This window comes from Peribacillus sp. YIM B13482 (assembly GCF_042787975.1).
GTDB classification, from domain to species: domain Bacteria; phylum Bacillota; class Bacilli; order Bacillales; family DSM-1321; genus Peribacillus; species Peribacillus simplex_A.
Genome location: NZ_JBHZPF010000005.1, coordinates 1 through 57515 on the forward strand (window position 1 = coordinate 1; position 57515 = coordinate 57515).

Here is a 57515-nt window from a genome sequence, read left to right on the forward strand (position 1 = left end):
TGGCATTAAACTTAAAACGAATGATAAAAGTAATGAACTAGCTACAAAAAAAGGAAGAAAAATAATAAATAAACAAGCAATTAACGATAAAAATCAAAATGGGGAAGGAGCAAAAGCTCTCCCCCATTTTGTCAACAGCCCCCTTATCCGGGGTTTTTTATGTTTCAATAGATGTACTGAGTATGGACGGAGGGTTTCTATGAGTAAGAATATATATACTGAATTTCAGATTAAAGAACTTGAAAAGAATCCAAATGCTTCCGAGCGATCTATTTCCTATAGTCCGGAATTTAAGACAAAAACTGTTTAGGAATATAAAAAGGGGAAATCTCCCTCTCAAATTTTCATTGACCAGGGATTTAATCTCGAAATAATTGGAATAATTGGAAAGAAACAACCTAAACGTTGTCTACAGCGCGGGCGTAGTACCTTTGAAAGGTTTGGTGAGGAAGGCTTCCTTACGGAACGCCGTGGAAAAGGAAGTACATCACGCCCCACTTCTAAGCCACAGTCTGTAGAGGACCAACTTAGGAAGGCCGAGGCGAGAATCAGATTCCTTGAAGCAGAAAATGACTTCCTTAAAAAAATTGGAAGAGCTAGAAAGGCAGGCTTTTTAAAAAGAAATGATTTTAACTGCTGCTGAGAAGTTCGTTGTTTAGAATTTGAAAAATGAAAGGTGGCAAGACAATTTGAAAAAATGGGAAAATGTAGCGTTTGGTAGTTCAATTTTTATTGTACTAACTTTCCTTCCTCCGTACCTTGATAAAATTGGTATTTCTCTTTGACTTAAATCAGTAAGTACTGTACTTTTTGGTGTTTTTTGAATGGTTTTCGCTAATAAAAGGCATGATCAGTTTATCTGGCCTTATATACTTAACAAATATGTTCGTCATAGTCTGTTTTCAAGTAATTCATCATCGTTTGTTTTTGGTGGGAATAATGAAAACAATTGAAGTAAAAGGAAAAGTCGTCAAAAAAGAGTGGGTTTTTATCATCGAAGCCATAAGTATGTAAAAAATCCGAAATTATTTTTTCTTGATCCACTAAGTCGAACAATCCGGATACATAAAATTGATAACTGAATTTATCATATAAAAAAAGGTATCCTGTATCCTCAAAGATATTTTTCACTAAATGACCATCCAATTTTAATTCACTCCTTTCTTACCAATATACCTTGTTATCCATTAAAGTATTCAGTGTTCATATTTCGGGGAATATCATTATATTTATTGCAGACTGTTTTTTATACCTTTAATGCATTAAAGGCTGGAAACAACTGTAGGAAAGATCGCAAACGAAAAAAGCACATCCCATAAGGGTGTGCCGCATATAACAAACTTCTTATTTATACATTTCTGCCACTTGTTTTTGCAATTGGCTATTTTCAAGGTACTCATCATAACTAATTTGCTTATCGATTGTTCCTTTTGGTGTAAGTTCAATGATACGGTTCGCCACAGTTTGGATGAACTGATGATCATGAGAGGAGAAGATCATCGATCCTTTAAAGCTGATCAAACCGTTGTTCAGCGCCGTAATCGACTCTAAGTCTAGATGGTTAGTAGGTTCATCAAGCATAAGGACGTTCGAACCGCTTAACATCATTTTAGAAAGCATACAGCGGACTTTTTCGCCCCCTGAAAGGACACTTGCCTTTTTGGTGACTTCATCACCAGAGAATAACATTCTGCCCAAGAAACCGCGCAGGAAGCTCTCGCTCTGGTCATTAGGAGAATATTGACGGAGCCAATCGACTAGTGTTAAATCGACACCTTCAAAGAATTCGGCATTATCCTTAGGGAAATATGCCTGAGAGGTCGTAACGCCCCATTTGAATGAGCCGCTATCCGGTTCAATTTCACCTGCCAAGATTTTGAACATGGTTGTTTTAGCAATCTCATCTTTACCGACAAATGCAATCTTGTCGCCTTTATTCATCGTGAAGCTGACGTTATCCAATATTTTTATGCCATCGATCGTTTTGGAGATTCCATCTACACGAAGCAGGTCGTTCCCGATTTCACGCTCAGGTGTAAAGCCGACATATGGATAGCGGCGCGAAGAAGGCTGTATGTCATCCAAGCTGATTTTGTCCAATAATTTCTTACGGGATGTCGCCTGGCTCGATTTGGATGCATTGGCACTGAAACGGGCGATGAAATTTTGAAGCTCTTTGATTTTTTCTTCTTTTTTCTTATTGGCATCTTGAGTCAGTTTAAGGGCAAGCTGGCTTGATTCATACCAGAAGTCATAGTTACCGATATAAACCTTGATTTTACCGAAATCGAGATCCGCGATATGTGTACAAACTTTGTTAAGGAAGTAACGGTCATGGGAAACTACGATAACAGTGTTTTCGAAGTTGATTAAGAACTCTTCCAGCCATTTGATCGCTTTTAAGTCCAAGTGGTTGGTAGGCTCATCCAGTAAAAGAACATCCGGTTTACCGAATAGTGCCTGGGCAAGCAATACTTTAACTTTGTCCCCACCGTTCAATTCGGCCATTTTCTTTGTATGAAGGTCTTCTGCAATGCCAAGGCCCTTTAAGAGGATGGAAGCTTCAGGTTCAGCTTCCCAGCCGTTTAATTCGGCAAATTCACCTTCAAGTTCGGCGGCTTTCATTCCATCTTCGTCCGTGAAGTTTTCCTTCATATAGATGGCATCTTTTTCTTGCATGACTTCGTATAATCTTTCATGTCCCATAATGACAACTTTAAGGACTTCTTCTTCTTCAAAAGCGAAGTGATCTTGTTTTAGAACGGCAAGGCGTTCGCCAGGCCCCATATGGACATCACCGGATTGTGCTTCAACTTCACCGGAAAGGATTTTTAAGAACGTCGATTTACCCGCCCCATTTGCACCAATCAGACCGTAGCAGTTACCAGGCGTGAATTTTATATTAACATCTTCAAACAGTTTACGATCGCCATATCGTAAACCAACATTATTTACAGTAATCATTTATTTACATTCCTCCAAAATCTTTTGTTTCAACGTTTCCAACACTTTGTTGCACTAGTTTTACGCTGATTCACTCAAACAGCAGTTTATATCCATTAATTTATTAAATGCCGTTCATTAAATTGTATCTTATTTCGTAGGAAAATTAAAGTTAGATTAGCAAAAACAAACGTTTATAAGCAAAAATTACTCAGGAGTTTAATATTGAAGAACAAGTATCGGCTGTAATGTAAGTTCTATTTTTTTGCAGAAAAAAATTATGAGCACAAAGGCTTATTACATATTAACCTTATAATTGGTAATATAGGTAATTGTAACTAATGCAAAAGGAGGGGCATATATGAGCGATTCAGTAGGGTTTTGGAAACGTTTTTTAGCAGGATTTTTGGATGCCTTAATAGTATCTGCACCAGTAGCGATAATTTTCGGATTAATTACCAGTGATTGGGAAAACGAAAACTTTTCAATGTTTGTCAACTTTCTTTACTTGCTGATTGTCCCGATACTATGGTGTGGCTATACAGTGGGTAAAAGGATTTTGGGTATACGCATAGTAAGGGTGGACGGTAAAAAATTAGGCATAGGCACAATGCTAATGAGGAATTTTGTTGCTACTTTAGTTTATGCCGTTACATTAGGGATAGGGTATATTGTCAGTGCATTCATGGTTGGATTAAGAAAAGATCATAGATCCATACATGATTTCATAGCTGGTACATACGTGACATCAAATAAACCATAAAGATTGATAAGCAGTTTAATAGCTGCTTTTTTTAATGCGAAATTACAAATTCAAATGGATATAATTTTTCATGGGAAACCCTTGAATGAACTCTAGGTGTATTTTCATCAAATATAAACAGGGCAAAGGAATTTACTGATTGTATTGGTGGGGAATTACATAATGAGGAATAAATATTACATTGGAAACCACGTTAGAATATCTAATCAATAATCAATTTAACATAATGGCAGTTAAGGTGTTTTTTAAGGTCATGAATACGATCATTTAGTACACATGTCAGTGGAGTAATCGGGTGTTGTTCATACATTGTAAATGTAAAGGAACAGAAAAGCACTTAACCTATATGGTCAAGTGCTTTGGTTATTCAGAACTTCTCTATTTTGATTAATGATGATTTTATTTCTTAAAATCATTTCCTTATTATTAAGTCCAACATTCACTTCTTTGGTATTATTCACCTTTTCTAGCAGTGATACTACAGATATTTCTAATAATTCAGGGATAGACATATTTGTTTTAGATGATAAAATTTCAAGTTCATGGATTAATTTAGGGGATAGTATTGGTTGTCTCTCATTTATTTCCATGACGGTACCCACTTTCGTAAGAAAATTATTTAATTTTAATCTAAGTATATAACATGAGATTCCAATGAAACATTAAATTATCGTTATTTATGTTAAGAATTGATGACCTTTGTGGAAGAAAGGTCTAGCTGGGCACTTCCCCTATTAATAAGGGATCGCCTGATTGATGGGTCTAACATCTTTTTGATATACAATAAATACACTGCATATCATAATGAATAAAGAGAAGAGAATTGTCCATAGGAAGAAATGAAAATAAACTTCCTACTTCCAGAATGGAAATGACATTTTTAAAGATGTAATAATTAAATATGTCTATTTCGTATTTTCTGAAAAGCATTCAATGATTTTCCTTCTAAAAAAGTTAATTTCAACTATATAATTCTATGTGTCCACATTTGTCAACCATTGGGTTTTCTGATAGTATAAATGTCCATTTCATCTTAGCATCGGTTTTTAAAAGTTTGATAAATAAACGAGGAAGGGAGAGTGGTTATATTGGGAAGTCACCCTGATTTTGAACTGGAACGACAGCGGCTGGATTTTACCAAACGTTATATAGATGTAGTCATTAAAACATCAGAAACAAGCAAAGATCAATTTCAGCGGAATATGCAAGAAGCTTTTGGTGATGCCGATTGGTCTGAATCCGGCTTATATTCTCAATTGTTGACGACAGCCAACTTTTTTGAAATGTCCAAAGCTGAACTTGAAAGTTTACGTAAAGCAAGTAAAAAGCCCTACTTTGCAAGAGTGGATTTTGAAAGGAATGATGGTGAAAGAGGGGAGGTGCTTTATTTCGGAAAAACGTCCCTTTATCAGAGGGAAAGCCAGGAACAGATCATCGTAGATTGGCGTTCACCAATTGCAAACCTTTACTATGAGGGACGGATTGGTGAAATTGAATATGAGGCGGAAGGGGAAACGTTTAGCGGGAATATCACTTTAAAGAGACAATTAATGATTGAAGAAGGTGTCTTGGAAGAGGTAAGGGACATTGATCTAACAACGACGGATGAATTGTTGCAGGAATCCCTCTCTAAAAGTTCCAGCAATCGGTTGACAGATATCATTACCACAATCCAGGAAGAACAAAATAAAATCATTCGTGCAGATTTGAATAAACCTATCATTGTTCAGGGCGCAGCGGGCAGTGGTAAAACGACAATTGCTTTACATAGGATCTCTTATTTCATTTACCACTATAAAGACTTGTTCGATCCGCGACAATTAATGATTCTTGCCCCGAGCCGGGTGTTCATTGATTACATATCTGAAGCATTACCTGAATTAGGTGTTGAAAAAGTAAAACAATTCACATTTTCCGAATATGTGCAGGCAGCGATAGGAAAGCAAGTGAAGCTTGTGCCTGATGATAAACTAACTCGAATGCTGGAAAAGGATGATGAAGAAATAAAGTCCGCTGTCTGGATATCAGGTCTAAAGGGCTCCCCCGTATTTAAATATATTTTGGACGAATATGTAAAGGATATTTTCAGGGGTTTTCATCCGGATGCAGATTTTTATTGTGATAAATATCGCCTCTATTCCGCTAAGAAGTTCATTAGATTATTGGAAGAGGATTATTGGTATTTACCGTTATACGGCAGGCTGGACAAACTGAAGGCCATTTTACAAAATGAAGTTAAATTGAAAAAGAAAATAATGCTTGATCGTGTTCTTGATTTTTATGAGGCTAAAATTGAGAAGGCTCTCATTAAGAATATAGATCCAGACATACGCAAGGAATTTGTTACAAAATGCCTCGATAAAAAAGAGGAAAGGATCGGACAGATCCAAAAAGCGATCCGTTCTTCTGTAAAAGGCTATTTTAAGCAATTCAAAAATAAAGATCTTCTACATTACTATCAGGAATTATATCAAGATCCGGAGCGGTTGGCCTCGTATAGTAATGGTAAACTTACTTTTGAAGATGCAAGTGCTTTATGTGAGTATAATCATAAATTATTTTCTGATAAAAGCTATGAGATGGAGGACTTAGGTGCATTATTATATCTTCAGGAGCGGCTTTTTGGTGTCGACAAAGAAAATAAAGCAAAAAATGTCGTCATTGATGAGGCTCAGGATTATAGTTTCATGCAGTTACAGGCACTCAAAACAGCAGTGGATACGGATATGTTCACACTAGTAGGTGACCTGGCACAAGGCATCCATTCATACCGGGGGTTACAAACATGGGATGAGGTCCACCATCGTATTTTCCCGCGGGCGACGTACACTGAATTACAAAAAAGCTATAGAACCACTGTTGAAATAATGAAACAAGCTAACCGGATTCTTCAGTTGTTAACCTACGATTTCCCGGAAGTTGAACCTGTAGTCCGGCATGGCAGGGATCCAGAATTCATTTCCATTGAAAAGAAAGGTTGGGAAGAAGAGCTGATCGAACTTATTGAAAGCCTTAAAGGAGAGGGATTTAAAACGTTTGCCGTTATTGCCAAAACGATGAAAGATTGCAAACTGGCAAACGAGAAACTAAGTGCATTCCATCAAAGCTTTCATTTAATAGATGAAGCGGGAAACATTCCTAAAGATAAAACATTAATTGTTCCTTCATATCAAGCTAAAGGCCTGGAATTCGATGTCGTATTTGCAATATCCCTGGAAGAAGCGTATTGCCGTGAAAATGAGCTTGATATTAAACTGCTATACGTAACAATGACAAGACCATTGCACCGACTTTATTTTTTAGGTAATGAGAAAAATGCTTTCTTAATTGAGACATGAGAGGTGGAAGATGGAATGTAACCATCCTCCGGGTACGCTCACAAATGCAAAAGGATATCCTTAATATCTTGCCACCCAAAACCGACCTCGATGAGCTCGATGCCAGCCATTTTAACAGTTTTTTCAGCTATTACTTGACCGCCGAGCGCCTTGTAAAAACCGCATGAAGGATTATCCTTTAATGCCCAGATTATTAAATTCTTATGTTCCATTTTAATAAGTTCATGTATGACCGCTTTTATCATTTTTCGGCCGAATCCCTGCCGTTGATACTCTTTTAAAATATAGACGGCATATACTTCACCTTGAATATGCGGATCATTCGTTTGTTCAGGTCCACCCGCAGTGAAACCGATGATTTCCCCATTGGCATTTTCCGCAACAAAAGTGGCATTATGCAGCATCTTTAAATTTCTTAACCAGTTTTTCCTTCTGGCTTCCAGATTCAAGGAAGACAAGTATTGATCCGGGAGGATGCCTTTATAAGTCGTTTGCCAGCTGTTTATATGTACATTTGCTATTCCATTTACATCTTCTTCTATGGCTCTCCTGATTTTCATTAAAAACACCTTCTGGTTTTAGTATTTTTTTCTAGAATATCATGGAAAAAGTGAATAAGCATTTAATTTATGTTTATAACTTCATGATAAAGGATAAGAAATAAAAGAGAGATTCAAGCAGATGAAGGGAAGGATGAGAATGATGAAATTGAAAGTTGGTTTTTATTTTCCGGGAGGCAAAGAAATAGAGCATGAGGTAGAAGGAGATGACTCAACTCAAATGATTTCAAATATTCAAAAGCACCGTTATTATAATTTGGTTAAAGGCGATTGCCATTATGTCATAGATACGGAAAAAGCAGCTTATTTTTCTGTAACCGAAATATTTGATTGAGAATAAACTGCATTGGACTTTTGTTCCATTGCGGTTTATTCTTTTTGGTGTAAGGAACCGGAAAAGGGGTTAATGGACAATGAAAATCAATTTTACCAAGAAACAGTTTGAAACATTATTCAAAATGGTTCAGTACGGATATTGGGTTGCTTCCGATACTGAAAATAATAAAGAATTCAGTGAGGTTGAACAGTATCTCAATTCCTTTGCTAAAGATTTCGGCATGGAAGGAGTCCAGTTTTTGAAGGAATACGAAATATATGATTTAAGCAGGGAATTGGAGGATCAACTTCATGAAGTCATAGATGAGTATGAAGAAGGAGTATTCAGGGATAAGCTTGCCTATCATTTGGCAAGAAAAGAGTTTGCCGAAGAATCGCAAAACCATGAATATAATCAGGAGGAAGCCTTTAAACGTATCTTGGAGCTCGAAGAAAAATATCATATTCATATTGAAGAACAAGGGTTACGGAAATTAAAGATAGAAGTATAAAAAGAGAGAGGGCACAATTTGTCCTCTCTCTTCTAATTCTGAAAAAAATAAATTCTGTGTTCTTCACGAATGGGCATCACCCATATCGCAGAGGTTTTATTCACCTGAATTTTGGCCTAATCTTTCAACTGTGTATTGGTAAAATGCCATTAGGTCATTTTGTGACGCAAAACCTGCTTGTGCAGTCTGTTCGCTCCCTCCGCCTTTCCCATTATACGAACTGAGTTCAGCTTTAAAATATTTTCCGCAATGTAAGGGGAAGGACCCACTGTGCGAAAGAATCACCTTTTGCTCCTTACGTGATGCTAATAATACGGTAACCTTTTCCTTTTTTACAATCGTACCTGCAAGGTAAAGCAGATCTTTCATTGAGCTATCTTCGAATATATGAGAGATGAATCCCTCTGCATTTACTGCAATCAGAGAGTCAGCAAGAAAGTTTGCATTTTCAAGTTTTAAGTTTTCATTTACCGATAGTAGCTTCTTATAGTCATTCTCCAGTTTCTCCACCCTATTCAATATCTCTGTACGTCCGGTATTGAATTTATCCGATAAGGCTGAAAGAATACCGAGACTTTCAGAAAATTCGTTCAATGCCCTGAAGCCGCACTTAAAATAGAGGCGGGTATAATCTTTCTGCTTCTCCGTTTTGAAAATCTTTATTAAGCCTATCTCACCAGTTCGAGCTACATGGGTTCCGCCGCAAGGGTTATACTCAATCCCTTCTATTTCAACAATACGGATATTTTCGGACACAGTAGGCATTTTAACGACAGGAAGTGTCTGTAATTGCTCCTTTGTCACGAAATATGCAAGTATTTCGCGATTCTCAATAATATATTGATTAACCTGCTTTTCAACTGCCGCCGTATGTACTTCAGTCCATTTAAATTCGGACGTTATATCGATCGTTAAATATTCCTTTCCAAGATGAAAGCTGACCGTATTCGAGTCAAACAGTTCGACACAGACTGCAGAGAGTAAATGCTGGCCGCTATGCTGTTGCATATGATCGAAGCGGCGGGGCCAATCCAGCTCACAGTGAACGATTTCTGAATCTGGCCTTCTCTCCGTCTTATGCAGAATCTTCCCATCATTGCTTTTTATAATATCCAGAACAGTGATTCCTTCTATTTTGCCAGTATCTGAAGGCTGTCCGCCCCCTTCTGGATAAAAAGCGGTTTCTTCAAGAGTGATGTAGTAAAAGCCATTTTCTTCAACGGACTCCTGGATAGTGGTATCCCATTCGGAAGTCATGGTGGACGTGTAATACAATTTTTTTGTCATGAATGTTTTCTTTTTCCTTTCAGTTAATCAATAAATTATATCACCGAAATAACTGATTATGAATGCCATAGTACTAGATATCCTTCTTGAAGAGGGAGAAATGGACGGCTGGGCGATCCTGAGGGAGTTAAAAGGATCCTGTGACTTGAATGAGATTCCCGTTTTTGTATCGACGGCACTTGATGAAAGGGTAAAGGGTATTTCATTGGGATTTAAGGATTTTTTAGTTAAACCATATAAACCGAGCCAATTATCCGAAGTAATTATGCATACCTTGTTGAGCAATGGTAACCAAGGATAGATTCTAGTCCCTCATGCATTCCACGAAGATGACAAGGGTTAAAAAATAAAAAACCGTAATGGGTATACAGAACAACAAAAAAATGATAAATTCAAATATGTTGGAAAAATAAATAATTGGGTACAATTGTAGGTAAAGGTAAGTTACAGGAGGATTTATATACATGCAAAAAATTCAGGCCGGTTTGGCTGTAGAGTTAGAAGTGGAACGTAAGGCTGATTTCGGATGGTTTTTAACTGATGGTTCAGAAGATGTCTTACTTCATCATAGTGAAATGAATGAAGGAACGGAACTTGAGCTTGGTGATGAAGTTACTGTGTTCATCTACCACGATAAACAAGCAAGGCTAACAGCCACAATGAAGATTCCCGAAATTCAGATTGATCAGTATGGTTGGGCGGAAGTTGTCAATGTGAAAAGGAAACTTGGTGTTTTTGTGAACATCGGCCTTTCCAAAGATATACTTGTATCCCTGGACGACCTACCGAATATTGATCGTTTATGGCCTGAGGTTGGTGATCGTCTATATGTATCCCTTAAGACAGATCGCAATGACCGCCTGTTTGGTAAACTTGCTACGGAAGATGTAATCCAGGAGATTGCTGTAAAAGCTCCTTTAAAAGGAGTCCGTAACACCACTGTTAAGGGAAATGTCTATCGTTTGCTTATGGTTGGGTCTTTCTTTGTTTCCGAAGAAGGATATCGCTGCTTCATTCACGAAAGTGAACGCAAGGAGGAGCCCCGTCTTGGTGAATTAGTTGAAGGGCGCGTCATTGATAGTAAAGAAGATGGAACGCTAAACGTTTCTTTATTTCCCTTTAAACAAGATTTAATGGGGGAAGATGCTGATGTCATTTTCACTTATTTAATGAATCGTGGCGGTGCTATGCCTTATGGTGACAAAACACCACCTGATGATATCCAGTTTCACTTCGGTTTAAGCAAGGGAGCGTTCAAACGTGCTCTCGGCAAACTGATGAAAGAAGAGAAGATTTACCAGGAAGATGGATGGACATATTCTTCAGACCGTAAATGACAAAAAGGCAGCGGAAGCTTTTCCGTTGCCTTTTCTATTTGAATTTTATTAAAAAAACTTTTTTTTCCCTTTGTCCTCTTTTAGGATTTCTACAGCTTCTCTGAACCTCATGGAATGTACAATCTCTCTTTCCCTTAAAAATCTTAGTGAATCATTGATATCCGGGTCATCTGAGATGTCAATCAACCATTGATAGGTTGCACGAGCTTTCTCTTCAGCGGCAATATCTTCATATAAATCAGCAATAGGATCGCCTTTAGCTTGGATGTATGTGGCTGTCCATGGATCGCCTGCTGCATTTTGATAGAAAAGTGCACCATCATGATTCGCATAATGTTCGCCAAGACCTGCTGCAACCATCTGCTGTGGTGTGGCGTCCTTTGTAAGCTTATAAACCATGGTGGCAATCATTTCTAGGTGAGCGAATTCTTCTGTTCCGATATCCGTAAGTAATCCGATGACTTTATCGGGTATTGTATATCGTTGATTTAAGTAACGGAGTGCTGCAGCCAATTCACCATCAGCCCCCCCGTATTGTTCTATTAAATATTTTGCCAATCTAGGATTACAGTCTCTTACTTTAACTGGATATTGCAGTTTCTTTTCATACACCCACATAGATATCTCTCCTTATACCTGCCAGGGCCAAGGGCCTTGGCCCCATTCCCATTTATTTTCACCGCCTGTACTGTTTCCAAAACCCAATAAGGGACCGTATTTAGGCTCAAAAACCGATTTCAATTGTTTGGAATATTCGTGAAATTGATTGAATTGCTGTAATGCTTGCTGGTCATTAGGATGTGTATCCAAATAATGAGTCAACTCGACAAGTACGAAATCAGCAGCCTGTATTTGTTCAAGCAGCTGATAATATTCATCATCCAGTTTCTTATTCATTTACGTCTCCCTTTCCCTATATGGATTATCATAGAAATCATAAAAGAACTTCCAAAGTGTACCGTATTTCAAAGCTTCCTCCGGTGTGAACTGCTCCAAATTCGGCGGTTGAAAATTAATATACAAATTAGGAGGTGTCCTGAAATACTTTCTCCCAATAGGCGGGCACGGATCGAATTTACTATGGAAAGGTTTGTATGATTTAACTAAGGTAAAAGTCTTTTCGCGAGTCAAAAAAATACCTCCTTTGTATAGATGTAGCCTCTAATTATTATGCTTGGGTAATACATAATATGACTCCATTAGTATGATATGGGAGATAACTGGAAAAAGATGTGTTTTCGAAATATTAAAATATCTTGTTATAGTCCCGTTATCTTACTGTGATGTTTGTCATCTATTCTTTATCTGTTTGTTCTTTGTATAGAAAAAAACTATGTTAAGATGAACTCGTTAGCTTATAAAGCAGCTCACAAGGAGGTAACAACATATGAAAAAATCAATCTTATCGTTAGCGGCAGCGGCTGCAATATCCGGTGCTTTCACAATTCCGGTTCATGCAGAAGATGTCAAAGTGAAAGATGGAGACACATTATGGGGGATATCTCAAACATATAAAGTATCAATAGAAGATATTAAGTCTTGGAACGATTTGTCTTCAGACATGATTTATGCCGGAGGAACCTTACATATTTCTCAAGAAGAGCATTATAAAGTCAAGTCAGGAGACACATTATCGGAAATTGCAGACAAATATGATGTAGCAGTAAATGATATTAAATCTTGGAACGGTTTAAATTCAGATACAATCCATCCTGATCAAGAATTGGTCATTAAACCAGCGGCTAACAAAGTCGAAGCGGCGAGTGTTGGGCCTGAGCAAAAATCAGAGCAAGCTGCACCAGCAGAACAATCAAAGCCAGAAGAACAATCAAAGCCAGTTGAACAGTCAAAGCCAGAAGAACAATCAAAGCCAGCAGAACAAACGGAACCAGCTGAAACAAACAATGAATCCAAGGATCAAGCAGGAATTAAAAAAGAGATAACTGTTAGAGCAACTGCCTATACGGCTGATTGTCAAGGCTGCAGCGGTACAACAGCCACAGGGGTCGACTTGAAAGCTAATCCTGATGCTAAAGTAATTTCCGTGGACCCATCAGTCATTCCACTTGGATCGAAAGTTTATATAGAGGGTTATGGCTACGCAACGGCAGCAGATACGGGCAGTGCTATCAAAGGAAATAGAGTGGACATTTATATACCTAACGAAAAGGATGCCGTGAATTGGGGCGTTAAAAACGTTAAATTGCAAGTCTTGAATTAATTCATCCATGCAAAACATGTTTATATATCGAAAAGAGTAGACACTGAGATTTAATGTGTCTACTCTTTTTGTCCTTTTGGTTCACGGGAAAAGCAGGTACAATGAAAGAAATAGATCCTTACCGATCCTTACAAGGTAAATAGGAGGAGTAGTAAATTGATGGAAAAAGCACGTGAATATTTACAGGAGTATTTTGGTTATGAGTCATTCCGAAAAGGTCAGGAACAGATTATCGAACAGGTGTTGGGAGGAATAAACACAGCGGGAATCATGCCTACTGGCGGAGGTAAATCAATATGTTACCAAATCCCGGCCCTCTTGTTACCTGGTGTAACACTCGTGATATCCCCACTTATTTCCTTGATGAAGGACCAAGTAGATGCCCTCGAACAAAACGGGATTGATGCCACATTTCTTAATAGCTCCATTTCGGGGTTAGAATCATCCAATAGAATGAACGATATTAAGCAAGGAAGATATAAGTTGGTTTATGTGGCACCGGAACGTTTGGAAAATGCTGCATTTCAACAGGATTTATTTAATGTGGACATTTCATTGGTGGCCATTGATGAAGCCCATTGCATATCTCAATGGGGCCATGACTTCAGACCAAGCTATTTAAAAATCAAGACCTTATTGAAAAACATGCCATCAGCTCCTACTGTACTGGCATTAACGGCAACAGCCACACCGCATGTGACCGATGATATTTGTCAGTCGCTCGGAATATCAGGGCAGCATACAATATCAACGGGATTTTCAAGAGATAACTTGTTCTTTTCCGTTGTGAAAGAAGAAAACCGCGGACGTTTTTTAATGCGCTATATAGAGAAAAACAAGAATGAGTCGGGTATCATATATGCAGCCACTAGGAAAGAAGTCGATTCGTTGTATGCCAAGCTTAATAAAGCCGGATTCAAGACAGGTCGATACCACGCTGGCATGAATGAACAAGACCGTTCGGAACAGCAAGACCAATTCATTCGTGATGACGTTCCTTTAATGGTAGCGACATCTGCATTTGGGATGGGAATCGATAAGTCTAATGTCAGATACGTCATCCATTATCAAACTCCAAAGAACATGGAGAGTTATTATCAGGAAGCAGGTCGCGCAGGAAGGGATGGATTGGAGAGTGAATGCATCCTTTTGTATTCCCCCCAGGATATGCAGATTCAGCGTTTTCTGATTGATCAATCAAACCCTTCCCAGGAGTGGCAATCACAGGAATTGAAGAAGTTGAACAAAATGAAGGATTATTGTTTTACTGAAGGGTGTTTGCAAGCCTTCATTCTTCAATACTTTGGAGAGGAAAATCCTGAGGATTGCGGTCATTGTGAAAATTGTACAGATAAACGTGACTCTATTGAAGTAACTACACAAGCACAGATGGTCCTTTCATGCATGTTGCGAATGGGTGAGCGATTCGGTAAAACGATGATCTCCCAAGTGCTTACGGGATCACGAAATAAGAAAATTGAAGAGTTCGGCTTTCAGAAGCTTTCTACCTATGGAATCATCAATAATCAATCTGCAAAGGATGTAGGCGATTTCATTGATTTCCTTACAGCAAAACAGTATATCGAAATGACCGGGGGCCAATTTCCAGTCCTTAAAGTGACCAATGCTGGCAGGGAAGTGCTGTTGGGACAGAAAAAAGTCTTGCGTAAAGAAATAAAAAAAGTAAGCAGCATCAGTGTAGATCATGGGTTGTTCAATGAGTTGAGACAGTTAAGAAAAGAATTGGCAGGTAAGGAAAATGTACCTCCATTCATTATTTTTTCCGATGCATCTTTGAAAGATATGGCCGTCAAACTGCCGAAAACAGAACAGGAATTCCTAGAAGTAAAAGGGGTGGGCACCCAGAAGTTCGAACGCTTCGGCGCCGTGTTCCTAGAAGGAATTTCCAATTATGTACAGGCACATCCTGAATTAGAAACGAATATAATGGTTACAAAGGAAGCAGTAAAGAGAAGCACTACGCCATCACATTTAGAAAGCTATCGCTTATATCAGGAAGGCAAATCAATCAAGGTAATCGGGACAATGAGAGGTCTGTCTTCCATTTCAATTGAAAATCATTTATTAAAGTGTGCAGAGGAACATTTGGATATCAAATGGGAAGGGATTTTCTCGGATAAAGAGTATGACCTTGTATTGGAAACTGCGAAACAATTGGATTCTGAAAAACTAAAACCGCTAAAAGAAGCCTTACCTGAGCACTTTTCCTACTTTATGATTAAAGCGATCTTGGTTAAAGCAGGATTGGAAAACGCATAGGTGATTAGGTTTTTGGAATATTTTTTCAATGAATAAATAAGAATTTGGTTTAATGCGTATACTAGGAATGATAAAAAGGTGGGATTTCGCGCCTTTAATCAGAGTCTTTATATAAAAAAGAGGAGGTTGCTCATGTATTTTGGTAAAAAGAATTCAGAGGAACCAGAAATCGTTATGGAAGATACGATAGTATATGCGTGCGGATCAGCAGATTGTAATGGTTGGATGAGAAAAGATTTTGCATCGGAAAACTATGATTGCCCAATGTGCGGTAGTCAATTAGTCGAGGAAGTCAGGGAACTCCCAAAAATTGAAAATGAGTATAATGCATTTAAATAAAAGAGGTGAATTATGCCTCTTTATTTTTTTTGCTTGAAAGAAGTATGCCGGAGTGAGTACAATCTGGTTTAATGCTTTACATATATAAATATATATGATAAGATATAATTTCAGTGTTGTTAAAAGAAAACGCTGGAGGGTAATTTAAAGTAACATTTTTATTAATAAAATAATTTTCCATCATTTTCATGATGGAGTAGAAACAAGTTAAACACATCTAGAAAAATGAAATACATCTTATTACCAAGTATTTTCCTCGATCCATTTCTGTTCTTCATTAACTTACTTCTATGTACCATTTATCTTTTGGAATTTAATTTTCCCAATTGGAATTACGGACGGTTTTAATTAATAAACATGTACTTACAAGCTTTTATCTGATTCTCGCAGGCACGGTCTAGGAACCGTATGGATGGGAGAGAGGCAGGGCTTTCATTGTTTTAGGTTTTGGCACTAAAATTACTCTCATGCTCGATTCGCTTTGAATTGTTTATCCGATTGAGCAGGAAGAACCATATGGAATGGATTCTTGAACAGCGCAGTCTCTATTATCTTGAAGGGTAAGTCAGGGGCTGTGTTTCATTTATTATCTGATTAAAAAAACTGAGATTTAAGGAATCATTTCTACTTTAGAATCTTTACTCAAATATAAAAAGCATATATATGATATAATGGTTACTGAGATATTAAAAATTCATGTCGTAATCTTAAGTTCTTTCCACTCGGAAAATTTGGGTGTAATGAACAATAATCAATGGTTAAGCGAATGGGTATTTACTCACTATTTAGATTAATCGCCATCTATTCTTCTTTTATCTTTATGGCTTGTGATCTGTTATGCATGACGAAGTCAATTCAATTCTAAGGAGTGAGATACATGTATAGAAGAAATAATACGGAAGAAATCATTCCTGAAGAAACAAAGGTGTGGGAATGTACATCAGAAGATTGCAAAGGTTGGATTCGTGATAACTTTACAAGTAATGATGAACACGTTTGTCCGTTATGTAGCAGCGAGATGAAACCCGGCACCAGAATGCTTCAAGCAATCAACAATCCAAGAAACTATTAAGACTGTATAAAAAAAGCTGAAGGGGATTATCCCTTCAGCTTTTTTTATCTTTTTGCCAATTGTTTGAAGCAAAAAGCAGGTGAATGATTAGTGAATATCTTTTTTCTTGAATCGGCCGCCCCGAACTTCCGCGATATCCCCAACGGCAAGAAATGCAGAAGGGTCAAAGCTTTTGACTATATCTTTAAGTTTAGCTTCCTCAAGCCTGTTTATTACACAAAAGATGACTTTTTTATCATCACCAGAATAAGCACCTTCGCCAGCTAAAAATGTTACGCCGCGTCCAAGGCGATTCATTATGGCGTCGCCGATATCACCAAATTCATCACTGATAATCCAAACAAATTTGGACTCATCCAAACCAGCGATGACGATATCCATCGTTTTATAAGCTACGAAGTAAGCTATGATCGAATACATGGCGCGATCCCATGAGAAAACGAAGCCTGCACTGCCAAGGATGAATAAATTAAAAAACATGACGATCTCCCCAACGGAAAAAGGGATCTTCTTGCTAGCGAGTATAGCAAGTATTTCTGTACCATCCAATGAGCCGCCATATCGAATGACCATTCCAACACCAATGCCAAGAATCATTCCGCCAAAAGCGGATGCTAGGAGGATATCTTGAGTGAAAGCTGGTACGTGATGAAGCAATGCAGTGGTAATAGAAAGGACTAAAATCCCATACAGAGTAGATAATGCGAAGGTTTTTCCAATTTGTTTATAACCGATAAAAAAGAAAGGAAGATTCAAAACGAAAAGAAAAATACCAAGTTTCCATCCCGTAATGTAAGACAACATAATCGATATTCCCGTTATGCCTCCGTCGATTACGTTATTCGGCACTAAAAAAATCTCGAGGCCGACAGCCATTAAAACGGCACCGATCGTAATTAAAAGTCCTCTCTGTAATATTTGTCTCAGTGTTAATTTTTTATGCTGGGTCTTCTTGTGCATAATTTCTGTTGTACTTGCACCTGCCAGGTCTGACATAATCATGCCCCCCACTCCTTCTCTCTATATACGTTCTATTTAATTATAAACCTATAGGTATAATTAAATAAAGAAATTAACATTCTTAATTAATATATTTCTGAATAATTCTTTTTGTTATTGAGTATGTCATGCGATGATGAAGCAGGTTGTGAATGCTTGTCATTATCATGTATTTTTATTTTACTCTATACAAAAGAATAGTATTTCTCATTTTATTGAATTTATGAAAAAAACTCCATTTTCATGCGATGTGTGGGACACCTAAGATTTAGTGTGTAAATATATAGGAATAAGGAAATAAAAAACCTTGGAGGTACTATGAATTTCCATTACAATATAGGAGAATAGAACGGTAGAGGTGATCAAGAAAAAAATGGAACAATCAATTGTGGCATCAAATCCTGTCCTCTTTATGATTGCGGTACTTTTGTTAATTATGGCGTGTTATACGGCGTTGGATTTACTGACATCGTTACTGACTACCGAGAAATATAAACGCCTATTGTATATAGGGAGCAGCTGCTCTATGGGAGTGGCTATTTGGATGCTTAACTTTGTTGTCATATTAACCCTTGATAATTCTGGGGTGGCAGCATTCAACTTTTTTACAATAATTTTTTCATTAGTTTTAGCGATTGCTCTCGCAGGGGTTGGGTTATTGGCGATATCATATAAAACACAAATACTGCAAATCGTTTTTTGCGGTTTCATGTTTAGTGTGGCAATATTATCCAATTATATTGTGGGAACGTCTTCTTTAAACCACTCTTTGCAATTTAGCATATTGTTGGTCGCCAGTACGCTTTTCAGTGTCTTTAGTTTATTTGTAGCGGCCCTGGCAATATTATTTTATTTTAATAAATTAAGTCAATCCTCACTAAAGCCAGTCAGTACTCTCATGATGAGCGGGGCAATCATTGAAGGGTACTATCTTTTTTTGAGAGTGTTACCGATGGATGGTAAAAATGTAACGGGTGAATTTGTTCCGCTCACTCCTTTTATGCTTTATCTAACTTGCTTTGTCTCATTGTTCATCCTTGCCAGCTTGATTGCTTCAAGTACGATTGTAGGCCGGAGGTTGGCAAGAAGTGATAATACTGTGAGCGATATCCGTTATGCTTTAGATCAATCGGCGATCGTCGCCATCACGGATGCAAAAGGAATCATTACATATGTTAACGAAAAATTCCTGGAAATATCTCAATATGAAGAACATGAACTAATAGGGAAAAACCATTCCATCATCAATTCGGGTTATCATGCAAAAGAATTTTTCACTGACTTATGGCTAACGATCAGCCAGGGCAAAACATGGAATGGTGAAATATGCAATCGGTCTAAAGATGGTGATGTTTATTGGGTGGAAACTACAATCGTTCCTTTTATGAAAAGGGGCAAACCCTATCAATACATTTCCATCCGTTCGGATATTACCAGTCGTAAAAAAGCAGAAAATGCTTTAAAGGGTTCAATCAAGGAACTAGAGGATATGCATTATGCCATCAACCAATCCTCGATAGTGGCGATTACCGATGATAAAGGGGTCATTATTGAAGTAAATGAAAAGTTCTCGGAGGTTTCCGGCTACAAGAGAACTGAATTGATCGGCCATACTCATAATTTGGTTAATTCCGGATTCCACCCAAAGGAATTCTTTGATGAAATGTGGAAGACCATCCATCAACGCAAGGTTTGGAAAGGTGAAATTAGAAACAGGGCGAAAGATGGCAGTTTTTATTGGGTCGATACAACAATTGTTCCATTTTTCAGCGAAGAAGGTAAGCCATTTCAATTTTTGGCACTTAGACATGATATAACTGAGCGTAAACAATCGGAAGAAATGCTCCATCGGCAGGATAAATTGGCTGCCGTCGGTCAGCTTGCTGCTGGTGTTGCACATGAAATACGGAATCCGCTGACCTCCATGAAAGGGTATACAGAATTTTTGCAATTAGATGAAACGGATGAAAATAAACAAGAATATCTAGAAATTATTATGGATGAAATCAATCGTGTGAATGAGATAGTTGAAGAATTCTTACAATTGGCCAAACCACAGTCGTTGATATTGGAAACGAAGAATATTATACCAATCATTCAAAACGTGTTATCCTTGACGGAGTTTGATGCAAGAAAGAAGAAAGTCACACTGGTTTGGGATTGTTTTCACGAAAAAATCCTCGTACAATGTGATGAGAATCGTTTAAAACAAGTCATATTGAACTTCATTAAAAATGGCATGGAAGCCATGCCTGACGGCGGGGTCATAAAAGTCATTACTGAGCTTAAAGAGGATAAAGTGCATATCTCCATAACAGACACAGGAATAGGGATGCCGCCAGATCAGCTTAAGAGATTGGGAGAGCCATTTTTCACAACGAAAAAATCCGGTAATGGGTTAGGTCTCATGATCAGCTTTAAAATAATAGAAAGCCACTTGGGAAATGTCTTTGTCGAAAGCGAGGTTAATAGGGGTACAGCCTTTAATATCGTGCTCCCTACGAAAAAAGCCTTTTCTTAGAAGGCAATGAAAAAGTTGCATGGATATAATGAAATGCGGAATCTGTGGAGTTATATGGTGGTTTAGTAGATACAGCATGGGGGAAACTGGATTTGGAAAAACAAAAGCATGCTAATATTTTTAGCTTGAAGGTATTTTACCTATTTTCATTTTTTGCAGTGGGAAGTTTAACACCGCTATTAAGCGTTTATTTAGCCAATGAGGTAGGTTTGTCTGGTATTGAAATAGGTATGATCATGTCTGTTGGACCGATAGTGATGATCGTTTTTCAACCCTTTTGGGGAATTGTCTGTGATTGGAGCGGAAAACCAGCAAAAATACTTGCAATTACATCGTTGCTTGCTGGTGTATTAGGGTTAGGTTACTTGCTGTTTGAGCACTATTTACTTATAGTATCCGTCGCAATTGCCCTGGCTATCTTTCAAAGCGCCATTATACCAGTTTCAGACAGCATCACTCTTCAATATACAACAAGAATTAAATCGAATTATGGGAAAATCCGTTTATTCGGTTCACTCGGTTATGGTGTGGCCGTGTTTGTAATGGGAAAGTTATCGGAATCCTTCATTGGTCCTTCCGTTATATTTTATGCCTTTTTCTTCGGTCTATTGATCGCAGCTAGTCTTGCTCTTCGTTTGCCTGAAGAGGCCCCTAGAGAAAAGGGAAAACTTTTCGGTGGAATGAAAGAATTGATCACCATGAAACGTTTCCTTATCTTTCTTGCTATAACGTTCTTGATTTTTGGTCCAAACCTTGCAAATAATGTATACTATGGTTTGTTTGTAGAGGCAAGAGGCGGGACATATACAGGAATTGGCATTGCGTTCCTTTTAGCTGTATTGTCGGAAATTCCATTTATGAGAATGGCAGGTACCTGGATTCATAAAATGGGCCTGCTGCCAATAACCTTATTGGCTGGAACGGCTTCATTGGTTCGCTGGGTTTTGTATTTTACGGAACCAAGTTTGGCTACCGTATATGTAACTTCGATCATTCAAGGGTTTTCACTTGGCCTATTCATTCCTGCGGCATTACAATATATTCGGGAAGTCGTCCCGGCCCGTATAACAGTTACAGCAATAACGCTCTATTCCGCCATTGGCAATGGATTGGGAAACTGGTTCAGTACCTTCAGCGGCGGGATAATCTTGGATAAATCAGGGATATACACAGTGTATTTATTTTACGGTTTACTTACACTGATTGGGATGCTGCTCACGGTATGGCTCATGAGGTTAGATAAAAACCTAAAAGTAATGAAGAAAACCACTGGTATATTAGAAAAATAATAGTATTAAATTTTTCCCTTATTGAAAGCGAGAGGCCTTTTCATCTTAAATGGTGAAGAGGTCTTTTTTGCTCGTCCATGAGAGGGAGGCCTCCAATTCGCTAATTGTCAGAATTAAATGTCATTTTCCGAATGCATTTAAATGGATTGCTCCATACATATCCATTTTACTTGGAATAATAATGTTTGGGATGGGACTCACTCTCTCGTTTAGCGATTTTAAAGCTGTATTGAAGCAGCCGATATCCGTTTTTATCGGTGTGGCTGCACAATTCATCATCATGCCTGGTGTGGCATATCTCCTGGCAACTAGCTTGGAACTTTCACCTGAAGTGGCTGTCGGAGTGATCCTTGTTGGATGTTGTCCGGGAGATACAGCGTCAAATGTAATGACATTTTTAGCTAAAGGAAATACGGCATTATCAGTGGCGGTCACTTCTGTATCCACTTTGCTTGCACCGTTTTTAACGCCGGCACTAACCTATTTACTTGCTAGTAAATGGCTGCCGGTTTCAGGAAAAGATATGCTATTTTCTATCTTCCAGATAGTTTTGGTCCCTATTTTATTAGGGCTCCTTGTAAAATTTATTTTTAAAGAGAAAGTAAGTCAGGGAACTAAAGCACTTCCATTGATATCCGTTGTGACAATCGTGGCAGTCGTCGCTGCAGTTGTCAGTTCAAATAAAGAAAAGATACTTGAATCAGGGCTGGCTATATTCGGGGTGGTTGTCCTGCATAATTCAATTGGATTATTACTTGGTTTTCTTGCAGCTAAAGTGTTAAAACTTCCATACGAAGATCAAAAAGCGATTTCAATTGAAGTGGGCATGCAAAACTCAGGTTTAGGTGCTGCATTAGCCACAGCTCACTTTTCGCCACTGGCGGCCGTCCCGAGCGCAATCTTCAGTGTTTGGCATAATATATCCGGTCCTTTGCTTGCGACCTACTGGTCAAAAAGAGCACACAAAATCAAAGGGAGTTCCATTGCGGGGCAGGAATCGTTGAAACAGTAATACAAAAAAAAGGCAGAATGGGTCAAATGAATCCCGTTCTGCCTTTTTTAATGATAGAAGTGGTAGGGTGCCGTTTAAAGAAAGATAGGATGTTAACAATCAGGAGATGGGCTACCTGGATTTTTGGTATCAAGAGCAATCAGTTTTTTATTTTTGGAAATAATATGATTTAATGGAAGGTAGAGAATGAATGGAAGGATGAGTGTTTTTGAGCAAATCAAAAGTATTGGCCGCTACCATTGTATCAGCTCTTCTCGGACTGTTTTTTTTATTTTGCCTAGGATGGGCAATTATTGACCATTATGGAAAAAGGATTTCTGATATGGAAACAATAGAGGAATCCCCCATTAAAAATGATCTGCCTGATGATTTTACGGTTGTGGCGTTAGGTGATTCATTGACGCGTGGTACAGGTGATGAAACAGGCAAAGGCTACGTTGGACTTGTTGTGGAAGAGTTGGAGAGTGAATATAATAAAAAACCGCTCATCCATAACCTTGGAATTAATGGACAGGTATCTAAAGAATTGGCGCAGCAAGTGAAACAACCGGAAGTGAAGCGCCAAATCCAAGCGGCTGATGTTATTTTAGTTACGATTGGCGGTAACGATTTATTTCAAAAAGGCCAGACCCTGCTTGATTATGATAATGAAGCCACATCTGAATTGAGAAGGAATTATTTGGAGAATTTACATGGAATTTTTAAAGATATCAATAAGGTCAATGATACAGCTACCATATTATTGCTTGGCCTGTATAATCCATTTATAGAGTTGGATGAGGACTTTGATACTAACCGCATCGTACGGGACTGGAATAATGAAACGGCAGAAGTCGTGGCTCTTTATAAGAATGCAATTTTCGTCCCAACATTTGATATATTTCAATTGTCGGTAAATGAGTATTTGTATTCAGATAAATTTCACCCTAATCAGAAGGGTTATCGTTTGATTGCTGATAGGGTTGCTCCTTTAATAAAATGGGAGGATGAGGAACGATGAAACAGGTGACGTTGTCTGTTAAGGGCTTGAAAAAAAAGATTGGCAAAAGGGAAATTATTAAAGGAATAGATTTTGAGCTGAATGAAGGTGAGGTATTTGGCTTTTTAGGACCGAATGGAGCCGGTAAAACGACGACGATCCGCATGTTGGTCGGTTTGATTAAGCCATCCTCCGGTTCCATCCATATATGCGGGTATGATGTTCGTCAGGAATTTACGAAGGCAATGAAGCAAATGGGCTGCATTGTTGAAAATCCAGAGTTATATCCATTTTTGAGCGGGTGGAATAATTTGCTCCACTTTGCAAGGATGTTACCTGAAGTTGATGAAAAAAGAATGATCGAGGTTGTAGAACTCGTCGGTCTGCAAGCGAGAATTCATGATAAAGTGAAGACCTATTCCTTAGGTATGAGGCAGCGTCTAGGAATCGCGCAGGCAATGCTTAATAGTCCTAAGCTGTTGATTTTGGATGAACCCACTAACGGTCTAGATCCTGCTGGAATCCGTGAAATGCGACAATTCATTAGAAAGTTGGCTGAAGAAGAAGGCATGAGTGTTCTAGTTTCTTCACACTTATTAGGTGAAATACAACAACTTTGTGACCGCGTCGCAATTATAAAAAGTGGGGAAATTATCAAAACGGATACAGTGGAACGCCTATTATCCACGCAAGAACGGATGATTTGGAGGGTAGAACCTTTACAAAAGGGAGTGGAAATCCTTAGCGGTTTTACCGATATTACCTTAGATCAAAAATATATCATCACAGCTTATGATGAATTCGAAACCCCCGAATGGAATGCTGCACTTAACCAAGCAGGGGTGAAGGTACATGAAATGAACCGAAAGCTTCCGGGACTGGAAGAGTTATTTTTACAAGTGACCGGTGTCGGAGGTGGAAGTATTGAATAACTTGATCCAAAATGAAATGATGAAGTTGTTGGCAAAGAAACGGTTAATCATAATAGGTATCATCGTCGGAATTTTAGTGTTGATGTTCACGTATGCACAATACAAACAAGTGGAAGAGCAGCGGGAGAAGCTGGGAACTGATGATTGGCGTGCAGCTCTTCAGCAGCAGATCATTGATACTCAAAATCGGTTGGGCTCAAATAGGATGTTGGATGAGTGGCGTGAACAGCTGGAAGTAAGTCTGAAACAGCAGCAATATTACCTGGATCATGACATTAACCCCACAGAGCCAGGAGCCGCTACTTTTACTCGCATGTTTTTGGAAAATGCAATTGATTTGTTCATTCCGCTGTTGATCATGATAGTGGCAAGTGATTTGGTTTCTTCCGAAAATAGTCAAGGCACGATCAAGCTTCTGCTGACACGGCCAGTTGAGCGCTGGAAAATTTTATTGAGCAAATATGTAACATTAATTTTGTCAGTTTCGATTATCGTGGCGATGACAGCCTTTTTGGCGTATTTTTTATCAGGGATCGTTTTTGGGTATCAAGGTTGGGGGGCACCTGTAATAACCGGATTCGAATTAAAGGGTGCTGATGTGGATGTCAGTCAAGTAAGGCTAGTGGAACAATGGAAATTCCTTTTGATGGATTTGGGGCTTGTCTGGCTGGTTGCGGTAGTGGTAGGTACCCTTTCTTTCATGCTTTCGGTTTTGGTGCGAAGCACCCCTGCAGGCATGGGCATTATGCTGGCTGCATTGATTTCCGGAGTTATATTGAACAATATGGTTTCATCATGGGAGTCAGCGAAATATTTCTTTATGGTGAATTTGAAATTGACCGCCTATATTAGCGGCACGGCTCCTCCGATAGAAGGGATGACCTTAATATCCTCTGTCATTACATTGCTCGTTTGGTGGGTGCTTGCTTTACTTATTTCTTTTACAGTTTTTACACGCAGGGATGTTTACTGAAAGACAGCCTATATAAATTATAGGTTGTTTTTTATTTTCTTTTACAGGGTATCCTTAAAAAAACAGTAAGTTTTATTAGGAGGTCTATAATGGATGATAATCATTTGAATGAAAAATTCCTGCCAATGACTTCAGTTTCCAGTGGCGATGTTCAGATTGTAAAAGAGGATATATACTGTCTGCCTGTACAAATTGTTAATGTAATTTTTATAGGGTCCCCCAAAGATGAAAAATGGGTATTGATAGATGCAGGAATGCCACGTTCAGCAGAGATGATAAAGAGAGCTGCCGAAGAAATATACGGACCACATCATCCACCTGCGGCCATTATTTTGACACATGGACATTTCGATCATGTTGGTGCATTGATTGAGTTAATGGAATATTGGGAAGCTCCTGTTTATGCCCACATTAAAGAAATGCCTTATTTAACGGGACAGGAAAATTATCCTGAGCCAGATTATACTGTCGAAGGGGGGATGGTTGCTAAGATTTCTTGGATGTTTCCGAATGAGGGAATCAACCTGGATGAAAAAGTTCAACCCCTGCCTGATGATCACAGTGTTTCCGAGCTTGGCGATTGGAAATGGGTCCACACCCCGGGCCATTCAAAAGGACATATTTCACTATTTCGGGAAAGTGACCGAAGTCTGATAGCTGGAGATGCTTTTGTGAATGTCAGGCAAGATTCACTATACAAGGTTATCACTCAGGAGAAAGAAATAGCAGGGCCGCCACGGTATTTGACAACCGATTGGGAGTCTGCCAAGGAATCTGTAAGGTTATTGGATAGTCTGAATCCTGCTGTAGCCGTAACGGGGCATGGGTTTCCTATTGAAGGGGAAGAATTGGAAAGGGGATTATCAAAGTTGGCAAAGGAATTCGATTCTTTAGCTAAACCGGATCATGGGAAATATGTGGAATGAAATGTGTTAGGGTTTGATGAATAATTTCTGTTGAGCAGTCAACAATAAACAAGCAACTAATGAAAAATGGAGGTAATATCTGTGACTACATTAAGAGATATTATGACAAAAGACGTGGATTGTTGCACTGTGGAAGATAATATATATGAAGCAGCAGTCAAAATGAAGGATGATGATGTTGGAGTCATTCCTGTATTGGAGAATAACAAATTAATTGGTGTCATTACAGACAGGGATATCGTTATCCGGTGTGTTGCCGAGAAAAAGCCGAATTCAACTAGAATTACTGATGTTATTTCCACGGATCTTGTAACAGGCACCCCTGATATGTCAGTGGATGAAGCTGAGGAGTTAATGGGGAATGAACAAATCAGAAGGCTTCCTATAATTGAAAATGACCAGCTGGTCGGAGTCGTAGCATTGGGTGATCTTGCTGTGCATCATCAGACAAATTCAATTGCGGGAAATGCTTTAAGTTCAATTTCCGAGGACAGAGATCAAATCCAACATTAAAAACAAAAACTCTGTTAGCGAAAGGCTAACAGAGTTTTGTTTTTAAAAATATTTATTGAACCATCCTTTTATTTCTTCTACATGTTGCAGACGCATTTTTGGAGATCCGCTTCGGGATACTTCATGAGTCTCATCTGGGAAGGAAACAAGTACCGCTTCTTTTTTTTGCCGTTTTAATCCGACAAAAAATTGCTCGCTCTGTTCAATGGGACATCGGAAATCCTTTTCACCGTGAAGTAAAAGTAAAGGGGTATTCACATTGGAAACATATTTTAAAGGTGAGTGCTGCCACAATTTTTCAGCAGAGTTAACGATATCGCCGCCTACTTCCCATTCAGTAAAATAATAGCCAATGTCGCTGACGCCATAAAAGCTAATCCAGTTACTAATGCAGCGCTGAGTAACAGCGGCCTTGAAACGGTTGGTATGACCGATGATCCAATTTGTCATGAACCCGCCATAGCTGCCGCCGGATACTCCCAAATTTTCATGCTCTATAAAATCATACATCGCTAAAACATGGTCAACGCCCGCCATTAAGTCCTGATAATCCATGCCTCCATAATCCCCTCGGCAGGCATTTACGAAGTCCTGACCATAACCCACACTCCCACGTGGGTTAGTGAACAAAATAGTATACCCTTCATTAGCCAAGATCTGAAATTCGTGAACATAGGTATTGGCATACATCATATGCGGACCGCCATGGATTTCTAAAATGAGTGGATATTTTTGATTTCCATTAAAATTGGTCGGTCTCATGATCCATCCGTGTATGGTAAGTCCATCAACAGATGGAAAAGTAATGGGTTCGGCCATGGACAAATGTTTATCCTTTAAAAAATCTTCATTAATAAAACTAATTTGTTCTTTATCCCCATTTGTAAGGTTATAAACAAAGAGATCACCGGGATGAACGGGGGTACTAATGGCCACGACCGCACGATGGCTTTCGGGATCTATAGTCAGGCCGTATATATGCTGCGGATCAAGTATAGATGGATACATGGCTCCTTCAATCGAACCATAATATACGCCAGTATTTCCATAATCGCTTATTAAAAAGTAAAAGCCTTGGCTATCGTTTGTCCATAAAATACCAGGGTCGACTGCTCCGACTTGGAAATCACCGATTGCAGAATCCCCAATTTGGACGTCCCATCCATCGGTTAAGCACTGAATGGATTGATCGAATATGGAGTATAACCAGATATTTGAAAAGGTGGCACCGGCAAATTCTTTATAATGGCCAATAAATGAAAGGTATTCACCATTTGGAGACCATTTCGGATCTTTAAAGAAACCTGTACTATCCGTTAATTTCCGTGAAGAATTCGTTTCTAGTTCCATGATGAAAATATCAGAAAAAAGTTCATCATCACTCTTTTCTGCATCCCCGCTTATGAATGCAATGTGCTGACCGTCAGGGGACCATGCATTCGGGTGATGATCAATATTATTTTCCGTTAGCAATATGGCTTCGTCATTTAAAATGTCCACGATGACAAGCTGCTGAAATAACTGATCAAAATAGCCTCTCCCATCCCATTTATACTTAATCCGGTCATATCTATGAACATCTTTGGATAAATCATTTTCCTTAACTGTATTAAGGCATTCTCCCTCTTTTAATCCTGTAGAAAGCAACAATTTGGTGGAACAAGGAGACCATATAGGTTTTGTTACACCGTTAACGAAATGGGTCAATTGGCGTGCTTCCCCTCCGATGCTCCCAATAATGTGCACTTGTTTTTTTCCAGATCTGTCCGAAATAAAGGCGATATGCTTTCCGTCGGGGGACCATGCAGGTGATGTATCTCGATTATCCCCAAACGTCCATTGCTTTGTTTCATTCGTAATCAGGCTGAACATAAACAGATTGGAAATGTATTTTTCTGTTTTTTCATCAATTCTGGTTTGGACATACACCGCCATGCTGCCATCCGGCGATAGCTTTGGATCGGTCACTGATTTCAAGTGAAATAAGTCTCTTGATGTTATACCTATTTTGTTCATCCTTTTCACCCTTTCATTCTCATTGTTATGTATTTCGCTAAAGAGAAATATAAATCCTTTAGTAAATGGTAAACGCGTAGGGTTTATTTATCAAGAAAGAATGAAATGAAAAAAATCCGGCCTTTTATCAGGACGGATTATCATGCTATATAGGCAAAGAACATAGAATTACTTATGCATATGACCTGTATGTGGGCGATGCGGCGATATTTGAAAATTATGTTCTTCCATCATTTTATAATGTTTTTCAAAATGTGAAAACATTTTATCGGCTTCTTCTTTTGATAGCGCACCATATTCAACATATTTTTCGATCAACTTCTTTTTGTCTGCAAGTATTTGCTGGTGTATCTTTGCAATTTCCGATTTTTGAGCATCAGTGAATTGTACACTTTCCGGTTTTGCTTTAGTTCCATGTGCAGACGGGTAATCCATGTTAACTAAGAATAGGGAACAGGCTGTTAAACAGATGATTAAAAACTTTTTCATGGATGAACGACTCCTTCTTTTGTTTTTGCCTTTTCTATAAAGATCTGCAGAACCTTAAAAACTTGAAAGGCCTTCCTTATGGTGAATGTTTTCAATATGGAAGATTCCTCATTCATTTTTATCTTTTACAGAATTTACAGTTTTATGTAATTTTTTTGGTTTACCCACAAAAGGGTTTGTTGCAGAAAGATATGGGTAATTTAAATGTAAGCAAAACATTCTGAAGAAACTTCTTATAAAGAAAGATCCATTATGAGAAGGGAAGGAAGGGAGATTATAATGCTTTGGACAATTATTGGCGTAATAATATTATTATGGATTCTTGGTTTAGTCTTTAAAGTGGCTGCAGGCTTTATACATATCCTGCTTATCATCGCGGTCATTCTCATTTTGGTTAAAGTTTTTAAAGGTAGGAAGCGAACGTAGATTAGATGTGAAACGAAGTCTTACGCAGAAGATTTTTATAAATAACGATTGCAAAGGGCGGCCTGGTGAAAAGGTCGCCCTTTTAATTTCCCATAGGTGTTAATCATAAGGAAGTGGCTGGCCCAACAGTCTCTTATGAATCCAAATCGCGGCTTGGGTCCCATCCCCCATCGAAATAGTGACTTGTTCGGAATGGGCAACAAGGTCACCGCCGGCCCAAACTCCTGTAATATTCGTTTCTTTAGTGCGGGGATGAATCACGACATGATTGTTTTCGTTTACATGCACACCTAATTGTAAGGCGAGGCCATTATTAAGTTTGTTCCCTTTAAACGCCGTGAATGCCTTTTCGGCTTCAATTATTTTACCAGATACTAATTGTATTGCGGTTAACTGCTGTTTGGCATCTACTAGAACCTCTTCGACTTCTTCCTCGAATACGGGAATTTGATTTTCCTTTAACTTTTCCCTATACTTTTCATCAATTTTTGATTTCAAGTGATTGACGTAAATGATATCCTTTGACCAATATAATAAAGTAAGGGCCATTCCTGCACCTGCATTTCCGCCTCCAAGGACCACGGTTTGCTTATCCATGATCTCATACCCATCACAGTCAGGGCATATATATGTGGATGTCCCAAGGGTTGTATAGATGTTTTTGATTGGAGGGATGTTATCGGTAATGCCGGTACCTAGAAATATCATTTTTGCTTGATATTCCATGCCCTTCTTTGTGTGGATAAAAAACTTGTCCCGCTTTTTTTCAAGAGATGTCACTGTATCTTCCAAAAATTCAACATCGAATTTTTCTGCGTGCTGTCTGCCCAGAGTCCTTAATTGGTGCCCGCTTACCCCATCTGGCCATCCAAGAATGTTATGGTAAGCCTTGGCTATGGAAGAACGGCCTTGAGCAGAATCAATGACAATAATATCATGTTTATATCTTCCGAGCTGAATGGCTGCCTGAATACCAGCTATACCACCACCAACAATAATGCAATCTGCTTGCTTCATGAATACACCGCCCATACAATTTTGGAATAAACCTAGTTTTATTCTAACTGTAAAAAATATACCACTTGTCGCAGGCACCTAAACAAACGCTAGATATGAAAAAGGGAAAGTCTGCCAGCTGGCGAACTTTCCTCGATTTCTCTAATGCCTATTTTATTGGTTCTGTATTGGTTCGAGCCATTCTTGTGCCCAGTTTTGAATTTCTTTCATTACCGGTGCAAGAGCCTTGCCTTTTTCAGTTAAAGAATATTCAATCCGGACTGGTGTCTCTGGATATACGTCCCTTTTTACAATACCTTCAATTTCCAAGTCCTTTAAACGTTCAGAAAGAATCCTGCCGCTGATCGGGAAGGCAGATTCAATATTACAAAACCGTTGAGGGCCATTAAGCAATTGATTGACAATCAATCCAGTCCAGCGTTTACTCAAGATTTGCATTCCTTTTTCAAATCGTGGACAAAGTGTCGTATTATTCATCATATCACCCCATTATTTTTATATTATAATGCATTTACCTCTTATGTAACAACTTTACCGAATATTATTTAGTTACTAGAGATGTTATAGTATAAGAAATTTATGAACTTACTTTAAGTATCATGAATAAAATTTTCGCCTCAGAATTGCCACATTTTAAAAGAAATGCTCTTTTAAAAATGTGTTCCTTTAGAGATACTATGAAAAATATGTTACTTTATTATTGAAGTCAAAGAGTTGCAAATGGAAGGATCCGTGGGAAAGATGAGTGATTTACTGCAAGAGGCCGTATCCTTTATCAGGACAAGTTACCCGGAATTATTGAAAACGAAAGAGGACATAAATGGCAGGATCGAACAAATCAAAAAGGAAATAAATGAAACAGGCAGATATGAACATACATATGAAGAATTGGTTTATGGTGCTAAATTAGCTTGGCGTAATAGTAATCGTTGCATCGGGCGCTTTTTTTGGGAGTCGCTGAGGGTGATTGATAAAAGGATGATTCAAAGCGAGGAAGAAATAGTATCGGCTCTCTTTGAGCATATCGAATACGCTACGAATGATGGAAACATCAGGCCTTTGATTACAATCTTCAAACAGAAAGATCATGATGTAAAAGTGGATATTTGGAATCATCAGCTTATTCGTTATGCAGGATATGAGACAGAGCATGGTGTAATTGGTGATTCAAGTTCAATAGAATTCACAAAGCAATGCATGGCATTAGGATGGGAAGGGAAATTTGGACCTTTCGATCTTTTACCCCTTGTAGTCCAGTTGGACGGAAAAACCCCTGACTTTCATGAAATTCCTGAAAGTCTAGTTAAGGAAGTTCCAATCACCCACCCTGAGTTTACATGGTTTCAAGATCTTCAAATCAAATGGTATGCAGTTCCAATCATATCTGGTATGAGGCTAGAAATTGGCGGTATTACTTATTCAGCTGCACCATTTAATGGGTGGTACATGGGAACGGAGATTGGCGGCAGAAACCTTGCTGATGAAGATCGCTACAATATGCTTCCAGCAATAGGGGAGAGGATGGGCTTGGATATTAAACGTGATTCGAATTTATGGAAAGATCGAGCCTTGATCGAACTGAATGATGCAGTCCTTCATTCGTTTAAAAAACATGGAGTCAGCATTGTTGATCACCATACGGCAGCAAAACAATTCAAGAAATTCGAAGAAAAGGAAACTTCATGTGACCGAAAAGTAACGGGTGACTGGACCTGGTTAATTCCACCGGTGTCTCCAGCTACGACACACGTATTTCATCAGCCGTATAACAATGAAATAATGAAACCTAATTTCTTTTATCAAAAGCCTCCATACAAATAAAGGTTTACATCAACGGGCATTGGGTATATATATATTAATCCAATATTAAGGGGGAAGGTAATGATGGCATTAGGAAGAAACGTAGTATTACTAGGAGTCGGAGTTGCCGGAGTCTCATTTTTTTCAAATAAAACGAACAGAGGAAAAGTGAAGGACATGTGGTCCAATGCAAAAGATAAAACATTAAGTTTTTGGAATAGGAAGGCTTCAGAGCTGGACCCTGTAATTGAAAAGGCAGGTCACCCCGATCCATATGATCATGAAGATAATAAAATGGTAGATGAAGGCGCCATGTATGGTGTTCACTATTATAATAATGCTAAGCATGGATAACGTAATAAAAAATCGCTTGGAGATTCTAAGCGATTTTTTATGGCTTTATTTGATCTTTTTTTAAATCGTTAAATTCAGATGATTGCGAATTTTAAACAGGGTGTTCAAGGTGGTAAATTCGTTATTGTGCTTTAAAAGAATAAGGATTAAGATTAAAGAATCGAAAGGAAGTGGATACGAGTGAGCAGCAGTTCTTATGATCCTGAACCCAGTAAGCAAGAGGAAGCCAATATGATGCTAGAAGTCGAGACTGTTATTCTCCCTGAGTATCTGCTCGAAGAAGGTAAATAAGGCTTTCTCTATAGAAGAGGAGGTCATCAAATGATTGAAATCTACAAGACGAATGAAAACCGGCACCTAAACAATATCGAGGAAATGACAAAAGGTTCCTGGGTGAATATTGTCGCGCCGACAGAAGCCGAAATAGATTATATATGCACGACTTTGAAGTTACCGATTAATTTCATGAAAGATCCGCTGGACGATGAGGAAAGGCCCCGCATAGAAAAAGAAGATGATAATGTTTTAATTATTGTCGACTTCCCATATTTGACTCGGGACGAAGCCGATTTACCCATCTTTGAAACGATTCCCATAGGGATGATCTTTACCAAAGACTGTTTTATTACAGTATCTTTGAAAGAAACCCCAATTTTAGCGAATTTCAAAAACAATAAGATTAAAGGATTTTTCACCAATAAGAAAACAAGGTTTGCTTTACAAATATTATTTGAAATTTCATCCTATTATTTACGGTACCTTAAACAGATTAACAAGATGACTAATGAAGCGGAACGTGAATTGCATCAGTCAATGAAAAATAAAGAACTATATACTTTTTTGGCTTTGGAAAAAAGCCTGGTTTATTTTACTACATCATTGAAATCCAATCGGGTAGTACTTGATAAGATCCTCCGTTTTAATTATTTGAAAATGTATGAAGAAGATAAAGAATTGCTTGAGGACGTAATCATCGAAAATGCACAGGCAATCGAAATGGCAGAAGTGTATCTCTCGATTTTAAGCGGGATGATGGATGCATTCGCTTCGATTATTTCGAATAATGTCAATAATGCCATGAAGTTCCTAACCTCAGTGACAATTATTTTAACGCTTCCGACGATGGTGGCAAGTTTTTACGGAATGAATGTGGAACTGCCATTTGAACATAATCAGTTTGCTTTCATCTTTACATTATTAATTGCCATCACTTTAGCGGGGACGACGGCATTCATTTTTTGGAAGAAGAAATATTTTTAAGAGAAACCGGCTTATAAAGCCGGTTTTGTTTTATTCCTCAAAAAAATCAGAAAATCCATCACTGTTGATTCGATCGGAATAGGGGTTCTCATCATTTACATTCTTTGCATCCAAATTTGTTTTGATGACTAAACGGGGACTCTGTGATGGTTCCCTGATGATACGGTCGTTCAGCTCTTTAAAATCCGGTGCATTCTTATTGCCGGGTTTGTTTGGTTCCAATAAAACCACCTCCATTAGTATCTTTGCAATAAATGATGTGGTGTATTCATGAATATTCTTTGGTTTGGGAAAGATAAAGGAATGAGGAGGAGATCATGATGACCAAATGGAACGAACAAGCCGCTCCCAATAATAATTTAAAGGCAAGTGATTTTAACCAGGATGAAGCAGAAAAAGCAAAAGTGGGTTCAAAAACCATTGATGGGGATCAATTGAATGATTTAAAAATCCAACGGGAAATCAGGAAACAAAATATATAAGAAAAGAGCTTCCTGGGTGCGGTACAATTAACATGGATTATGCAGTGGAAAAACGCTTGGCGGTTAAACCAAGCGTTTTTTGTCCAAAATGAAAGCGGAATTCCATGATGGGATTCATTTTGATCATGAACGCTTTTGCTTTTTAAGTGAAGATGGTTGAGTGAAGGACCCGGTTTCTTTTGTAGTGGTACCTTGCCCCTCAACCTGAGAAGAACCTAAACGGGTTTGTGATGCATCTTTCTTGTGTTTTCCATTCATGTTTATCACCTCGATATTACTTTCCCTATTTCCTTTGCATCCTATACATATTTTGAAGGTGAAAAGGACAGGTTAGAAAGAAGAGGAGGTGTGTGTTGATGTCAAAAATCGGTGTTGAAGAATCATTAACGAATATTCAGGAAGCACTTCGTGAAAAAGGTTTTGATGTTGTGGAGATTAAACATGAAGCTGACGCAAAAAACGTGGATTGTTGTGTGGTAACAGGATTGGATACTAATGTGATGGGAATTAGCGATACTTCATTAAAAGCGTCTATCATTGAGGCAAATGGTTTATCGGCTGATGAAGTGTGCCGCGAGGTTGAAAATAAAGTGAACGCAATTCAATAGTTCAAAAAGTGCCTAACCTTTATCGGTTTAGGCACTTTTTTTCTGTTCAAGGATGTTGTGCAATGGAAATTACAGCGTTCAATTCCACAGCTACATTACCTTTGATCGCTCTTGAAATCATACAAGAAGCTTCAGCTTTTTCAGCAAGCTTTCTTGCCTTTTCAGCCGCTTTTTCAGATGTATCCGGTGCTAATACAAGTGTAGGGCGATGAATGATCTTCTTGTAGGTGAATACACCATTCGTAACATCCACTATGGCTTCCGATTGCATGGTCAAGCTGGCCTTTTTTATATGGGCTCGCTCTAACATGGCAGCAAAGGTAATGATATAGCAGGTCGAGGCCGCTCCAAGCAGCATTTCATCGGGATTTGTGCCGATCCCTGGTCCCTCCATTTCCGTAGGGATACTTATCTGTGTTTGAAGATTCCCTGATTGAATAATGCCGATATCATTTCTACCGCCGGGCCATTCTGCTGTTAAATGAAAGTGATGTATGGTCATTTTAAAACCTCCTTACTATTCTCTAGTGTAAACGATTAAATAGGTCAAGTATTCGATTTTGCTCAATCGGCCGAATAAAGTGCCCGTTCGGTCAATTATCACCGATTGGGACATAAAAACCTGCCGAATAATCTAAAGGTATCGGCCCATTAAAGGTTTGGTAAAACAAAAGGCAGAGGCATTAGGCTATTTTAAGCACAATATTGGATAGGCTTTTCTATAATGATATAGATAGTTCTATATAAATAATAATTCATTACGGAAGGGCTGAAAAGTTGACTACATTGAGCAATATGTTCGATTTGACTAATAAAACGGCAATCATTACCGGAGGCGGAAGAGGATTGGGCAAACAGATTGCTATGGCTTTGGGGGAGGCTGGCGCTAATATAGCCATTGCTTCACGAAATCTTCCTGTATGTAAGGAAGTATGTGAACACTTGCAATCAATGGGTGTTAATGCCATTGCCTTTGAATGTGATATAACGAATGAGAGTGACATTGATCTTGTGGTAAAGGAAACGGTTGCTCAATTCGGTACGATTGATATTCTTGTCAATAATAGCGGCACGTCCTGGTCAGGTCCATTTGTGGATCTTCCCAAGGATAAGTGGGAAAAAGTATTGAATGTAAATGTTACAGGTACATTCTTGTTTTCACAGGCTGTAGCGAAGGTTATGATGCAGCAAAATTCCGGAAAAATCATTAATATCGCATCCGTGACAGGTCTTGGCGGTACGTTTCCTGAGGTATTGGATACCATAGCTTATAACACCAGTAAGGGTGCCGTCATTACAATGACTAAAGATTTAGGAGTTAAACTTGCTAGATACGGCATCCAGGTCAATGCGATAGCACCTGGATTTTTCCCGACCAAAATCACAAAGGGAATTCTTGAGAAATCCAATTATGACATATTAGGTAATACTCCGGCTCGCAGGTTTGGCAATGAAGATGATTTAAAGGGAGCCGCCGTATTTTTAGCCTCACAGGCTTCTGACTATATGGTTGGTCATATTTTGATCGTTGACGGGGGAACATCGGCATTAGTATAAATGGAGGAGAAAGGAAGGAAAGATATATATGGCTAAGGATTCAAATTTTTATAAAGGGCTTAAACTACTAGGAGCACAAAAAGAGCAAGAGCTGAATCACAAAATTCAAAATCTGCTGAATAACCGGGAATTAATTGAAACAGTAAGCGACAATGCACAATTGCAGATTCCAAAAATAAATAGGATGCAGGAAGCCTCAGAAAGATTGTCCATCATCATGAATTACCCAACAAAAAAAGATGTAGCGAGTCTTGCAAAATTAGTCATCCAGCTCGAAGAAAAAATTGATAGGTTAGAAGAGTTACTTATGGATAGGGACGGGAATGTCACCGGGAATTCTTCATTTCGTAATAAACGGAATGCTTATTCATCGCGTAAAAAGTTAAAGAAATCAAGTTGGGAATCCAATGAAATAGAAGGGAGTAAAAAAAGGTTAGCGGATTTTATGAATGAGTCCTTATTATTAAGTGCACAGTTGCCTAAATTCGATTCATTTGGACAGGGGAATTCAAATGTCTAAACGGAAAGTGCCGAAAAATCAGTCCGAACCCATATCTAAATGGAAACATTTTTTGGATATTCCCAATCAGCCTATGCCTGAAATCGGTCTGACGTCGAAAAAAGAGGTGTGGAAAAAAAACAAATCAACGCTCTGGTATTATCCTTCTGCACAAAAAAAATATGATGTGCCGGTTTTTCTTATATATTCACTAATCAATACTCCATTGATTCTTGATTTGTCCCCAGGGAATAGTTTAATAGAATCTTTTGTAAACGAAGGTTTTGATGTATATTTGCTTGATTTCGGAAGCCCGGGTTTTGAAGATGGCGAGATATCGATCGAAGATTATATCGTCGATTATATTCAAAAAGGAGTGCAGCGTGCATTACGTCACTCTGGAGCATCAGAAATTACAGTTATGGGGTTTTGTCTCGGCGGTACGTTAGCAGCAATATATGCTGCCATTGCCGACGAGCCGATCAAGAATTTGATCCTCTCCGTTACACCGGTAGATTTCAGCGCCTCAGAATTTTTTGATCAATGGCAGGAAGCATTAAAAGAAGGGACCGTTGATTTTGACGAGACGATCGATATTTATCAAACGATCCCAGCGAGTGCAGTTAAATATGGAATCCGTTTAATTACATCTCCTATATATATATCACCCTATTTATCTTTATTGAATAAAGCGGATGATGTTGAATACGTTCAAAATTGGCGCCGTTTCAACGCGTGGGCCAATGGGCATGTGCCATTATCCGGAGCAGCTGCAAAACAAATAACGAAGGATCTTTTGATGAAAAATCGCTTGGTTAATGGTGGTTTTAAGGTTAGGGGGAAAAAGGCGAAGCTTTCGAAAATTGATGCTAGTGTTTTGGTCATAGCAAATAAGTATGATCGTTTGGTCCCTCAGGAGATGATTTATCCGGTAATGGAGCATCTAACATGTAAGGATAAGACATACAGCCTACTGAAAAGTGGACATGCATCCAAACAATATTCAGGTAAACTCCCATATTATTTGAAGGAATGGCTACCGGGGCGTTCTTCACCAATTAAATAAGTTACTGGGGGAAGTGAAATGTACGTATTGAACGACAGTGAGTATATTAAAATCATGCTGGTTTTGGCGTATTTAGGCTTTGCATCACTGATATTTTCAAAATTCCTTGCAACATTACCGGATTATTAAAGTGAAATAAATGAAAGGGCTGGCTCGGCATATAGAGCCAGCCCGTTATTGTATTATCGATAATATTTTACCCGTTCTTCAAGAGGTGAGAATTCTTTATCCCCAGGTTCTGCAGTGGGTTTTCCAAAGGGCATATGTGCGATGAGTTTCCAATCCCGAGGAATATCCCATGCCTTCTTCACTTCTTCATCGATTAAGGGATTATAATGCTGAAGGCTTGCACAAAACCCCTCGATTTCCAATGAAGTCCATACGCAAATTGTAAAATGCCAGATGAATGGTTCGACCAAATCGGAAAGTTATCGGCATACGTTTTGAATTGTTCTTGAAGCCCATCAATAATGGCTTGGTCTTAAAAGAATAAAACCATACCATAACCATTTTTAAATGACTTCATTTTTTCTACCGTTTTTCCAAAATCTTTGTCCCCGGCGGTTTTTCGTAATGTTCCCTCGTGATATCCCATAATTGGTCGTGGCTTTGACCAATTAAAACAATCACTCTTGCACTTTGGGAGTCGAAAGCGGAAGGGGAATGTTGAACGGCATGATCGATAACTTCTTTAATCCTTTTATCAGATACAACACTTACCTTGCTAAGGGAATAATAAGAGCGCCTATCTTCAATTGAGCATAAAAAATCTGTAGCCATATCACACCTCCATTAATTATACCGACTTATTTTGACCTGGTTTTAATATTTTATTATAAGTGAATGCGGGTGAAATATTTAAATGAAAGAAAGGTTGACAAATAAATCACTATCATTTATCTTTAAATCAAGATATTTTTATTAAAAGTAATTTACCTCTAGTTAAATATCTCGAATTCAAGATATTATTTGCGGATAATTCATCTCCGTAAGGGGAGATTTATAAAGATAGGAGTGGTACAGATGGAATTAAAAGGATTACATCATGTTTCAGCGATTACAGCTAAAGCGGGAAACAACTTTGAATTCTATACGAAAGTGTTAGGGATGCGATTAATCAAAAAAACGGTGAATCAAGATGATGTTCGTGTGTATCACTTATTTTATGGAGACCAAATTGGGTCTCCTGGTACAGAACTGACGTTTTTTGAAATTCCCAATGCCGCCCGCACTCACGAAGGAAACAATAGCATTTCAGAAATTTCTTTAAGGGTTAGGGATGATAGAGCACTTGAATATTGGAAAAAACGGTTTGTAGAATGCAATGTTGAGCATGATGAAATATCGACCCGTTTTAAAAGAAAGGTGCTTTCTTTTAAAGATCCTGAGGGGCAAAGGCTTCTTCTGGTTTCCGATCAGGGTAGTAACGGAATTCAAGCAGGTGTACCATGGGATGGAAGCCCGGTACCGCAAGAGTTTTCCATCATTGGATTAGGACCAGTAAAACTCACTGTACCCAATATTGACCAGACACAAAGCGTTCTAACGGAGGTGTTGGGGTTCCGGAAATCAGGAACATACCCATCTTCTTTAAGGGGGCAAAATCCGATTGTCGTTTACGAGACAGGTGAAGGTGGAACAGGAGCGGAAATCCATATTGAAGAAAGGAAGGACATCCCTCGAGAACGATTGGGGAGGGGCGGAGTACACCATGTTGCCTTTCGGGTGGATAATGAAGGGGAACTGAGAAAATGGATAGAAAAAATTAGTGAATCGAATTTTGTGAACTCGGGTTATGTAGACCGCTTTTATTTTCGTTCCCTCTATTTCAGGGAGCCGAATGGCATCTTATTTGAACTAGCGACAGATGGACCTGGTTTTACAGTGGATGAAGCAGAGCAGCACCTAGGTGAAAACCTTGCCTTACCACCTTTTTTAGGATCGAAAAGACAGGATATTGAATCGAATTTAAAACCACTAAATACAAAATCAACAAATTAATCAACCGGGAAAGGAAGTAATCGGCATGCAAAAGAAAACCGCGGGAATACATCATATAACAGCAATTGTAGGCAATCCTCAAGAGAATGTGGATTTTTATGCTGGAGTATTGGGAATGCGCATGGTGAAGAAAACCGTCAATTTTGATGACCCAGGAACCTATCATTTATATTTTGGGGATGAATCAGGTTCACCAGGGACCATCATCACTTTCTTTCCTTGGCCAGCGGCATACCAAGGGAAAATTGGCTCTGGACAAGTGGGGATTACAACATATGCGGTTCCGGAAGGTTCAATGGATTTCTGGGAAATGCGGTTGAACAGGTTTAATATAGTATTCGAGAAAGTTTCACGTTTTGGAGAGGAATATCTGGAATTTCAAGATCCCCATGGTTTGCGACTTGAACTGGTTGAGCGTAAAGAAGGGAAAAATAGCGAGTGGTCATTCGGCGGTGTACCAGCTTCCAAGGCGGTCAAGGGATTCGGCGGTGCCGTATTATTGACGTCAAAACCGATCAAAACGATGGAACTATTAGAGAAAGTGATGGGCTTGCAAAAAATTGGGGAAGAGGGCGATTACATCCGCTTCAAATCCACATCGGACATCGGAAATTTGATAGATGTTAAAAAAACGGTTTTGCCAAATGGGAACATCGGAGTGGGAACTGTCCATCATCTTGCATGGCGTGCCATCGATAATGAAGATCATAAAGAATGGAGGGAGCATATCGCCAACCATGGCTATGGTGTGACACCCTTTACAGACCGTCAATACTTCGATGCCATTTATTTCAGGGAAGATGGAGGCATACTTTTTGAAGTTGCCACAGATCCACCTGGCTTCGCTCATGATGAAACGAAGGAAACGATGGGTAGTAAATTAATGCTGCCGCCATGGCTGGAAGAAAAAAGGGGAATCATGGAGAAAACGTTACTGCCGGCAGTGCCGAGAGTACTGGAGGAGGATAAATGATGAAGCATATTTTTCAAAAAGGAAGTAATCCAGAAGCGCCATTGCTTTTGCTTTTACATGGCACTGGAGGAACGGAAACAGATCTCTTGCCATTAGCGGAAATGGTTTCACCGGGATCATCCGTATTGAGCGTACGGGGAAATGTACTTGAAAACGGAATGCCTCGTTTTTTCCGCCGGTTATCCGAAGGGGTTTTTGATGAAGAAGATTTGATCTTTCGTACGAAGGAGCTTTATGACTTCTTGGAATCAGCGTCCAAAAAATATGACTTCGACCGTGAAAGAGTGGTAGCATTAGGTTATTCCAATGGTGCAAATATAGCGGCAAGTTTGCTGTTCCATTTCGAAGTGGCATTACAAGGAGCGATTCTTCATCATCCCATGGTGCCTAGAAGAGGGATTGCTTTGCCGTCCCTTTCGGATATACCTGTATTTATTGCTGCAGGTAAAAACGATCCGATTTGCCCGGCAGCAGAAACTGATGAACTTAATCAACTTTTACTGCAAGCTGGTGCTACAGTGGATGTTCAATGGGAAAATTACGGTCATCAGTTAACACGTTCAGAGGTTGAGGCAGCGGGTTCATGGTTTCAAAAGAACTTTTTATAAGAATGAGAGGGAATGAAGATGATTTCTGTTAATCCTGAAAGTCTTACTGAACGGGATAATTATAAGTTTTTGACTGGAAGCATTATACCGAGACCTATAGCCTTGGTTACGACACAATCCGAAACCGGTACAATCAATATAGCGCCGTTCAGCTTTTTTAACATAGTCAGTTCAAATCCTCCAATGATTTCCATTTCTGTTCAACGGAAAGAAGGAGTTTCAAAGGACACGGCTCGAAATGCAATTCAAACAGGTGAATTCGTTGTTCATATCACTGATGAGAATAATGTAGCTGATGCAAATCGAACGGCGAAGGAACTCCCATCTGACGAAAGTGAATTGGGTCTTACCAATTTCACGCCAGCTGTCAGTGATAAGGTATCCGTACCAGGATTGCAAGAAGCAAAGGTACGCTTTGAGTGCATATTAGAGCATGCGATACCATTGGCAGGTTCCCAGAATAAACCCGGTTGTGATTTATTGATAGGGAAAATTGTCTGCTATCATATAGAGCAAGATATTTACCATAATGGCCGAATTGACCAGAATGGGCTAAAACCTGTCGCAAGATTAGCGGGTCATACTTATACAAAACTAGGAGAATTATTTGAATTGGAACGTCCTTAAGAATTGTGGCGACACCTTTAAAAAGATGTCGTCTTTTTTTTATATCTTCCGTTATCTCCAAGTCTTGAGCGACTTGCCCGCAAAAAAGCAAGTCTTTACAATCCAAAACAAATACTTGACAATTTTTTCATAGATTGATAAAGTAATAAAAAAATAAATTTCTTATCCAGAGAGGTGGAGGGACTGGCCCTATGAAACCTCAGCAACAGGTCTGCTACGACACTGTGCTAATTCCAGGGGGTGAAACCCTGATAGATGAGACCCTACGTTTTTATTTGTCAGTAACGCACTCTTATTAGAGTGCGTTTTCGTTTTTTCTGGATGCAGGATGAAGGGGAGTATGAATGGAGAACAAAAGGAAGCATGAATTTCAACGGGAAATGAAAGCACGGCATTTAATCATGCTATCGCTTGGGGGGGTGATTGGAACTGGTTTATTCTTAAGTACGGGTTATACGATTCAACAGGCTGGCCCGTTTGGCACTATCCTTTCGTATCTGATAGGGGCACTAGTGGTTTATCTGGTCATGCTATGTTTAGGTGAACTGGCAGTACATATGCCCGAGACAGGTGCGTTTCATAGCTATGCAGCCAAATACATTGGACCTGGGACAGGGTATACAGTAGCCTGGTTGTATTGGCTAACTTGGACTGTTGCACTAGGTTCGGAATTCACGGCCGCTGGATTGTTGATGCAGAGATGGTATCCATCAATCAATGTCTGGATTTGGAGTGCTCTATTTGCCATTTTGGTTTTTGTATTAAATGCACTGACTGTCAAGTTTTTCGCTGAATCTGAATTTTGGTTTGCGTCAATAAAGGTAATTGCGATCGTGATATTTATTATTTTGGGAGTTGCTGCAATGGTAGGTTATATTCCAATGACTAACTCTCAATCAGCACCGCTATTTTCCAATTTTATAAGTGCAGGTTTATTTCCTAATGGTGCTTTTGCCATTATCATGACGATGCTTGCAGTGAATTTTGCATTTTCTGGAACTGAATTAATCGGAATTGCAGCTGGAGAAACTGTGAATCCAGAAAAAACGATACCAAAGGCAATTCGTCTGACATTGTGGAGATTGATTATCTTTTTTGTAGGAACCATCGTTGTATTATCCGCATTATTGCCTATTTCGGATGCAGGCGTATTAGAAAGCCCCTTTGTGGCCGTTCTTGAACGAATTGGAGTGCCGTATGCAGCGGATATTATGAACTTTGTTATTTTAACTGCCATTTTGTCTGCTGCAAACTCAGGTCTATATGCCTCTTCCAGAATGCTTTGGTCACTTGCAGATAAGAAAACCATATCACCAATATTCGCAATATTAACAAAACGAGGTGTTCCGATATATTCAGTCATTTTTAGTATGTTGGGCGGTGGTTTAGCCCTGTTCTCTAGTGTTATTGCACCGGATACTGTGTATATAGTGCTTGTGTCCATTTCGGGTCTGGCCGTGGTTGTAGTTTGGATGAGTATTAGCGCTTCACAGTTCCTATTTCGGAGACGATTTATAAAAGAAGGAAATTCAGTAAATGACTTGGCTTATCGTACACCATTATATCCGCTTGTACCAATCATTTCTTTCATGCTTTGTCTTTCTTCTTGTATAGGAATTGCATTTGATCCTACACAACGGATTGCGCTTTATTGTGGTATTCCATTTATTTTGTTTTGCTATGGAAGTTATTATGTAACACAAACTTCAAAGAAAAGAGGCGTAGATCTTGAAGAATAAAATTAACCCAATTGACGCTATTTTACGAGAACATTCAGTCATGATTCTGGACGGAGCTTTAGCTACAGAGCTTGAGCGGTATGGGTGTGATTTGGACGATCCGCTGTGGTCTGCCCGTGTATTGCTTGAAAATCCAGAGGTGATTTATCGGGTTCACACTGACTATTTCCGTGCAGGAGCGGACTGTGCGATAACTGCAAGCTACCAAGCTACTGTTGAAGGTTTCTCCTTGCGTGGAATACAAGAAAAAGAGGCCCTGAAGTTAATTCAGAAAACGGTGTTTCTCGCAAGAAGAGCGAGAGATGATTTTTGGAAGGAAGAGACGCAAACGAATAGACCTAAGCCATTGGTTTCTGCATCAGTAGGACCCTATGGGGCTTACCTCGCTGATGGTTCAGAATATGTAGGAAACTATGGTGTTTCAGATGAAACTTTAGCAGAATTTCATCGAATAAGAATATCAGCTTTGATTGAAGCAGGTGCTGACCTTATAGCATTTGAAACGATTCCATCCCTGCAAGAAGCAAAAGTATTGAATTCATTATTGAAAGATTATCCAGAAGTATATGCTTGGCTATCCTTTTCTTTGAAAAATGAGAAAGCAATAAGTGACGGTACATTGCTGGAGGATTGTGCAAAGTTCTTTGAGGACAGTGAGCAAATTGCTGCGATCGGTATTAACTGTGCACCAGTATCAGTTGTCACGGACGCCATCAAGGTGTTAAGTGCGAACACAAAAAAACCAATTATAGTTTATCCGAATTCTGGTGAAACCTATGATCCACAAACTAAAACATGGCATGGTCAAGAATCATGTAACACGCTCGAACCAAAATCTGAAGAATGGCACCATGCTGGGGCACGTTTAATCGGAGGATGCTGCAGAACGGCACCTCATCATATTGAAGAGATTTCAAGAAAGTGGCGACCTTCCGAAGTGGTATCCTCATAGCTTTATTCCTATATCAACTATTTTTAATAATCATTATATAAAAAACAAGGCTTTGTTAAGTAGTATTGTTGTTTTTTAGCTATAAAATATGGGAACGTCCGATTTGGACGTTCCCGTTCTTATTGCATTAAAGCCTACTATAATGGAATAACGGTAAAGCTAATGAAACTTTTTTAAAAGCTGCGTTTCTCTGGCCAAGCTCCTTGCATTTTACTAAGGAATACAATTTGCCCAATATGATATGCGTCGTGCATTGCTAAACTCTTCAGTTCAAGCACTAATGAATTATCACCTGGAATCTGTCTATACAAATCTTCATGTTCTGATTTTTCTAGTATTTTTCCAAGTTCACGATGAACATAAAAGTATTCTTGTTTTGTTTCCTTCCAATTTTCTAACGTCTCAGTTGGTAATCGAAATGTAGAGTCATTATTTTCTGCCTGTGGTTCATTCGCTGTTTCACCAAGAAATCGCATCAGATATCTCTTTTCAAAGAAAAGTAAATGACAAACTAATTCCCAAATGGAATTCATTGCCCCATCAGCTGGTTTCCAAATTGCCTGTTCAAAAGTGATGTCCTCTAGCACTTTTTCTAGTGGTGGAAACCAGTCTTCTTCATCTAAGCAGCTTGCCCATTGTTGTAACAAAAGTGTCTTTACATCCATTCCCTATTCCCTCCAATTTAATCCCTTTAATAGATATTCCCTTTGGTCAAAATTCATTTGCGGCGTGTTGTAGATAGCTCACTAATTAAGGTGTCATGTCAATTCCTTGTTCAATTAAACTGGCCCAATAACGGAACAATGAACGTTCCGTTATTTGGAAAATTCTGATAACCTTAGTTTATCATAAGTTGTGTTAACTGAGAAAGAACAACTGTCTAAAACCAATTTGGTTATCGTAAAGTTATCTTTTATATGTTTGATGGTGTCTAAGAATTGGAACCAGCTCAAATAATGGTCTAGATATTTAGTCGCTACACCATTAAAACGCTCCATCCAGCTCTTTAAACGGCTGTGATAACTATTTACATTCTGGATGTGATAAATCCCCTTTAACTCGCTCCCTACCATTTGCTTTAAAGCGATGACGCTCAATTCCTTTTTCTTTGGCATAAGTCATAAACGCCCGTCAAGCATCCGTACATAGAACATTTTGTATTGATAGCTTGGAACCTAACGCTTCGTCCAAACTTTCATTTTATAATACGCCCTTGTCCTATTGTTTTGGAAAACGTTCTCTTTTGGCGGTCTCTGGCTACAAGAACGCATACTTGGTCCTTACTTATTCCTCTAAACTCCGGACTACCACCGCGTAACCTTGGTTTTCGACCTTGGATATTCCGTTTTCCTTTCTCGGCATAGAGCAAATAGGTTTCATCCATTTCTACTATACCTTCGAAAAGTTCAAAATCCATCTGTTTCAATGCAGTTAGAATTTTATGCCTCCAATAAAAAGCGTTACATAATGAGCTGCAGGGTATTCCCTTCGGAAATCAGCTAAACTCATTGGTGTCATACATTCGATGAACTGAAGCCATTTACTAGGCATATGAGTTCTGTGAAGTGGAGTGTTCGTCATATCGTGAATGTTTCACCGCACTCTTTGACGAATCAATGGTATTGATTGTAGTTTTTACCTGATATTTACCGAAGCGAATGACATTAGTGGATTGACAATGGGTGCAGGTGTAGCCGTCTTCGTGTTTCTGTTCTGATACATCAGTGAATACAGACTCTGTTTCTCCCGCACTCCCTGTGAAGAACTCCTTTAATCGCTGCTGGTCTCTTTGGCTTAGATTTCTGATATGGTTAATTATGTCCGCTACCGCCATTAAAACTCACTCCCTCTCAGTAATTTTAGTTCAATACAGAACGAATGTTCGATCAAATCGAATAACAACATTATTCTTTAACAAAGCCAAAAACAAAAAGAACAGGAAGCGTCTTTATCAGGCGGTACCTGTTCTTTTTGGTCTCTTTATTCGTTCAGTAATATGTAAAGAGACCGGGACCAGCCGCCTTGCTTATTTTTGTCTAGTCCCTTTAAAAAAAGGCGTGTAAGATCGGGATATAAATGATCGCTAAGATATGCTGTTCGGGTCCTGACAGGGTTTGCTGTGAGTTTACGATGGGAGCCGTTCTCGACAAATATTGATGGTCCAGTCGTCAACTCACTGACACTGGGGATTTTGCAGCCATGTTTTGGATTCACATGCTCATTTTAAGTCGAATCCTTTGTGACAACGTTGAAAAACATCCTTTATGTAAGTCGGCCCAGCATGAGCAGTTATTAACGAAAAAGTAAAAAGTGAAATTAAATCATATTTTTTTTTTGCTTGGGAAAACTAAACAAACAAGAATAGGAAGGAGAGAATGAGTATGAGTCGTGGTAAAAATTTTAATCATAAAGAAAAAGGTCACCCTGGAAATTTACCTAATAATAGAATAAGCGAAGAGAAGGAACACAGCCGACAGTATGAACAGATTGAGGATATTGTCACACATGAAGCTTTTAAAAATCGGGAAAAAGAAGACGAGATGCCTTAAACAGGGAAGCAGAATGTAGGTGGGGACATTATTAAAAGTGAGATTAAGCAACTTCCGATGCCGTTAAAAATTCACTTTTAAAGATTTCATTGCTATGTTATGGGGGAAACCATGAGCTTTGCTATGGTTTTTTCTTTCATTGCAAATAAATAAAAAGGAAAAGCCGGAGTATTAAACCGATATTTCTTATGCTATAAGTCTTTCCGTTCCATTTTATATCGATATGAAATTATTATTAAAAACGTATATATTTTGAATCGGACCAAAATTCCCTTGATATTATTTGAAGTAAGAAAATGGGGAATAGGATAAAAATGGTGGATGATCTGATCTTTGAATAAGACGACTTTCTTCTATTAATTAATAAAAACTAAATTTTATTGAAGAGCTACAAACCAGTAAGTAATTTTTACTCATTCTTAATTGGGGTGAGAGTCACGAACGTGAAAACTCAACATTAATCATAACCAGGACGACTTACCTGATTTTTTTAATGGAGTTCATGAACTTAATAGCCTCCTTCTCCCGGAAGTTCCCAACTATAAGGGAGATAGTGAAAACAATTCCAAACCTTCAAAAATACTAATGACATGAATAACTTTAAGGAACGCTGATGCTGTATGGCCCGTACCTTTTTAATGCTACAGAATATGATAGTCTATACTCAGGTTTCGTTTATTTGCTGCCGAGATTTATATCAGAAGTCCAACTTATCAGATTTCAGCACAATGTCTTGTTGCTTCATTTTGTTTATTGCGATTTACTTCCAATTCTCGCTTAGATCTAATAAAAGCAATAAATTGAATCATTTCTTCTTCAGAAAGAGAGGTTCCATCGACAGCTAGCTCCATGTTTGGGAAATCCGTTAATTCCATGACTTGATTGGACTCTGTGGAAACATTTTCAGACTGAAAAACTGGATAATCTACTCTACCTAGAATGTAATCGGTGGATGTTTCATATAAGCCGGCTAATAAATTAATTGTTTCTAATGAAGGGCGGCGGTGCCCCGATTCGTAACCTGCATAGGTACTCTTAGCGATTCCGAGTCTATCAGCCGTATATTGTAAAGACCATCTTTTGCCCTTCCTTAATGCAGTTAATCTATTTAAAATCATCTTTATTACTCTCCTTTTATATATAAAACTATTATAACATCATATTACAATGAAGTGTACGCGTAATGAATAACTTACGCTTGATTTCACAGTGGAACATGACTATAATTACATATGGTGTACGCGTAATATAGACATTCACAAAGTACATCCTTTCTGAGATGCTTAGAATGATTGGTAAACAGGGAGGCTCTATAGGGGGTAGTATATTGGAGAAGTTGAAGTCAAAAATTAAGAAGTTGATGTTGATTACTACCGGTGGTACAATTGCTTCGTTAGAAGGGAAAAATGGACTGGTACCTGAGATGAAGGCTGACGAAATTTTAGGCCACCTACCGGGATTAGATTTACAATGTCAGATTGATAGTAAGCCTTTGATGAATATTGATAGTACGAATATGCAGCCAGAGGATTGGACAGAAATGGCAAAATCCATCCATGAGCACTACCATGATTACGATGGCTTCGTCATCACCCATGGAACAGATACAATGGCTTACACTTCAGCTGCGCTCTCATATATGTTACAAAATTTAGGGAAACCGATAATTATTACTGGTTCTCAAATCCCGATCGCCTTTAAAAAGACGGATGCCAAAAGAAATATCTCTGATGCGATTCGGTTTGCTTGTGAAGATATCGGAGGAGTATATGTAGTTTTTGATGGTAGAGTCATCCAGGGTACTAGGGCCATTAAATTGAGAACGAAAAGCTATGATTCTTTTGAAAGTATTAATTATCCTTATATTGCTTCCATATATGAAGATAAAATTGAGTATCTTAAGCCAGTTCATTCACTAAAGAATAAGGAACCTAAGTTAGATGGATCCCTTTGTACTGATGTTGCTTTAGTTAAGCTGCATCCCGGAATTAAGCCGGAATTCTTTGATTTTCTGAAAAATCAATATCGGGGAATTGTTATTGAAAGTTATGGAAGCGGCGGTATTCCATTTCAAGGAAGAAATATTTTAGAGAAATTGAATGAGTTGGTCGAATGTGGAATATCCGTTGTCATTACTACCCAATGTTTAGAAGAAGGGGAGGATATGGATATATACGAAGTGGGACGAAAAGTAAATAAGAATGTCATCATTCGTTCGAGAAATATGAATACAGAAGCCATCGTTCCTAAGTTGATGTGGGTATTAGCAAAAACACAGGAACCCAAAAAGGTGAAGGAAATGATGGAAACACCGATTGCAGAGGACATTACATTCTAGAACATACAAAGGGGCAAGAGGAAATGTTAATAGATGAAAAAACATACCGAATTGAAAAAGACTTTCTTGGGGAAAAGGAAATTCCAGCAGATGTTTATTATGGGATACAAACTTTACGAGCTGTAGAAAATTTTCCGATTACCGGTTACAAAGTTAATGAAGAAATGATTCGTGCACTTGCTATGATTAAAAAAGCAGCCGCTTTAGCGAATATGGACACGAAACGGTTATATGAAGGTATTGGAAGCGCTATCGTTAAAGCTTCAGATGAAGTGATCGATGGAAAGTGGCATGAATATTTCATCGTTGACCCAATTCAAGGCGGCGCGGGTACATCGATGAATATGAACATCAATGAAATCGTTGCCAACCGAGCGTTAGAACTTATGGGACACAACAAAGGTGATTATGCACATGTTAGTCCAAACAGCCACGTTAACATGTCGCAATCAACAAATGACGTATTTCCAACTGCCATTCATTTATCAACACTACGACTATTAGAGCAATTGATTCAAACAATGACAAAGATGAGTACGGTCCTAAAGAATAAAGCAAAACAATTTGATCATGTTATCAAAATGGGACGCACACATCTTCAGGATGCAGTGCCAATTCGTCTCGGTCAAGAATTTGAGGCCTATAGTCGCGTATTAGAGCGGGATATCAAAAGAATTAGTCAATCACGTCAACATTTATATGAAGTGAATATGGGAGCAACAGCAGTTGGAACGGGATTGAATGCAGATCCGCGCTACATTGAAAATGTTGTTAAGTATTTAGCTGAAATCAGTGAATTGCCACTTGTAGGAGCAGAACATTTAGTAGATGCAACACAAAATACGGATGCCTATACTGAAGTGTCAGCTTCATTGAAAGTATGCATGATGAATATGTCTAAAATTGCTAATGATTTACGTTTGATGGCTTCAGGACCAAGAGCGGGATTAGGAGAAATCACACTTCCAGCACGTCAACCAGGTTCATCGATTATGCCCGGAAAAGTAAATCCAGTAATGCCAGAATTAATTAATCAAGTTGCTTTCCAAGTGATCGGGAACGATAATACAATATGCTTAGCTTCAGAAGCAGGGCAATTAGAATTGAACGTAATGGAGCCAGTGCTTGTATTCAATTTACTACAATCTATTAGCATAATGAATAATGCATTCAATGTCTTTACAGATTATTGTTTAGAAGGTATTGAAGCGAATGAGCAACATTTAAAAGATTATGTTGAACAAAGTGTTGGTGTGATTACAGCAGTCAACCCGCACCTTGGTTACGAAGTGGTTTCACGTATTGCGCGTGAAGCGATTTTAAAGGGGAAATCAGTTCGTGAACTTTGTTTACAGTATGATGTGTTAACAGAAGAAGAACTGGATTTGATTTTAAATCCTTATGAGATGACAAAGCCTGGTATAGCGGGAGCGTCTCTTTTTAATCGGGAATAATCAGTAAAAGATAATATTAATCTATATAATTATGGAATAACTATGCCTTTCGGACCATTGGTTTAAAGGCATAGTTATTTATTTGTAAATAATATTCTAATGTGAAATTTTCACTCAGTCATCCTCGGTAAGGCAATCGTCAAAGGTGTCATTAAGCCACAGTTAAATCGTTTGTTCCCCTCTTGAAACGAAATAGCTGCTTACGGCTAGGCCCGGCTCTCCAATTGTTTACACTTCCTTCCTTCTGTATTTGTTTAAATCGAATTCTTCGCCCAGTTTCCAAATGGCAAATAATTGTTTATTCCAAAAAAATATCACCTTTTTTGAAAATATAAACGTCCTTGGAGGTGGTATTATCAACTATGATTTGGCTGCCCACACCAGATCTCTTGATTAGGCAGATTATGGGTCCCGACAATCTATTTATACTGAGTACATAACACGATACAAAAAGGATGGTTTCCATTTCAGAGGGGCGATTCTTTGAAATAGTGAAGATATCTTTTATTAAGGCTCTTTTCGTAAAGATTGTTATTTTTAAAACGAAACTATTTAAGGCTGATTGGAGCGGAAGTGCGAGACTCCTGCGGGAGCAGCGGGACAGGTGAGACCCCACAGGCGTTTACGCCGAGGAGGCTCACCGCCCGCCCCGCGGAAAGCGAGCATCTGGAGGGGAAATCAACCACAACTCACTACCTGGTAAATAGCAACAAAGTATGTGAAAACAGCCTTTATTAAAGTTATGAACTAATAGTGTACTATCTTTAAAGAGTTTTTTTAAAGACAAATACGACAGTAATATTGTGAAAATTTGTTTCGGAATATAATTTGCTATCCGGTCTAATCTTTATTGTTCAGCCATACGTTAAAAAGATGTAAGTAAAATAATTAAGGGGGAAGTGCTTTGTCAGAAGGATTGCATAGTATCATTTTACCGGTTCCGATAAGAACAGTATGGGGTTTTGTAAGTAGCATAAATCGTTGGGCACCTCTTGTCCCAGGGTATATCAATCATGAGATGATAAATGATGGGACACTTATATGGGAGTTTAAAAGCGATTTGGGACTAATGAAAAAGAAAATTAAACTTGAAGTGAATATATTGGAATGGAACGAACCCGATAAGGTAACATTTAAACTTAAGGGGTTAAATGAAAAATTTGAGGGCCATGGCTATTTTTTAGCAGAACAGTGCGGCAGTGGACAGACTAAAATGACTGGCTGCCTGGCGATAACGGCAAAAGGTGCTAAAGCCCCGATTGTCAATGCTTTGTTAAAAACCTACGTTCCCCAAATGATAATCGAGTTTTCTGAGGCTATTGCACAAAGTCTGCTTGTACAAAAATAGAAATTACATATGGATTTAGGAATATTGATCATTGGCACTTGACAATTATACCTAAGTGGTATGTATTATAAATTGTAAGATTTTTATTCAAGCTTCACTTCAAACTGAACGGGTTTTATGATGAAGTCTGGATAGGATTCAAAAGTAATTGGCAGGTAGGAGGCAGACCTCACATGGAATATGATAAGCAGATGAAGAATAGAGTGAAGCGAATTGAAGGGCAGCTTCGTGGGATATTGAAAATGATGGAGGAAAACAAAGATTGTAGAGATGTGGTAACGCAGTTATCTGCCACTAGATCCGCAATCGACAGGACAATTGGGGTAATTGTAAGTTCCAATCTTGTAGATTGCGTTCGGGAGGCTAATGAAACCGGAGAAAAGAATCCCGAGGAGCTAGTCAAGGAAGCTGTGAATTTATTGGTGAAAAGCCGGTAAGTCAATTTACATTTATGTTCATGTTGAGTTGGGATTATTTAGAGAATGATTATAAAACAATCTGTTCACACTGGGAAATGTTGGTGGGGCAGTGGATATTTTTATTAAATGGGTCTCTACAGGAGGAGGCCTATTTTTGTGAATTCTCTGTTTTCCTTTTATAATAAGCAAATCCTTTGATATAAAGAATTTGCATGTTATCCTTAAGGGGATAAAAATTGAGTGAGGGTATGCTATGGAATTTACGCATGTTACATCGGTTTTGCTCGGCCTTGTTATCATTCTTAATATATTATTTGCCACGATTGTCATATTTTTCGAAAGAAGGGAAGCGAGCACGACCTGGGCTTGGTTATTGGTGTTATATTTTCTGCCTGTAGTTGGTTTTATTTTATATCTCCTTTTTGGAACGAGTTTAAGGCACGCCCATTTGTTCCAATGGGAGGACAAGAAGAAGGTCGGGATTGAAGAAATCCTTGATAAACAGATGGAAGAGCTTTCTACAAATCATTTTCCCTTTCGAAATGCTTCTTCGAGTAATTATCGTGATTTGATTTATATGCACCTCCGGAACAATGATGCCGTTCTTACGGAAGATAATCAAGTCGATATTTTTACGGAAGGAAAAAAGAAGTTTGACCAGCTTTTTAAAGATATTGAAGAGGCTGAAAACCATATACATATACAATATTACATCATCCAAAGGGACGGCCTTGGTAAGCGATTCATTGAGGCTTTGACTAAAAAAGCTAATGAAGGCGTCAAAGTGCGAATTCTTTATGACGAGTTGGGATCTAGGGGAATGACTAAAAGTTTCTTCAGGGAATTTAGGCAGGCAGGAGGACTAGTGGAGGCATTCTTTCCATCCAAGTTAAAATTTATAAATTTACGGTTGAATTTCCGTAATCATCGAAAGCTTGTCATCATAGATGGAAAGGTAGGGTATGTTGGCGGCTTTAATGTAGGGGATGAATATTTAGGGCTTAACCCAAAATTCGGTTATTGGCGTGATACACACCTTCGAATAAGGGGTTCAGCTGTAAAAGCCATTCAAACCCGTTTTATCCTGGATTGGAATCAGGCATCAAAGCACCATGATATAACATATCAGCCTCATTATTTCCCTACTTTAGAGCCTCAAGGCAATATAGATTTGCAAATTGTGACAAGTGGGCCGGATTCTGAATGGGAACAAATTAAAAATGGCTATATTAAAATAATTTCTTCAGCAAAGAAATCGATTCTCATTCAAACACCTTACTTCATACCGGATGCAAGTTTATTGGATGCACTCAGGATTGCCAGCTTGTCTGGATTGGATGTAAAAATTATGATTCCGAATAAACCGGATCACCTTTTCGTTTATTGGGCAACAACTTTCAATGCAGGGCAATTATTAAGAGCGGGAGCTAAAATATACATCTATGATAACGGCTTTATACATGCGAAGATGATCGTCGTGGATGAAGAGGTCTCTTCGGTGGGGACAGCTAACATTGATGTCCGAAGTTTTAAATTGAATTTTGAAGTCAATGCCTTCATTTATGATGAAGGAATGGCCGAAACACTGACAAGCATTTTTTATAAGGATATCCAAGTCTGCAGGCAGCTTACAATTGAAGAGTTTGAAAAGCGATCAAGATGGATTCGTTTTAAGGAGTCCATTGCAAGACTGGTATCGCCCATTTTATAATTTAAAAAGAAGCGGCCCATTACTATGTAGGCCGCTTCTTTTGGTACAATAGAAAATGATCAATTAAAGGGGGGAATGCCGTGAAAACTTTTATAATCACAGGAGCTTCTAAAGGTTTAGGTGCTGCCATTGCCAAGCGATGTATGCGGACGAGTGATCATTGCATTTTAGTTTCCCGTACAGCCCATCCTGAAATGGAGAGGCTGGCTGGAGAATTCGGGACGAAACTTACATTCATTTCGATGGACTTGAATGAGACTGATAAGTTACCTTCCTTAATCCTTGAGATTCTTGCTGCTGTCGATGAAACAAGTGACATTTACTTCATTAATAATGCAGGTGTCATAGAACCGATAAAGCCGGTAGGGAACCTTGGTCAGGTAAATTTGGAAACAAGCATGCGGGTGAATTTCATGGCACCCATCGTATTGACCGATGAATTCGTTAAACTAACCCGGGACTGGAATAGAAAGAAGGTAATGGTGAACATATCTTCAGGTGCAGCAAAAAATCCCTATCATGGCTGGGCTGCCTACTGCAGTACTAAGGCAGGGCTAGAAATGTTCACGCGGGTTGCAGGGTCGGAACAGGGTAAATTACCTTTCCCTACGTCTCTCATATCTTTTTCACCAGGTGTAATGGATACGGAGATGCAGGGAACAATCCGGTCAGCGGACGAACGGGACTTTTCCAATCGAGACAAATTCCATGAATATAAAGAGAAGGGTATGTTAAGGAGTCCCGAATTTGTGGCAGAAAAACTATTGCAGCTAATTGAAGTGGAAGATTTGGAGAATGGGAAGTTTTACGATATTAAGAATTTACTTTGATGTATGTAAGAATGGGTAAAACGGAAAATCAATTGATGGCTCATATTGAGGGGTGTCCTTTTGGACATCCTCTTTTTTATTAAGCATTCCTTTATTCTACTTCGTAAAAACCCATCATTTAAATATCGCATGGGATACCATCATTATGGAAATGAGATAATTCGTTCTATCTATTAACCTGAATAACATAAACTTTTTGGAGGGGGTTTGGAGGGTTTTGAATGACGATCATTGTTGTGAAAAAAGGTGACAGTCTTTGGGAAATCGCCACGAAAAATAAAGTTGACCCATCGAGGATAATTGAAGTCAACGGATTGGAATCAGCAGCTTTGGTTCCTGGTCTGGCATTGTATATACCTAATCAAAATGTGGTGAATCGAAGGTATCTTATTAAAAATCAGGATAACCTTTCTGAAATAGGCAGTCGTTTTGGAACAAGTGCTGCGGCAATCATGAAGGCCAATCCAGGAATTGTTGCGAGCTCGCTAAAGGTTGGCACAGAAATTTCGATTCCGTCTCCTTACAAAAATCAATTGATTACGCTGGGGTTTGCCTTCCCGACTTCTAGTGGGGTAGTATTTGAAACACTTGAGGAGAATGGTGATAAATTATCCTACTTAGCCATTGTAGCTTATTCCTTTACCGAGGAAGGCTTTGCATTCATTGACGGTGATGACCTCCCCCTAATCGCGAAATGCAAGCAAGCCGGGGTGACGCCGCTATTGATGATCCGGAATTATCAAGAGGGGGATTTTAATGCTGACTTGGCTGGTGATGTTCTCACTAATTCAGGATTCAGAGCGAATTTAATCAATAGTATGCTGAATTTCGTAAGGGAGAAAGGCTATGGGGGTGTCAGTATGGATATCGAATTCATCCCTCCTGCACGACGTTCAGATTATGTGCTTTTTTTAAAAGAATTAAAGGCGGGGTTGAACGAACTGATCCTCCATGTGAACGTACATGCAAAAACAGCAGATAATCCCGATAATCGAATTGTAGGCGGTCATGATTATCGGGGGATTGGAGAGGCAGCCGACCTAGTTGCCGTGATGACCATTGATTATGGGTATCCAACTGGCCCACCTGAACCCATTTCCCCTCTTTGGTGGATGGGCGAGGTTATCCGTTATGCTTTGGCGAATATACCAGGAAGTAAATTACAGTCTGCATTTCCTATGTATGGATACGATTGGATAGTGCCTAGCCATGAGACTAAGGCTTTATCAGCGCAAAATGCCCAAAATCTTGCGATTGCAACTAGTTCTGAAATCACTTTCG

The 57515-nt window shown here is 38.8% G+C and carries 60 protein-coding genes, 2 pseudogenes and 1 riboswitch (1 of these 63 running past the window's edge); of the genes and pseudogenes, 42 read left to right on the top strand and 20 right to left on the bottom strand.

The window, feature by feature from the left end; translation table 11 throughout:
* The coding region (locus ACFX4L_RS04545) for a hypothetical protein (protein WP_377404023.1) at positions 1–310 on the top strand (310 nt) is incomplete at its 5' end.
* Positions 311–873: 563 nt separating this feature from the next.
* Here ACFX4L_RS04545 and ACFX4L_RS04550 read toward each other — a convergent pair.
* A complete protein-coding gene (locus ACFX4L_RS04550; RefSeq protein ID WP_061463501.1) occupies positions 874–1146 on the bottom strand; it encodes a hypothetical protein in 273 nt (90 codons plus the stop codon).
* Between the two features lie 198 nt (positions 1147–1344).
* Positions 1345–2964 carry an ABC-F family ATP-binding cassette domain-containing protein gene (locus ACFX4L_RS04555; RefSeq protein WP_061463500.1) on the bottom strand — a complete coding sequence of 540 codons (1620 nt, stop codon included), beginning with the start codon at positions 2962–2964 and terminating at the stop codon, positions 1345–1347.
* A gap of 340 nt (positions 2965–3304) precedes the next feature.
* Between ACFX4L_RS04555 and ACFX4L_RS04560 the strand changes: the two genes are divergently transcribed.
* Positions 3305–3706, top strand: coding sequence for an RDD family protein (locus ACFX4L_RS04560; protein WP_377404026.1), 402 nt, complete (start codon positions 3305–3307; stop codon positions 3704–3706).
* Positions 3707–4056: 350 nt separating this feature from the next.
* Here ACFX4L_RS04560 and ACFX4L_RS04565 read toward each other — a convergent pair whose 3' ends face one another.
* Positions 4057–4296 carry a hypothetical protein gene (locus ACFX4L_RS04565; protein WP_061463498.1) on the bottom strand — a complete coding sequence of 80 codons (240 nt, stop codon included), beginning with the start codon at positions 4294–4296 and terminating at the stop codon, positions 4057–4059.
* Positions 4297–4785: 489 nt separating this feature from the next.
* Here ACFX4L_RS04565 and ACFX4L_RS04570 point away from each other — a divergent pair, with 489 nt between their 5' ends.
* Positions 4786–7044 (top strand): HelD family protein, encoded by a 2259-nt coding sequence (locus ACFX4L_RS04570; RefSeq protein WP_377382923.1) that lies wholly within the window; start codon positions 4786–4788, stop codon positions 7042–7044.
* Between the two features lie 38 nt (positions 7045–7082).
* Here ACFX4L_RS04570 and ACFX4L_RS04575 read toward each other — a convergent pair whose 3' ends face one another.
* Complete coding sequence (locus tag ACFX4L_RS04575) at positions 7083–7604, bottom strand: GNAT family N-acetyltransferase (protein WP_377404032.1); 522 nt, start codon at positions 7602–7604, stop codon at positions 7083–7085.
* A gap of 139 nt (positions 7605–7743) precedes the next feature.
* Between ACFX4L_RS04575 and ACFX4L_RS04580 the strand changes: the two genes are divergently transcribed.
* Positions 7744–7938 (top strand): hypothetical protein, encoded by a 195-nt coding sequence (locus tag ACFX4L_RS04580; RefSeq protein WP_061463495.1) that lies wholly within the window; start codon positions 7744–7746, stop codon positions 7936–7938.
* A 79-nt stretch (positions 7939–8017) separates the two neighbouring features.
* Complete coding sequence (locus tag ACFX4L_RS04585; RefSeq protein WP_061463494.1) at positions 8018–8431, top strand: hypothetical protein; 414 nt, start codon at positions 8018–8020, stop codon at positions 8429–8431.
* Between the two features lie 96 nt (positions 8432–8527).
* Here the strand turns inward: ACFX4L_RS04585 and ACFX4L_RS04590 are convergent, their stop codons facing one another.
* Complete coding sequence (locus ACFX4L_RS04590) at positions 8528–9718, bottom strand: alanyl-tRNA editing protein (RefSeq protein WP_377404035.1); 1191 nt, start codon at positions 9716–9718, stop codon at positions 8528–8530.
* Positions 9719–9776: 58 nt separating this feature from the next.
* Here ACFX4L_RS04590 and ACFX4L_RS04595 point away from each other — a divergent pair, with 58 nt between their 5' ends.
* Both ACFX4L_RS04595 and ACFX4L_RS04600 read left to right on the top strand, forming a co-directional pair.
* Positions 9777–10019: a response regulator gene (locus tag ACFX4L_RS04595; RefSeq protein WP_377382917.1), complete on the top strand. Its 243-nt coding sequence runs from the start codon at positions 9777–9779 to the stop codon at positions 10017–10019.
* Between the two features lie 163 nt (positions 10020–10182).
* Positions 10183–11055, top strand: coding sequence for a CvfB family protein (locus ACFX4L_RS04600; protein ID WP_061463491.1), 873 nt, complete (start codon positions 10183–10185; stop codon positions 11053–11055).
* Positions 11056–11103: 48 nt separating this feature from the next.
* Here the strand turns inward: ACFX4L_RS04600 and ACFX4L_RS04605 are convergent, their stop codons facing one another.
* The 3 genes from ACFX4L_RS04605 to ACFX4L_RS04615 are packed head-to-tail and all read right to left on the bottom strand — an operon-like array spanning position 11104 to position 12186.
* On the bottom strand, positions 11104–11673 hold the full coding sequence (locus ACFX4L_RS04605; protein ID WP_061463490.1) for a manganese catalase family protein: 570 nt from the start codon (positions 11671–11673) through the stop codon (positions 11104–11106).
* A gap of 12 nt (positions 11674–11685) precedes the next feature.
* Positions 11686–11952, bottom strand: coding sequence for a spore coat protein CotJB (locus ACFX4L_RS04610; RefSeq protein ID WP_284470536.1), 267 nt, complete (start codon positions 11950–11952; stop codon positions 11686–11688).
* Complete coding sequence (locus tag ACFX4L_RS04615) at positions 11953–12186, bottom strand: spore coat associated protein CotJA (protein ID WP_061463488.1); 234 nt, start codon at positions 12184–12186, stop codon at positions 11953–11955. It lies immediately after the preceding gene.
* Between the two features lie 256 nt (positions 12187–12442).
* Between ACFX4L_RS04615 and ACFX4L_RS04620 the strand changes: the two genes are divergently transcribed.
* The 4 genes from ACFX4L_RS04620 (at position 12443) to ACFX4L_RS04635 (ending at position 16967) form a co-directional block, all read left to right on the top strand.
* Positions 12443–13276, top strand: coding sequence for a 3D domain-containing protein (locus ACFX4L_RS04620; RefSeq protein WP_377382914.1), 834 nt, complete (start codon positions 12443–12445; stop codon positions 13274–13276).
* A gap of 156 nt (positions 13277–13432) precedes the next feature.
* A complete protein-coding gene (gene recQ, locus ACFX4L_RS04625) occupies positions 13433–15556 on the top strand; it encodes a DNA helicase RecQ (protein ID WP_377404038.1) in 2124 nt (707 codons plus the stop codon).
* Between the two features lie 132 nt (positions 15557–15688).
* Positions 15689–15895: a cold-inducible protein YdjO-related protein gene (locus ACFX4L_RS04630; RefSeq protein WP_061463486.1), complete on the top strand. Its 207-nt coding sequence runs from the start codon at positions 15689–15691 to the stop codon at positions 15893–15895.
* Positions 15896–16772: 877 nt separating this feature from the next.
* Positions 16773–16967, top strand: coding sequence for a cold-shock protein (locus ACFX4L_RS04635; RefSeq protein ID WP_034307294.1), 195 nt, complete (start codon positions 16773–16775; stop codon positions 16965–16967).
* A gap of 87 nt (positions 16968–17054) precedes the next feature.
* On the opposite strand, the gene ACFX4L_RS04640 is transcribed toward ACFX4L_RS04635, so the two are convergent.
* Positions 17055–17969, bottom strand: a complete 915-nt coding sequence (locus ACFX4L_RS04640) for a YitT family protein (protein ID WP_250211669.1) — start codon at positions 17967–17969, stop codon at positions 17055–17057.
* A gap of 370 nt (positions 17970–18339) precedes the next feature.
* On the opposite strand from ACFX4L_RS04640, the gene ACFX4L_RS04645 reads away from it, so the two are divergent.
* The 8 genes from ACFX4L_RS04645 to ACFX4L_RS04680 all read left to right on the top strand — a co-directional run bounded on the left by ACFX4L_RS04645 (position 18340) and on the right by ACFX4L_RS04680 (position 27111).
* Entirely contained in the window at positions 18340–20487 is a 2148-nt protein-coding gene (locus tag ACFX4L_RS04645) for a PAS domain S-box protein (RefSeq protein ID WP_377404041.1), read from the top strand.
* Between the two features lie 92 nt (positions 20488–20579).
* Positions 20580–21776, top strand: coding sequence for an MFS transporter (locus tag ACFX4L_RS04650; protein WP_375166221.1), 1197 nt, complete (start codon positions 20580–20582; stop codon positions 21774–21776).
* Between the two features lie 67 nt (positions 21777–21843).
* The gene (locus ACFX4L_RS04655) at positions 21844–22788 is read left to right on the top strand and encodes a bile acid:sodium symporter family protein (RefSeq protein WP_377404044.1); all 945 of its coding nucleotides are present in this window, start codon (positions 21844–21846) and stop codon (positions 22786–22788) included.
* A 208-nt stretch (positions 22789–22996) separates the two neighbouring features.
* Positions 22997–23788 (top strand): GDSL-type esterase/lipase family protein, encoded by a 792-nt coding sequence (locus tag ACFX4L_RS04660; RefSeq protein ID WP_377404047.1) that lies wholly within the window; start codon positions 22997–22999, stop codon positions 23786–23788.
* Positions 23785–24699 carry an ABC transporter ATP-binding protein gene (locus ACFX4L_RS04665; protein WP_377404050.1) on the top strand — a complete coding sequence of 305 codons (915 nt, stop codon included), beginning with the start codon at positions 23785–23787 and terminating at the stop codon, positions 24697–24699. Before ACFX4L_RS04660 ends, ACFX4L_RS04665 begins: the two co-directional genes overlap by 4 nt.
* The gene (locus ACFX4L_RS04670) at positions 24692–25672 is read left to right on the top strand and encodes an ABC transporter permease (protein ID WP_377404053.1); all 981 of its coding nucleotides are present in this window, start codon (positions 24692–24694) and stop codon (positions 25670–25672) included. The genes ACFX4L_RS04665 and ACFX4L_RS04670 overlap by 8 nt, the downstream gene beginning before the upstream one ends.
* 89 nt (positions 25673–25761) lie before the next feature.
* The gene (locus tag ACFX4L_RS04675; RefSeq protein ID WP_377404056.1) at positions 25762–26598 is read left to right on the top strand and encodes an MBL fold metallo-hydrolase; all 837 of its coding nucleotides are present in this window, start codon (positions 25762–25764) and stop codon (positions 26596–26598) included.
* Between the two features lie 81 nt (positions 26599–26679).
* Complete coding sequence (locus ACFX4L_RS04680) at positions 26680–27111, top strand: CBS domain-containing protein (protein WP_377382898.1); 432 nt, start codon at positions 26680–26682, stop codon at positions 27109–27111.
* Positions 27112–27153: 42 nt separating this feature from the next.
* Here the strand turns inward: ACFX4L_RS04680 and ACFX4L_RS04685 are convergent, their stop codons facing one another.
* Positions 27154–29127, bottom strand: a complete 1974-nt coding sequence (locus ACFX4L_RS04685; protein ID WP_377404059.1) for a S9 family peptidase — start codon at positions 29125–29127, stop codon at positions 27154–27156.
* A gap of 168 nt (positions 29128–29295) precedes the next feature.
* Positions 29296–29616, bottom strand: coding sequence for a YckD family protein (locus ACFX4L_RS04690; protein WP_377382895.1), 321 nt, complete (start codon positions 29614–29616; stop codon positions 29296–29298).
* Between the two features lie 279 nt (positions 29617–29895).
* On the opposite strand from ACFX4L_RS04690, the gene ACFX4L_RS04695 reads away from it, so the two are divergent.
* The gene (locus ACFX4L_RS04695) at positions 29896–30042 is read left to right on the top strand and encodes a lmo0937 family membrane protein (RefSeq protein ID WP_377404062.1); all 147 of its coding nucleotides are present in this window, start codon (positions 29896–29898) and stop codon (positions 30040–30042) included.
* Positions 30043–30141: 99 nt separating this feature from the next.
* Here the strand turns inward: ACFX4L_RS04695 and ACFX4L_RS04700 are convergent, their stop codons facing one another.
* Together ACFX4L_RS04700 and catR are read right to left on the bottom strand one after the other, a co-directional pair.
* A complete protein-coding gene (locus ACFX4L_RS04700) occupies positions 30142–31059 on the bottom strand; it encodes an NAD(P)/FAD-dependent oxidoreductase (protein ID WP_377382893.1) in 918 nt (305 codons plus the stop codon).
* A 153-nt stretch (positions 31060–31212) separates the two neighbouring features.
* Positions 31213–31536, bottom strand: coding sequence for a catDE operon transcriptional regulator CatR (gene catR, locus ACFX4L_RS04705; protein WP_061463475.1), 324 nt, complete (start codon positions 31534–31536; stop codon positions 31213–31215).
* Between the two features lie 243 nt (positions 31537–31779).
* Here catR and ACFX4L_RS04710 point away from each other — a divergent pair, with 243 nt between their 5' ends.
* From ACFX4L_RS04710 to ACFX4L_RS04720, 3 genes are all read left to right on the top strand, one after another.
* Positions 31780–32880: a nitric oxide synthase oxygenase gene (locus ACFX4L_RS04710; protein ID WP_377382891.1), complete on the top strand. Its 1101-nt coding sequence runs from the start codon at positions 31780–31782 to the stop codon at positions 32878–32880.
* 60 nt (positions 32881–32940) lie between these two features.
* On the top strand, positions 32941–33213 hold the full coding sequence (locus tag ACFX4L_RS04715) for a hypothetical protein (protein WP_284470547.1): 273 nt from the start codon (positions 32941–32943) through the stop codon (positions 33211–33213).
* Positions 33214–33534: 321 nt separating this feature from the next.
* A complete protein-coding gene (locus tag ACFX4L_RS04720; RefSeq protein ID WP_089364323.1) occupies positions 33535–34473 on the top strand; it encodes a magnesium transporter CorA family protein in 939 nt (312 codons plus the stop codon).
* Positions 34474–34503: 30 nt separating this feature from the next.
* Here ACFX4L_RS04720 and ACFX4L_RS04725 read toward each other — a convergent pair whose 3' ends face one another.
* Complete coding sequence (locus ACFX4L_RS04725; RefSeq protein ID WP_377404098.1) at positions 34504–34704, bottom strand: hypothetical protein; 201 nt, start codon at positions 34702–34704, stop codon at positions 34504–34506.
* 86 nt (positions 34705–34790) lie between these two features.
* On the opposite strand from ACFX4L_RS04725, the gene ACFX4L_RS04730 reads away from it, so the two are divergent.
* Positions 34791–34955: a hypothetical protein gene (locus ACFX4L_RS04730; protein ID WP_185147890.1), complete on the top strand. Its 165-nt coding sequence runs from the start codon at positions 34791–34793 to the stop codon at positions 34953–34955.
* A gap of 123 nt (positions 34956–35078) precedes the next feature.
* Here ACFX4L_RS04730 and ACFX4L_RS04735 read toward each other — a convergent pair whose 3' ends face one another.
* Positions 35079–35213 (bottom strand): YuzL family protein, encoded by a 135-nt coding sequence (locus tag ACFX4L_RS04735; RefSeq protein ID WP_089363323.1) that lies wholly within the window; start codon positions 35211–35213, stop codon positions 35079–35081.
* A 98-nt stretch (positions 35214–35311) separates the two neighbouring features.
* Between ACFX4L_RS04735 and ACFX4L_RS04740 the strand changes: the two genes are divergently transcribed.
* Positions 35312–35563 (top strand): YkuS family protein, encoded by a 252-nt coding sequence (locus ACFX4L_RS04740; RefSeq protein ID WP_089363324.1) that lies wholly within the window; start codon positions 35312–35314, stop codon positions 35561–35563.
* A 46-nt stretch (positions 35564–35609) separates the two neighbouring features.
* Here the strand turns inward: ACFX4L_RS04740 and ACFX4L_RS04745 are convergent, their stop codons facing one another.
* Entirely contained in the window at positions 35610–36065 is a 456-nt protein-coding gene (locus ACFX4L_RS04745; RefSeq protein WP_377404065.1) for an OsmC family protein, read from the bottom strand.
* Between the two features lie 293 nt (positions 36066–36358).
* On the opposite strand from ACFX4L_RS04745, the gene ACFX4L_RS04750 reads away from it, so the two are divergent.
* Genes ACFX4L_RS04750 through ACFX4L_RS04760 form a run of 3 tightly spaced genes read left to right on the top strand, consistent with a single transcriptional unit; the run spans position 36359 to position 38685 of the window.
* Positions 36359–37120, top strand: a complete 762-nt coding sequence (locus ACFX4L_RS04750; RefSeq protein WP_284472049.1) for an SDR family oxidoreductase — start codon at positions 36359–36361, stop codon at positions 37118–37120.
* Between the two features lie 28 nt (positions 37121–37148).
* Positions 37149–37640, top strand: coding sequence for a hypothetical protein (locus tag ACFX4L_RS04755; protein WP_377404068.1), 492 nt, complete (start codon positions 37149–37151; stop codon positions 37638–37640).
* Complete coding sequence (locus tag ACFX4L_RS04760; protein ID WP_377382880.1) at positions 37633–38685, top strand: alpha/beta fold hydrolase; 1053 nt, start codon at positions 37633–37635, stop codon at positions 38683–38685. Before ACFX4L_RS04755 ends, ACFX4L_RS04760 begins: the two co-directional genes overlap by 8 nt.
* Positions 38686–38867: 182 nt before the next feature.
* On the opposite strand, the pseudogene ACFX4L_RS04765 reads toward ACFX4L_RS04760, so the two are convergent.
* Positions 38868–39465 (bottom strand): annotated as a pseudogene (locus ACFX4L_RS04765) (nitroreductase family protein).
* Between the two features lie 243 nt (positions 39466–39708).
* Between ACFX4L_RS04765 and ACFX4L_RS04770 the strand changes: the two are divergent.
* The 6 genes from ACFX4L_RS04770 (at position 39709) to mmuM (ending at position 45585) form a co-directional block, all read left to right on the top strand.
* The gene (locus ACFX4L_RS04770; RefSeq protein ID WP_377382878.1) at positions 39709–40686 is read left to right on the top strand and encodes a ring-cleaving dioxygenase; all 978 of its coding nucleotides are present in this window, start codon (positions 39709–39711) and stop codon (positions 40684–40686) included.
* A gap of 25 nt (positions 40687–40711) precedes the next feature.
* Complete coding sequence (locus tag ACFX4L_RS04775; RefSeq protein WP_377404071.1) at positions 40712–41659, top strand: ring-cleaving dioxygenase; 948 nt, start codon at positions 40712–40714, stop codon at positions 41657–41659.
* Complete coding sequence (locus ACFX4L_RS04780; RefSeq protein WP_284472050.1) at positions 41659–42267, top strand: alpha/beta hydrolase; 609 nt, start codon at positions 41659–41661, stop codon at positions 42265–42267. The genes ACFX4L_RS04775 and ACFX4L_RS04780 overlap by 1 nt, the downstream gene beginning before the upstream one ends.
* Before the next feature lie 18 nt (positions 42268–42285).
* Entirely contained in the window at positions 42286–42894 is a 609-nt protein-coding gene (locus tag ACFX4L_RS04785) for a flavin reductase family protein (RefSeq protein WP_125161363.1), read from the top strand.
* Positions 42895–43053: 159 nt separating this feature from the next.
* Positions 43054–43156, top strand: a riboswitch (SAM riboswitch).
* Positions 43157–43238: 82 nt separating this feature from the next.
* Entirely contained in the window at positions 43239–44633 is a 1395-nt protein-coding gene (gene mmuP / locus ACFX4L_RS04790) for an S-methylmethionine permease (RefSeq protein WP_284470555.1), read from the top strand.
* On the top strand, positions 44623–45585 hold the full coding sequence (mmuM, locus tag ACFX4L_RS04795) for a homocysteine S-methyltransferase (protein WP_377382876.1): 963 nt from the start codon (positions 44623–44625) through the stop codon (positions 45583–45585). The genes mmuP and mmuM overlap by 11 nt, the downstream gene beginning before the upstream one ends.
* 173 nt (positions 45586–45758) lie before the next feature.
* Here the strand turns inward: mmuM and ACFX4L_RS04800 are convergent, their stop codons facing one another.
* Both ACFX4L_RS04800 and ACFX4L_RS04805 read right to left on the bottom strand, forming a co-directional pair.
* Positions 45759–46250 carry a DinB family protein gene (locus tag ACFX4L_RS04800; protein WP_377382874.1) on the bottom strand — a complete coding sequence of 164 codons (492 nt, stop codon included), beginning with the start codon at positions 46248–46250 and terminating at the stop codon, positions 45759–45761.
* Positions 46251–46400: 150 nt separating this feature from the next.
* A pseudogene (locus ACFX4L_RS04805) lies at positions 46401–47419 on the bottom strand (IS1595 family transposase).
* 547 nt (positions 47420–47966) lie between these two features.
* On the opposite strand from ACFX4L_RS04805, the gene ACFX4L_RS04810 reads away from it, so the two are divergent.
* Complete coding sequence (locus ACFX4L_RS04810) at positions 47967–48134, top strand: hypothetical protein (protein ID WP_162878727.1); 168 nt, start codon at positions 47967–47969, stop codon at positions 48132–48134.
* A gap of 713 nt (positions 48135–48847) precedes the next feature.
* On the opposite strand, the gene ACFX4L_RS04815 is transcribed toward ACFX4L_RS04810, so the two are convergent.
* Positions 48848–49252: a helix-turn-helix domain-containing protein gene (locus tag ACFX4L_RS04815; RefSeq protein ID WP_377382872.1), complete on the bottom strand. Its 405-nt coding sequence runs from the start codon at positions 49250–49252 to the stop codon at positions 48848–48850.
* Positions 49253–49482: 230 nt separating this feature from the next.
* Here ACFX4L_RS04815 and ACFX4L_RS04820 point away from each other — a divergent pair, with 230 nt between their 5' ends.
* From ACFX4L_RS04820 to ACFX4L_RS04850, 7 genes are all read left to right on the top strand, one after another.
* Positions 49483–50472, top strand: a complete 990-nt coding sequence (locus ACFX4L_RS04820) for an asparaginase (protein WP_377382931.1) — start codon at positions 49483–49485, stop codon at positions 50470–50472.
* A gap of 23 nt (positions 50473–50495) precedes the next feature.
* Complete coding sequence (gene aspA, locus ACFX4L_RS04825) at positions 50496–51926, top strand: aspartate ammonia-lyase (protein ID WP_061463460.1); 1431 nt, start codon at positions 50496–50498, stop codon at positions 51924–51926.
* Positions 51927–52830: 904 nt separating this feature from the next.
* Positions 52831–53274, top strand: coding sequence for an SRPBCC family protein (locus ACFX4L_RS04830; RefSeq protein WP_089363335.1), 444 nt, complete (start codon positions 52831–52833; stop codon positions 53272–53274).
* 173 nt (positions 53275–53447) lie between these two features.
* On the top strand, positions 53448–53711 hold the full coding sequence (locus ACFX4L_RS04835; protein ID WP_061463458.1) for a metal-sensitive transcriptional regulator: 264 nt from the start codon (positions 53448–53450) through the stop codon (positions 53709–53711).
* Between the two features lie 235 nt (positions 53712–53946).
* Complete coding sequence (cls, locus tag ACFX4L_RS04840; RefSeq protein ID WP_284470559.1) at positions 53947–55404, top strand: cardiolipin synthase; 1458 nt, start codon at positions 53947–53949, stop codon at positions 55402–55404.
* 80 nt (positions 55405–55484) lie between these two features.
* Entirely contained in the window at positions 55485–56234 is a 750-nt protein-coding gene (locus tag ACFX4L_RS04845) for a (S)-benzoin forming benzil reductase (protein ID WP_377382868.1), read from the top strand.
* 221 nt (positions 56235–56455) lie between these two features.
* On the top strand, positions 56456–57515 hold the 5' portion of the coding sequence (locus ACFX4L_RS04850; protein ID WP_377404074.1) for a glycosyl hydrolase family 18 protein. It continues 203 nt past the right edge of the window; only the first 1060 of its 1263 coding nucleotides appear in the window; it begins with the start codon at positions 56456–56458; its stop codon lies beyond the right edge, outside the window.

Excerpts from the sequence above, each read along its gene's own strand:
- ACFX4L_RS04610 (WP_284470536.1), bottom strand. The coding sequence starts at position 11,952 with ATGAATAAGAAACTGGATGATGAATATTATCAGCTGCTTGAACAAATA.
- ACFX4L_RS04665 (WP_377404050.1), top strand. The coding sequence starts at position 23,785 with ATGAAACAGGTGACGTTGTCTGTTAAGGGCTTGAAAAAAAAGATTGGC.
- catR (WP_061463475.1), bottom strand. The coding sequence starts at position 31,536 with ATGAATAATACGACACTTTGTCCACGATTTGAAAAAGGAATGCAAATC.
- ACFX4L_RS04675 (WP_377404056.1), top strand. The coding sequence starts at position 25,762 with ATGGATGATAATCATTTGAATGAAAAATTCCTGCCAATGACTTCAGTT.
- ACFX4L_RS04775 (WP_377404071.1), top strand. The coding sequence starts at position 40,712 with ATGCAAAAGAAAACCGCGGGAATACATCATATAACAGCAATTGTAGGC.
- ACFX4L_RS04565 (WP_061463498.1), bottom strand. The coding sequence starts at position 4,296 with ATGGAAATAAATGAGAGACAACCAATACTATCCCCTAAATTAATCCAT.
- ACFX4L_RS04700 (WP_377382893.1), bottom strand. The coding sequence starts at position 31,059 with ATGAAGCAAGCAGATTGCATTATTGTTGGTGGTGGTATAGCTGGTATT.
- ACFX4L_RS04600 (WP_061463491.1), top strand. The coding sequence starts at position 10,183 with ATGCAAAAAATTCAGGCCGGTTTGGCTGTAGAGTTAGAAGTGGAACGT.
- ACFX4L_RS04575 (WP_377404032.1), bottom strand. The coding sequence starts at position 7,604 with ATGAAAATCAGGAGAGCCATAGAAGAAGATGTAAATGGAATAGCAAAT.
- ACFX4L_RS04770 (WP_377382878.1), top strand. The coding sequence starts at position 39,709 with ATGGAATTAAAAGGATTACATCATGTTTCAGCGATTACAGCTAAAGCG.
- ACFX4L_RS04635 (WP_034307294.1), top strand. The coding sequence starts at position 16,773 with ATGTATAGAAGAAATAATACGGAAGAAATCATTCCTGAAGAAACAAAG.
- ACFX4L_RS04605 (WP_061463490.1), bottom strand. The coding sequence starts at position 11,673 with ATGTGGGTGTATGAAAAGAAACTGCAATATCCAGTTAAAGTAAGAGAC.
- ACFX4L_RS04580 (WP_061463495.1), top strand. The coding sequence starts at position 7,744 with ATGATGAAATTGAAAGTTGGTTTTTATTTTCCGGGAGGCAAAGAAATA.
- aspA (WP_061463460.1), top strand. The coding sequence starts at position 50,496 with ATGTTAATAGATGAAAAAACATACCGAATTGAAAAAGACTTTCTTGGG.
- ACFX4L_RS04560 (WP_377404026.1), top strand. The coding sequence starts at position 3,305 with ATGAGCGATTCAGTAGGGTTTTGGAAACGTTTTTTAGCAGGATTTTTG.
- ACFX4L_RS04740 (WP_089363324.1), top strand. The coding sequence starts at position 35,312 with ATGTCAAAAATCGGTGTTGAAGAATCATTAACGAATATTCAGGAAGCA.
- ACFX4L_RS04835 (WP_061463458.1), top strand. The coding sequence starts at position 53,448 with ATGGAATATGATAAGCAGATGAAGAATAGAGTGAAGCGAATTGAAGGG.
- cls (WP_284470559.1), top strand. The coding sequence starts at position 53,947 with ATGGAATTTACGCATGTTACATCGGTTTTGCTCGGCCTTGTTATCATT.
- ACFX4L_RS04780 (WP_284472050.1), top strand. The coding sequence starts at position 41,659 with ATGAAGCATATTTTTCAAAAAGGAAGTAATCCAGAAGCGCCATTGCTT.
- ACFX4L_RS04750 (WP_284472049.1), top strand. The coding sequence starts at position 36,359 with ATGTTCGATTTGACTAATAAAACGGCAATCATTACCGGAGGCGGAAGA.
- ACFX4L_RS04585 (WP_061463494.1), top strand. The coding sequence starts at position 8,018 with ATGAAAATCAATTTTACCAAGAAACAGTTTGAAACATTATTCAAAATG.
- ACFX4L_RS04810 (WP_162878727.1), top strand. The coding sequence starts at position 47,967 with ATGAGTCGTGGTAAAAATTTTAATCATAAAGAAAAAGGTCACCCTGGA.
- ACFX4L_RS04695 (WP_377404062.1), top strand. The coding sequence starts at position 29,896 with ATGCTTTGGACAATTATTGGCGTAATAATATTATTATGGATTCTTGGT.
- ACFX4L_RS04620 (WP_377382914.1), top strand. The coding sequence starts at position 12,443 with ATGAAAAAATCAATCTTATCGTTAGCGGCAGCGGCTGCAATATCCGGT.
- ACFX4L_RS04745 (WP_377404065.1), bottom strand. The coding sequence starts at position 36,065 with ATGACCATACATCACTTTCATTTAACAGCAGAATGGCCCGGCGGTAGA.
- ACFX4L_RS04755 (WP_377404068.1), top strand. The coding sequence starts at position 37,149 with ATGGCTAAGGATTCAAATTTTTATAAAGGGCTTAAACTACTAGGAGCA.
- ACFX4L_RS04710 (WP_377382891.1), top strand. The coding sequence starts at position 31,780 with ATGGAAGGATCCGTGGGAAAGATGAGTGATTTACTGCAAGAGGCCGTA.
- ACFX4L_RS04590 (WP_377404035.1), bottom strand. The coding sequence starts at position 9,718 with ATGACAAAAAAATTGTATTACACGTCCACCATGACTTCCGAATGGGAT.
- mmuP (WP_284470555.1), top strand. The coding sequence starts at position 43,239 with ATGGAGAACAAAAGGAAGCATGAATTTCAACGGGAAATGAAAGCACGG.
- ACFX4L_RS04595 (WP_377382917.1), top strand. The coding sequence starts at position 9,777 with ATGAATGCCATAGTACTAGATATCCTTCTTGAAGAGGGAGAAATGGAC.
- ACFX4L_RS04720 (WP_089364323.1), top strand. The coding sequence starts at position 33,535 with ATGATTGAAATCTACAAGACGAATGAAAACCGGCACCTAAACAATATC.
- ACFX4L_RS04760 (WP_377382880.1), top strand. The coding sequence starts at position 37,633 with ATGTCTAAACGGAAAGTGCCGAAAAATCAGTCCGAACCCATATCTAAA.
- ACFX4L_RS04690 (WP_377382895.1), bottom strand. The coding sequence starts at position 29,616 with ATGAAAAAGTTTTTAATCATCTGTTTAACAGCCTGTTCCCTATTCTTA.
- ACFX4L_RS04730 (WP_185147890.1), top strand. The coding sequence starts at position 34,791 with ATGATGACCAAATGGAACGAACAAGCCGCTCCCAATAATAATTTAAAG.
- ACFX4L_RS04555 (WP_061463500.1), bottom strand. The coding sequence starts at position 2,964 with ATGATTACTGTAAATAATGTTGGTTTACGATATGGCGATCGTAAACTG.
- ACFX4L_RS04735 (WP_089363323.1), bottom strand. The coding sequence starts at position 35,213 with ATGAATGGAAAACACAAGAAAGATGCATCACAAACCCGTTTAGGTTCT.
- ACFX4L_RS04800 (WP_377382874.1), bottom strand. The coding sequence starts at position 46,250 with ATGGATGTAAAGACACTTTTGTTACAACAATGGGCAAGCTGCTTAGAT.
- ACFX4L_RS04640 (WP_250211669.1), bottom strand. The coding sequence starts at position 17,969 with ATGATTATGTCAGACCTGGCAGGTGCAAGTACAACAGAAATTATGCAC.
- ACFX4L_RS04630 (WP_061463486.1), top strand. The coding sequence starts at position 15,689 with ATGTATTTTGGTAAAAAGAATTCAGAGGAACCAGAAATCGTTATGGAA.
- ACFX4L_RS04815 (WP_377382872.1), bottom strand. The coding sequence starts at position 49,252 with ATGATTTTAAATAGATTAACTGCATTAAGGAAGGGCAAAAGATGGTCT.
- ACFX4L_RS04685 (WP_377404059.1), bottom strand. The coding sequence starts at position 29,127 with ATGAACAAAATAGGTATAACATCAAGAGACTTATTTCACTTGAAATCA.
- ACFX4L_RS04785 (WP_125161363.1), top strand. The coding sequence starts at position 42,286 with ATGATTTCTGTTAATCCTGAAAGTCTTACTGAACGGGATAATTATAAG.
- ACFX4L_RS04715 (WP_284470547.1), top strand. The coding sequence starts at position 32,941 with ATGATGGCATTAGGAAGAAACGTAGTATTACTAGGAGTCGGAGTTGCC.
- ACFX4L_RS04645 (WP_377404041.1), top strand. The coding sequence starts at position 18,340 with ATGGAACAATCAATTGTGGCATCAAATCCTGTCCTCTTTATGATTGCG.